The following is a 57,671-nucleotide window of genomic DNA, read 5'->3' as shown; positions in this document are numbered from 1 at the left end:
AAACTTGTTCAACTTCGTCCGTTCTTAACGATTCAGTATTTAAGCGCTGAACAAGACTTTCTATTTCATCGGCATTATCAGTAAATCCAGCTTTAAGGACACCGAATTTTCTAATTTTACGTGTTAAACTTCTTGTATCAACACCTGAAATACCTGGTATATGATAGAATTTTAACGTTTCATCTAAAGACTTACTTGATCTAAAGTTACTTGGGTAATCACACGCTTCTCTCACAACAACACCATTTAAAGTTGGTGTTAATGATTCAAAGTCATCTCTGTTTATCCCGTAGTTACCAATAAGCGGGTAAGTAAATGTAATAATTTGTCCAGTATATGATGGGTCTGAAATTGTTTCTTGATAACCTGTCATTGCTGTATTAAAAACAATTTCTCCAACTGTTAAATCATCTGAACCTAATGCATAACCTTTATATGTTGTACCATCTTCTAATACTAAGTATCTTTTATTTTTCATCTTATACTTCCTCCTTGAAGACGATTTCTCCATCACAAATTGTTAAAATTGGATATCCTGAAACGACTTCTCCTATAAATGGTGTATTTGTACTCTTAGAAGCAAATTCTTCTGCTCGTATCGGTCTTTCTGTTTCCAAGTCTATGATAGTTAAGTCAGCGTAGCTTCCTTCTTCTAATCGACCATAAGGTAAGTTAAATGTTTCACTTGGTTTCGTTGTTAAAAATGCAACAAGTTGTTCTAATGTGAATTTACCTGTTTTCACAAAGTGTGTGTATAATAATTGGAATGCTGTTTCACTGCCTACAATTCCGAAAGGTGCATCAACCATTGACACTTCTTTTTCTTCTTTAGCATGTGGTGCATGATCTGTTGCGATACAGTCAATTGTTCCATCTAATAATCCTTCGATTAAAGCATCTCTATCTTCTTTCGCTCTTAAAGGTGGATTCATTTTGTAAATCGCATCGTCACCTGGTACGTCATCTTCTGTAAGTAATAAGTGATGAGGTGTAACTTCTGCAGTTACTTTAATACCTGCTTTTTTAGCATCTCTAATGACACGTACACTTTCTTTAGTAGACACGTGACACACATGGTAATGACAATTTGCTGCTTCAGCTAACAACACGTCTCTAGCAATTTGTACCGCTTCGCAAATTGAAGGAATACCTGGAATGCCAAGTTCTTCACTTCGTTTACCTTCATGCATTGCACCACCATAAATTAATGAATTATCTTCGCAGTGTGCTACGATTGCTTTATCGATTTTAGCCGCTTCTTGCATCGCTTCATACATCATTGAAGCTGTTTGTACACCTACACCATCATCAGTAAATTGGAACATCCCTCTATCTTTTAATGCTTTGAAATCAACATGCTCTTTACCAGCTTGTCTTACTGTAATGGATGCATAAGGTAATACTCTTACCACTGCATGCTCATCAATGATTTTGTGAAGACGATCTAAATGTTCAACTGAATCTGGGACAGGCTTTGTATTAGGCATTGGACATACTGTTGTAAATCCGCCTCTTGCTGCTGCTTTTGTACCTGTTTCAATTGTTTCTTTATGTTCGCCACCAGGTTCTCTTAAATGTACATGTACATCAACAAATCCTGCTGAAATAAAATGTCCTTTCGCATCAATAACTTCTTGATTCTCTACTTCTATATAATCATCTATTTTTTTAATTTTGCCATCTTCAATTTCAATTTCCTTGTTAACTAATTGACCTTCTAATAAGATTTTTCCATTTTTGATTATAAGTGACATTTTACTTTTTCCTCCTTGTGATTAAGTACATCATGTATACATGCCATTCTAATGAACACGCCGTTCTCCATTTGTTTAAAAATTCTTGATTTCGAACTTTCTACAAGTGAAGTATCTATTTCAACACCTCGGTTGACTGGTGCTGGATGCATGACGATTGCATTGTCATGAAGTTTGTTATATCTATCTATCGTCAGTCCGTATGCATTGTGATAGTCTTCTTTACTAAACGTCGTACCTGAATCATGTCTTTCATTTTGTACTCTTAACAACATACAAACGTCTACTTCTTCTATCACATCATCAATTTCTACATATGGTACATCTGAAAAGTTACATTTCCATTGTTCCGGTGCTGAGAACATCACTTCCGCACCAAGTTTCGTTAAAGCATCTGCATTACTTCTTGCTACTCTTGAATTTTTTATATCACCTGAGATTAAAATTTTTAATCCTTCGAAGTAACCGTATTCCTCATATATTGTCATAATATCTAGAAGACTTTGTGTCGGGTGGTGGCCACTTCCATCTCCACCATTTAATACTGGAATATTAAGCCCTTGTAATGTGTCATAATATGCATTTTCACTATGTCTAATGACTAATGCGTCTACACCAATAGATTCTAAAGTTTTGCAAGTATCATATAAAGATTCACCTTTTTGAACAGATGAAGTACTTATTTCAAAAGGAATGACTTCCAAACCTAATTTTCTTTCAGCCATTTCAAAACTACATTTTGTTCGTGTTGAATTTTCAAAGAATAAGTTTGCGACCGTCATGCCTTTACCAAAAGTTTCTGCACCATTTTCTTTAATGTCTTGTGCTTTCGTTATAATTTTCATGATGTCGTCTTTAGTTAAATCAGTCATTGTTAATAAATTTTTCATATGACACGCCTCCTGAGAATTATTTTATTTTCTTTGGCAATATAAGATTGAGCAAGATACCTACTGTTGCTGCTAAAGCCATACCTTCAATGTTTAAATGTATGCCAATACCTGTGAAGTCTAAATGTGCTTTACCAATTCCTAATACGAGAATGACAGAAGCAATGATCAAGTTACGGTTGTCACCGAAGTCGATATTGTTCTCCACCAACATTCTCAAACCACTTGAAGCAATGATTCCGAATAATAGTATGGAAACACCACCCATAACTGGTGTTGGTATTGTTGAAATCATCGCTGTGAATTTACCAACAAATCCTAAGATTAGTGCAAGTACTGCTGCACCACCGATTACCCATATACTATAAATTCTTGTAATGGCAAGTACGCCAATGTTTTCACCGTATGTCGTACTTGGTGGCCCACCAATAATTGAAGCCATCATCGTTGATACCCCGTCACCGATTAATGAGCGGTGTAAACCTGGATCTTTGAAGAAGTTCTTACCGACAATTTTATTGATGACGATTTGATGACCGATATGCTCACTAACCGTTACAAAAACGATTGGCAGCATGATTAAGATAAGTCCCCATTGTAGCGATGGTGTGTAATCATGAAACGGTAAGTAAATATCAGGCATTTGAATCCATTTTGCTTTTGAAATCGGCGCTAAGTCCACAATTCCAAATAATAATGAAGATATATATCCAACAATAATTCCGATAAGTACTGGAATGATTGATAAGAATCCTTTGAAAAATACTGAAACGATAATTGTTGTAATTAATGTGATGAGTGCGACTGTAATGTAAATGCCACTATAGCCTTTCATTGCATTTGAATCTGTGTACATCGCCATGTTAACGGCTACCGGCGCTAATCCAAGTCCGATAACCATGATGACAGGTCCTACTACAACTGGTGGTAACAGATTAAGCAACCAATTCGTGCCTGTAACCTTTATAATCAAACCGATAATGACGTAAAGAACACCACTCATAAATAATGCGACAAGCATTTCACCAAGGTCATGTGTCTTGAGTCCGACAATAATCGGCGTTATGAATGCAAAGCTCGAACCGAGATAAGCTGGTATCTTTCCTTTCGTTATCAGTATATAAAGTAGCGTTCCTAAGCCTGATGCAATGAGTGCTGCTGAAACAGGTAAGCCTGTTAGAAATGGTACAAGTACCGTTGCTCCGAACATTGCAAATAAATGCTGTGAGCTTAAGAAGAACCATTGTGATGCTTTAGGTTTATCATTAACATCTAGTATGGGTTCTACTGTTCGTTTAAACATTTCTTCATTATGTGACATTTCCATTCTCCTATTCAAAAAAAGATCCCTTTACAAGATATGCAAAGGGATCTATGTATACAGTGATACCTATAAAGGTATAGTTATCTCCTGTAACCATATAAGCTCCTTTGCCAGTCTCTCGTACTGATTTAAAAGGATTTATTTAATTTAATTTTACTGCTGTTTGTTGGTCAAACTCTTCTAGTTCAACGACAACTGATTCATTAGATGATGTTGGAACGTTCTTACCTACATAATCTGCTCTAATCGGAAGCTCTCTATGACCTCTGTCGACTAAAGTTGCTAAACTTATTTTTCGTGGTCTTGCGTGATCTAATATAGCATCTAATGAAGCTCTAACCGTTCTACCTGTATAAAGGACATCATCTACAATGATGACATGCTTATCGTTAATATCTACATCGATATTAAATGATTTCACTTTAATCGTACCTTGCTGATTCTGAACATCGTCACGATAATGTGTAACATCAATTTCTCCAGTTGGTACTTGAACTTGTTCGATGTCTTGGATTTTCTGCTCAATTCTATTCGCAAGAAATACACCTCTTGTCTTTACGCCTAACAAGACAATATCTTTAGTACCTTTGTTCTTTTCAAGTATTTCATGTGACATTCTTGTTAATGCTCTGTTTACAGCAGCAGCATCCATGATTAACCTCTCAGCCATATTCAATCTCCTTCCACAAAAAAATACTCACGTCTTTAGAAGACATGAGTATACACTAGTACCATACAAATATGGTCTACACGCTCATATTATGTCTTCTCAGCCTCTCTGGACTGTCTGTTAAAGACGCTTTAATTGTTAAAACAATAATATCGTTTTTTTCATATGATGTCAAAGTTTAAATAAAATTAAATAAGTATTATTACACGTTGTACTTATTTTTTATCTTCGTGATTTCTTAATTTCTCTAATAATGTTTCAAAATACTCTGGTAGAGGCGCTTCTTTTTCAATATATTCACCAGTAACTGGATGTTCAAATCCTAATAATCCAGCATGTAAAGCTTGTCCACCAATGTTCAATGTCTTCTTCGGTCCATATTTAGGATCGCCTACTAAAGGAAAACCAATATGTTTCATATGCACTCTGATTTGGTGCGTACGACCCGTTTCTAATTGACATTTAACCAATGTATATTTTTCGAACTTTTCAATTACATTAAAGTGCGTCACAGCTTCTTTACCATCATCCACAATCGCCATTTCTTGACGTTCTTTAGGATTTCTACCAATTGGTGCTTCAATTGTTCCAAATTCGTGAGGTATATTACCATGTACAAGTGCTGTATATTCTCTTGTCACAGTTTTATCAACTAACTGTTCAACTAATCCTCTATGTGCAATATCGTTCTTAGCAATCATCAATAAACCTGATGTATCTTTATCTATACGATGTACAATACCAGGTCTAATTTCACCATTAATACCTGATAAATCTTTAATCACATACATCAATCCGTTTACTAACGTACCTGTATAATGGCCAGGTGCTGGATGCACAACCATACCTTTAGGTTTATAAACGACCGCAACATCTTTGTCTTCATAATAAACCTCAATACCTAAATCTTCTGCGACAATATCGACCTCTTCGATTACTTTCTCAGTCGCAACAATCACATCATTAAGCTTCGTCTTATAATTTGCTTTAATGACTTTACCATTTACTTCAACTAAACCTAATTTAATCCAATCTTGAATTTGATTTCTTGACCAATCTGGATTCAAATCAGGTAATAATTTATCAATTCTTACACCAATTTCATTTTCTGTCTCTATCTTAAATTCAAATGTATTCAAGCTTTTTCCTCCTTGCCCTCAAATAAAATCACAATTATCAATACAATGACACCTATCGTTAAAGCAGCATCTGCTACATTAAATATCGGGAAATTATAGCTGAAAATATATGTATCAACAAAATCAACAACTTCTCCTCTAAACAAACGATCTATAAAGTTACCAATTGACCCTGCAATTAATAAACTTAGTCCAAGTTGAACATCAGGTCGTCCATATCCTTCATTCTTAAAGAACATAAATAAAATAACGAGCACGACAATTGTTACGATATAAAATAACCACATTTTCCCTTGTAAAATCCCCCAAGCAGCACCTTGGTTTCTATGAGATGTAATATATAAAAAATTACTGATAACCTTTATAGACTCACCCACTTCTAAAGATTTAACAATTAAAAATTTAGTAAGTTGATCAAGCGCGATTAATATAATAATAAAAGTACTCCAAATCGGTACATTGTAACCTTTACGCATCTGCTTTCCACTCCAATCTTGATTATTTTACCACATAACACGACCTAATTGTTAATATGATCTTTTAAATTACACATCTAATTCAAACACCACATCACATATATTTTCTCGCATAAATAAGAAACTAATAAACAAAACAAAAAGAGATCAAGCAACCACAATTGCTTAATCTCTTTCATTCATTAAATTACACTTCATACTTACGAGACAATCTATAAATACCAAGAAAAATTAAAGCAGATAAAATGACTAAACCATTACGTAACCACGTACTATCACTTTCACCCGTCTTAGGTAATTCTTTTTGTTGTTTATCAGATTTAGCTTTATTGTCAGTAGCCTTAGCCTTTAAATCTTTATTATTGTCTTCTTTTTTCATATCAACCTTTTTAGAAGAATCAGAAGATTGAGGATCAGACTTTTGATTATTCATTGCCACTTTATTTTGATCATTAGATTTATTATTAGATATAGCCTTATTATCTTTATTTGTATTAGCTTTATTTTGATTAGCAGTATCTTTCTTATCAACTACATTACTATGAGTATCAGAATTTTTATCAACTTTAGCCGGTTGTTCTACTTTAGCAGGAACATCTTGTTTTGGTTGTTCTGTCATAGACTGATTGTCAGTAGTGTTTTTATTAGGTACTGTTTGATCATTTTTAGGTTCATCTTTTTTGTCATTATTCTTATCATTTACATTATTTTGATTATCTATTTTATCATCAACTTTTGTGTTATCTGAAGTATTATCATATTTAGGTACAAATATTTCCCCATCTAATGGTCTAGGATGTTCTCCAACGAATAAATCAGCAGTTCGACCTTTTGATGCATAAAAATCATAGTACGCCCATTGATCCCATATGTGTTTATACTTTGGTGTGAGTTCATCAGTATCTACACCATTTTTCTTCACATAAAGGTCGACTGGCATACCTACAACATCCCAATGGTCTCCGTTAGGGTCAGGTATTGTCATTGAACCATCTAAATTAATAATTACTCCAGAATTTCCTCCATTATGAAACACATATTTAACAGGTTTATCTTGTTTCACTTCTTCTGCATTAACTTTACCTATTAAAGGTGTAGTTAGTGTTGTACATAACAATGTTGATAAAAGTATTTTCATTAACATAAACTTCTCCCCTTTTTGAATACAAATATAGTATTTTAAATTTTAACCTTCATATAACTTTCTTATATTTCGGTTTATATTTTTATCGCCTATACTTTATCTATATTGAAGAAATTTATACCTCAGATTAATTAAGGATATTATACAATGTAAATTTTTACCATTCAATATATTTTTTTACATTTATCATATTAAATTATGCCTCATATAAAAATTGTTAGACATAATTTTTTCTACAAAAAAACTCACGAGATTTATATCTCGTGAGTTCGTTTATGATTATTAAATTTATACTAATGTTTTTACAACTGTTTGACAGCGTGGGCATAGGTTATCTAATTCGCCTACTGAGCCTAGTTCGTCTGAATAGTTCCAACAGCGTTGACATTTTTCTCCGTCAGCATGTTTCACTTTAACTTTCACATATTCATATGCTTCGCCGTCTGTTAATTCATCAACGACATCTACTTTAGATACAATGAAGAGTTGTTGTAAGTCTTGGAATTGACTTAAGAATTCAACTGTATCAAAGTCTTCTGAGTTTGATAATGTGATGTGTGCTTCTAATGATTTACCGATTACTTTTTCATTACGTGCAACTTCTAATGCTCTGTTAACATCGTCTCTTAATTTCATCAGTTTAGACCATTTTTCCACTAATTCTGTATCAACTTCATGTGGGTCTGGCATATTTGTTAAATGAACACTTTCTTCTTCAACATGTGGAATATGTCCCCAAATTTCATCAGCTGTATGTGGAATGATTGGTGCTAAAATTTTAGTTAATTTAACTAATGTTTCATAAAGCACTGTTTGCATACTACGACGTTTTAATGAATCTACTTGTTCGATATAAAGGATATCTTTACCGTAGTCTAAGTAGAAGTTACTTAATTCTACGTTAATGAAGTTTTGAATATCTTGATAAATATCTAGATAGTCGAATGCTTCATAGTGAGATAAAGTACGGCCAATAAATTGATTTAATCTATTGTGCATATATTGATCGATTTCAAGCATATCTTCATATTTCACACTATCTGTTGCTGGATTGAAATCATTCACATTACCTAATAAGAAACGGAATGTATTTCTAATTTTACGATATACATCAGAAGTTTGTTTTAAGATGTCGTTTGAGATACGTACGTCTGCTAAGTAGTCTACACTACTTACCCATAATCTCGCGATATCAGCACCCATTTGTTTCACAATTTTATCAGGAACGATTACGTTACCTAATGATTTACTCATTTTCTTACCTTCTCCGTCCATTACGAAACCGTGAGAAAGTAACATTTTGTATGGTGAGATACCTTTAGTTGCTACTGATGTAGTGATTGAAGAGTTAAACCAACCTCTGTATTGGTCACTACCTTCTAAATAAATATCAGCTGGGTATGATAATTCTGGACGTGTTTCTAACACACCTCTATGAGTTGAACCTGAATCGAACCATACGTCCATAATATCTGTTTCTTTAGTGAATTCACCATTTGGGCTACCTTCATGCGTAAAGCCTTCTGGTAATAAGTCTTTCGCTTCTCTTTCAAACCAAATATTTGAACCGTGTTGTTCGAATAGATTTGCAACATGATTAATTGTTTCTTCAGTCATGATAATATCGCCATTTTCAGCGTAGAAGACTGGTAGAGGTACACCCCATACTCTTTGACGAGAGATAACCCATTCTCCTCTATCTCTGATCATATTGTAAAGACGTGTTTTACCCCAATCGATTTTAAACTTCGTATCATCAATTGCATCTAAAATATCTTGTCTTACTTTACTGATTGAAGCGAACCATTGTTCAGTAGCTCTGAAAATAACTGGTTTTTTAGTTCTCCAGTCATGTGGATATGAGTGTTTGAAGAATGTAAGTTTTAATAATGCGCCAACTTCGTCTAATTTTTCAGTGATATTTTTATTAGCTTTATTATAGAATAGACCTTCAAATTCTCCAGCTTCTTCAGTGAATACACCTTTATCATTAATTGGACTAAGCACGCCTAGACCATATTTTTGACCAACGATATAGTCATCTTCACCGTGACCTGGTGCTGTATGAACACAACCTGTACCTGCATCAGTTGTAACGTGGTCACCTAAAATTAATAATGAAGTACGATCGATAAACGGATGTTGCGCTGTTGCATATTCTAATTCAGCTCCACTGAATTCTTTATCAATTGTAATTGTTTCTTTATTCCAGTCTAATGCTTCACAAACTGAATCAAGAAGTGCTTGGGCAACAACGTATTTTTTGCCTTCTACATTTACTTGTACGTAGTTCAATTTAGGATTAACAGCAATTGCTAAGTTTGATGGAATTGTCCATGGAGTTGTAGTCCAAATAATAAATGCTGCATCTTCATCTACAACACCTTTACCATCTACTACATTAAATGCTACATAGATTGAAGGTGATTTTTTATCTTGGTATTCAATTTCAGCTTCAGCTAATGACGATTCACTTGAAGGAGACCAGTAAACTGGTTTTTTACCTTTATAGATTAAACCTTTAGCAGCCATTTCACCGAATACTCTAATTTGTGCCGCTTCAAACTCAGGTTTTAACGTAATATATGGATTATCCCAATCACCGTTTACACCTAAACGTCTGAAATCAGCTTTTTGTAATTCAATTTGTTCTAATGCAAATTCTTTACATTTTTCTCTGAATTCAGCAATTGACATTTCTTTTCTTTTAACACCTTTGTTTGTTAAAGCTTGCTCGATTGGTAAACCATGTGTATCCCAACCTGGCACGTAAGGTGCATAATATCCAGACATTGCTTTTTGTCTAACGATGATATCTTTTAAAATTTTATTTAAAGCGTGACCCATGTGTAAATTACCATTAGCATATGGAGGACCATCATGAAGAATAAATGGTGTATTACCTTTATTTTTTTCTAAAATTTTATTGTATAAATCTTTCTCTTTCCACTCTTCTTGAATTTGTGGTTCTTTATTTGGTAAACCACCTCTCATTGGAAAACTTGTTTTAGGCATAAGTAACGTATCTTTGTAATCCATAAGTCTTAATCTCCTTCTTAATAAAAATAATATAAAAAAACTCTAAGCTGAAATAATAGGGACGACATACATCGCGGTACCACCCTTATTAACTCAACTTAGAGTTCACTCATTAAACATATATCATATTCGCAAACAGGTGATACCTAAAGAAATGAATTTATTAGGCTCTCACTATCCCTAACTCGCTTCTCAATTCGTTTATTCTTCAGACTTGTCCTCTTCACTTTTAACTGCTTGATTATTTATCTGTTCTTGATTATTTTCTTCTTCTTTGTTCAAAATGTCAATATTTTCTTCAGTAACTTTTTGTTGATCGACATCATAATTCAGTAAATAATCCCAATCTTCATTTTTCAATAAATCTAATTGCGCTTCAACTAACATGCGGAAACGTGAACGAAAGACTTTTGATTGACGTTTCATATCTTCAGTTTGGAAACTGATATGACGCGCTTTTTGAAGTGCATCATTAACGATTTGATCAGAACGTCCCTCTGCTTCTTTAATAATAGCATCTGCTTTTAATACAGCAGTATGTTTCGTTTCTTCACTTGTTTTTTGCGCTTGTAATAATACGTCAGAGATTGTATTTTCGACTGCTTTGAATCGACTAATATTCTCTTCTTTATCATCTATAATACTTTGTAAATGCGCTTTATCTGATTTTAATTTTTCAATTTCATCACTTAAAGTTTGTAGATATCCACGTACTTCAGTTTCATCTAATCCTTTATGAACTCTACTAAATTCTTTTTGTTTGATTTCCTCTGGGGTAAATGCCATAAGTTTTCCTCCTCAGCACTATTTAAACAATGTTCGATAAGCTATTCTTATCTTGCCTTTTTTTGAAGTTCCATTATTTTGAATGATCTTCGCACGTCCATATCCTTTAATAGAGATCAAATCATTTTCTTCGACTATAAAGTCTACTTGTTCGATTTCTCTATAATTGACTTTAACGCGTTTACTTTCAATCAATTTCTTACTAATTGTTCTACTCGTATTTGTAAGGTGTTTAATGATTACATCCAATCTCAATGCACTTACAGTTGCGTCATGTGTCTGCCAATTCTCACTTGATTGTATCATATTTTGGAATGGAATAGAACTCAATTTGATTCCAGCACCTTTAATCTTTGTTAATTCCATCATAATATACGATTCAAATCTCTTTGTCAAAACAAACTGTATACGGTCATTAACAATAATATCCCCTAGTTGATTTCTATCAATCCCAAGCGACATGATCGTACCTAATACATTACGATGCGTCAATTTAACAAATTTTGAAGGATAAGTAAGCTCAATAAGAACCATCTCATAATCCGCTTCAGTCGGTTCAAAATAATCAGGTGCGACGATTGCACGTTTTCTTTCTGATTCTTCATTCCCACCAAAGTAATGTACATTTAAATCATCGAAGCCACCCACGATTGTTTGTAATATAAATTGTTCTCTAGGGTCCAGAAATTCTGTAAGCACTGGTTGATAATTTCGTTCAGCAACTTCACACCTATTTAAAAATAAATCAATAATCTCTTTTTCTTCTTTTCTAAAGTGTTGATATATATCCATTTTGACACCTCTAATTCAATAAAAAATAGGATGTGACATTACGTCTCACCCTACTGTCATTTATCGTTTAATTATAATATTGGCATTACAGGTACAATCATATTAAATATATTAACTAAACCAACATAGAATAAACTTAACGTTATAAACGCCACTAATGAAGATATGTCTAACATACCTAAAGGTGGGATGATTTTTCTAAATGGTTCTAAAAATGGTTCATATATTTTCCCTAAAAATTGTCCAAATGCGCCTTCCCTAACGCCTGGTAACCATGATGTAAGGAAATAAACGATCATACCATATTGATAAATTTTAACGACGAATAATACAAAGCCTAATATCGTACTTAATAATCCACTATCCATATCTTAAATTCCTCTATTCTTGATAAGGTTCAACTTGTTCTAGTTGCTCAGTAATTGATCCAGCTACTTCAACATTATCAGGTGTACATAAGAAGATGTCTGTTCCTACACGTCTTATATCTCCACCAATCGCATAAACAGTACCACTCAAGAAGTCTATAATTCTTTTAGCTGATACTTTGTCAATGCGTTGTAAGTTTACTAATGTTGTACGTCTATTTTTAAGTTCATCGGCGATATCCTGCGTATCTGAAAATACTCTTGGTTCAAATAAGCACATTTTTGAACTTTGCGCAAAATCCATATTCCCGCTCATACTAACGACATTCGTTTGAGATGAATTTGTACGTTTCTCAGTCATGGCCTCTTTCCTTTCAGGTTTTTTAAAATCACGAGAACGTTGTGATTGGTATCTAGTTGTATTTGATTTTTGTGTTGGTACACTTTTTAAAGATTGTTGTTTTGGTTTTTGTTCTTGTATAGATGATTCTTGTTGTGGTGATTTTGTTTGTTCTCTTTGTGGCTCTTCGTATACTTCTTCTTCTTCATCGACTACGAAAAAGCCTTTAAATACATCTTTAATTGCCATAATTTACACTCCTATTCGCCAACTAATTTTGTACCAATTCTTACATAAGAAGCACCTTCTAATATTGCTTCATTGAAATCATTGCTCATGCCCATAGATAATTCAGTGCAAGGTGCATATGATAAGTTTAAGGATTGTACTTTCTCTTTCAATAATCTTAGTTGGTTAAAATATTGTCTTAATTTTATTTTGTCTTCAGTTAATGGTGCCATAGTCATTAAACCAACTATTTCAATATGTTTAAAATCCTTAAGCTCTCGAATAAATGGGATAACTTCATCAGGCGACATGCCATGTTTTGATTCTTCTCCCGAAACATTCACTTGAACAAAGCATTTTACAACATGTTCAGCACGTTTTTCAATTTCTTTAGCTAATTTTAATCTATCTAATGCATGTAAATAATCAATTTCATTAATGATGTCTTTTACTTTTCTTGTTTGTAATGATCCAATAAAATGCATGATAGCATCATCTGGAAGATGCTTTTTCTTTTCCAAAAATCCTTCAATACGATTTTCTCCAAAGTTTTTCAAGCCTGCTTCATAAGCTTCTTTAGCTCGGTCTATTGTAACATATTTTGTCACAACAATCACTTGAGGCGCCGTATTAAATTCTGATTCTTCACTACTGTTACAAATTTGTGAATTGATTTCTACTAAATTTTCTTTTACTGATTTCAAATCTATACCTACTTTCTACCTATAAATGCAAGCATTCTACCAGTTTGCCCTTTTTCTACTCTATATGAGAAGAATAAATCCGTTTCACTAGCCGTACAATGATTCGTCTTAACGATATGTTCAGGATTAACACCATAATGTATGGCAAGTAGTTCATTTGCTTGTTTTAAATCTATGGCGTATCTATCTTGTCCTCTTTGTACAATGTACGCTTCAGAGTCTATTGGTAATGTTTTGAACTTTTGATAAATGTCTTCGTTAATTTCGTAACTGTCAGATGTGGATGGTCCTATAACAACTCTCAAATTTGAAACGTCTCCGTTATATTGTTCAATCATCTCTTTAATAATTTGGGAATACGTACCTCTCCATCCGGCATGACAAAGACCAATATAACCATTTTGCGTATCATATAAATAGATTGGTACACAATCTGCAAAGCACATCGTTAATAATAGGTCAGACTCATAAGTATAAAGTCCATCTATTCCATGAAGTGCTTCAGTTAATGCATTGATATTTGTACCTTTATCCTTTGAAGATACTTCTCGAACTTTATTCTCATGTGTTTGAATTGGAAATACCCAATTGTCACAACTAAAATTAATTTCATTGGCTAATATTTGCTGATGCTTTGAAATATTATCTGGATCGTCATTGATATATCGCGCCATATTAAATGCATTCTCCGGATATGGACTATAACCACCTTGACGAGTTGTAATACCTATCGTTAAATCATTTCTATCATCGGCTTCATATGATAAATAATGATTATGTTGATTAAAAATCTCTTTCATTTCATCTCTCCTAACAAAAAAAGTCATCAGGACTTAGCCTGATGACTTTTTAAGTTCATTTATCGTCTAGAGCGTCTAGAACGTCTATCTTCTCTATTTCGAATGAAACTTGGAATATCACTATCATCAGTTGATTCATTTGCTGATTTATTTTCAAATGAAGCTTTTCTACCTAGTGATTCTCCTTCTTCTCTTTTAGAAGCAGGTTCTTCTGTAGTTCCACCAAATGCTCCGCCACCTTGTGGTTTACGAGCATTAGAAGGTTTGTCATTAAATCCAGTAGCAATTACTGTAACGACTAATTCGTCTTGTAATTCTGGGTTTATAACTGTACCAAAGATCATATTAACATCTTCGTCTGCTGCATCTTGAACAATATCTGCTGCTTCTTGAGCTTCAAATAGTGAAAGTGACTCTCCACCTGTAATGTTCATTAAGACACCTTGTGCGCCTACGATTGAAGTTTCTAATAATGGTGAAGAAATGGCTTTTTTAGCAGCTTCGATTGCTCTATTTTCACCAGAAGATACACCGATACCCATTAATGCTGAACCTTGGTTAGACATAATAGTCTTAACGTCAGCAAAGTCTAAGTTAACTTCACCAGAAACAGCGATTAAGTCCGAGATACCTTGTACACCTTGACGTAATACATTATCTGCTTCTTTGAATGCTTCCATCATAGGTGTTGATTTATCAACGATATCTAAAAGACGATCATTAGGAATAACGATTAATGTATCTACTGCAGCTTTCATAGATTCTACACCAGCAGCAGCTTGAGTTTGACGTTTACGTCCTTCAAAGCTAAATGGACGTGTAACAACACCAACAGTTAATGCACCCATCTCTTTTGCGATTTTAGCAACAACTGGTGCAGCACCTGTACCAGTTCCGCCACCCATACCAGCAGTAACAAATACCATGTCAGCGCCTTGAATAGCATCTTCTATTTGTTCACGTGATTCTTCAGCAGCTTTTTTACCGATTTCTGGGTTTGCACCTGCACCTAATCCACGTGTTAATTTTTCACCAATTTGAATTTTAGATGAAGCTTTAGATAAGTTTAAAGCTTGACCATCTGTATTAATAGAAATAAATTCTACATTGTTCATTCCATGATCTATCATGCGGTTAACAGCGTTATTACCGCCACCACCAACACCAATTACTTTTAAAGTAGCTAAATGATTAAACCCTTGCTCAAATTCTAACATTTATTATCCTCCTAATCTTTATGACCCATCAATCAAATAACGATTTCATTAATTTTTTTAATACACTTGGCTTCTCTTCTTGACTTTCCGAATCATATTCTGTTTCGGAGACTCTGTCATGATCAGAATTTGAAGCTTTTGCGTCATTGTTTTTGTTTGATTTCTTTTTAAACCATTGTTCATATGGTTTAACTTTAGTTTCTTGAGTTTCTTCTTCGTATGTTTCTTCTTCGACATTATCAGCGTCATAATTATTCATTGTAACATAATCTAGTAGCTCATCAAAGTTAATTCCACTAGATATAGTAGATATACTAGAAGTAAACTCAGGTTTACGTATACCCATTTGAGACGGTGTATGTACACGTACTTTTTCATTAACCATATCTTGTAATAATTCTTTAATACCAAGTAGGTTTGAAGTACCACCTGTTACGACGAATCCACCGTTAACATTTGTAATACCCATATCTTGTAATAAATCAAATATTTCAAAGAAAATTTCTTCTACTCTTGATTCAATAATTTCACTTAATTCTTTTTGAGTGAATTGTGCGTGACCATCTTCGTTAATTTGTTCAACACTAAAGACATCTTGATCTGATGCAGAATCGTAGAATGCATGTCCATATTGTTGTTTAATCTTCTCGGCATTGTCATATGTAGTATTTAATGATTTCGCAATATCTGTTGTTATGCTTCTACCTGCCATTTCAATCGTATCAGCATCAACTAAATTGCCTCTTTCATAAAAGCCTACTTGCGTTAAATCTTCACCAATATCAATGACGCAAGCACCAAGTTCAACTTCTGTTGGAGATAATATAGATTGATAGTTATAAGCATCAGAAAATACTTCTAATACATCTACTCCACAAGATTCAACACATTTAATGATGTTGATTAATAATGATTTTGATGTTGCGATAACGCCTGCTTCTACTTTTAATGATTGCGTTGCAACCATCTCTTTAGGATCAGAAACCTCATGTAAGTCATCTACAATAAATTTCATTGGGAATACACCAATGACTTCAGTTTCAGGTACATCATTCAATTCTCTAATGCCCTCTAATACTGATTCTATATGACTGCCATTTATTTCAGTTTCTGTACCATCAAAAGGTATTTCAAATTTTTCGTCGTAAATCTCTGTATTCACGATAGGCATTTTTAAGAATACTTCTTTAATATCTATTCCAGAAGCAATTGCTGCTTTTTTGATTGTATCTTTAATTGCTTGTTTAGCGATATCAAAATCATCTATACAACCATTTCTTATACCATTCGTATAAGTTTGCCCTGTACCTATCACGTTAATGCCATTATGAAATTTTTCTCCTACTATTACTTTTACACTCGATGAACCTATATCTAAACTAATATAATAATGTTCCTCCATCGATAGGCACCTCCTCTAACACATGATAATCAAATTTAAACTATTATTAGTTTACATGATACTTGATTTAATGTGAACTAATTATAGGTTTATTTATTGATTTTTTTACTTATTCTTCTGATTTCTCAGTTGATTTTGGTTCTTCTCCAGATTTATCCAATTCTTTAGATAAATCTTGTAATGCTTGGTCTAATTTTTTCTGTTCAGTTTTATTGTTTTCATCTTGTTTTGTTTCTTTTTCTGAACGTTCTTTTTGCTGTTCTTCTGTTTCATACGGTAAGAATGTTACACCGACTTGTAAATCTAAAAATCCAGGTGTTTTGAGCGCTCCAGAATTGTCTCTCTCTAATTTATCAGAAATACTTGGATAATAGTTGATTTTATTCGCAAAAGTTTGAATATCTCCAACAACTTCTACATTATCTGTCATAAATAGTTGGATTCTATTCTGATTGTTCTCACCTGGCTTATAATTAATTTCCGATATCATTGATTTAACTTTAGGTTTCACCTTTTTCAATTCAGGAATCAATTTATTTAATTTTTTAGAACTGAAATCATTCAAAATCGGAACATCAATTGGTAAATCTGTTGATAAGTTTTTAATTGTTTTTCCATTTTCTAATAACGGTACGTAACGTTTTTTCTCTTTAACTAAGCCAATCGTTTCATATTCATTTACATTTACCGTTAAATCATTTGGAAAATGACGTTTAATTTCAACACTTTTAACGCCTTCAATTTCTTCGATTTTCGATTTCATATCACTTACAGGAATATTGTATATTCGAGAATCTTTTTTAATGTCTAAAGCTTTTTCGATATCCTTTTTAGATACGATTTCTTCACCTTTAATGTCCACTTGATCAACTTTACTGATGTCTGTAAACATGTACAGTAAAATCAAGATAACAAGGAGTATAACACCTATGAATACACCTAATTGAATTTGACGTCTACGTTTTCTTTTCTTCTTTAAAATTTCTAATCGTTCATCTTCCGTAGTCGTTTCAAATTGCAATATATCATCATTGTTATCAGAACTTTTATTCACGGTTGTCACTCCTTCTTTTCACAATTTCTAAAATGTTGGTAAATGTTTTTGGAAACTTTCAATAAATTCGTCGCCACGCGCTTCAAATGTATCATATTGATCCCAGCTTGCACACGCTGGTGATAGTAAGACAACATCATTAGATTGTATATAATCTTGAATCAAATTGACGGCATCTTTAACGTCATTTGCTTGCAAGACCTCTTTACCTTGACTCGCACCTAACGTTTTTAATTTATCTTTTGTTTCGCCAAATGTAACCATCAAACGGACATTATCCATATATGGTATTAAATCATCAAAGTCATTTCCTCTATCTAATCCACCACATAACCAAATGATTGGCGAATTAAATGAACTTAAAGCAAATCGTGTCGCTAAAGTATTCGTCGCTTTAGAGTCATTGTAATACTTATTACCTCTATTATTCCCAACATATTGAAGTCTATGTTTAATACCTGAGAATGTTGTTAAAGTATGCACAACCGACTTCACGTCAACACCAGATAATAATGAAGCTAATACAGCTACAAGTACATTTTCTAAATTATGTTTACCAGGTAATACAATATCTTGCGTATTGATAATTCTTATACCATTATATACGACATAATCATCTTCAATATAAATGCCATTTACTTTTTGATTAGTTGAAAAATATAATATTTTAGATTTAATATCATCTGTATTGATTAAATGTCTTTGTTCATAGTTAAAAATTAAATAATCGTCTTCGGTTTGATTCTTAAAAATATTTTTCTTAGCATTCTGGTATTCTTCTAAACTACCGTGATAATCCAAATGTGCAGAATAAATATTTGTAACAATCGCGATATGCGGACGATAATGGATTGTTCCTAAAAGTTGGAATGAAGATAGTTCAGTAATAAGATAATCGTCTTTCGTAACTTCTTGAGCAACTTTTGATGCAACTACACCAATATTACCGGAAACTTGACCATTCACTTTACTATTACCAAACATATCACCTATTAAAGAAGTCACCGTAGTTTTACCATTTGTACCGGTAATACCGATAATAGGTGCTTCTGAAATGTAATAACTTAATTCAACTTCTGTTATGATATCCAATCCTTGATTCATCGCTTCTTGCAATAGTGGAATATTGTAAGGTATACCAGGGTTTTTTACGATTAAAGGCTTATTATCGAGTAGTGACAATGGATGTTCACCACTGATTACACGTATCCCTTGTTGCTCTAATTCAAGTGCATGCGGATCAGATGATAAATCTTTACCGTCATTAACTGTTACTTCAGCTCCTAATTTATGGCATAACTTTGCACTTTCATATCCACTTTTTGCTAAACCTAAAATAAGAACAGGTTTCTCTTTTAATGCATCATATGCTTTCATATTACATTACCCCTATCCATAAACCAATTGCACCAGTAACGATACCTGTAGCCCAGAATACTAATACTATTTTCCATTCACTCCAACCAACTAATTCGAAATGGTGATGCAATGGGCTCATTTTAAATATTCTTTTTCCTGTAAGCTTGAATGACGTTACTTGTAACATAACTGATAATGTTTCAATTACAAATACTAAACCGATTAATAATAATGTTATTTCTTGGTTAAGCATGATTGAAATCGTTGCGAAAATACCACCAAGCGCTAAGCTTCCAGTATCTCCCATGAACACTTTTGCTGGGTACTTGTTGTAAATTAAAAATCCAAATAAACTTGCAAGCATCACTAAACAGAATAACCCTATTTCTGGTTTATCAAGAATAAATGATAGTGCCGCGTAAAAACCAAATGCAATGATGGATAAACCAGTTGATAGACCATCTAATCCATCTGTTAAGTTCACAGCATTACTAAATCCAACTTGCCAAAATACTATGAATATAATGTAGAAAACAGACAATGGTAATGACCAATCAGTAAACGGAATGTTGATGGCAGTTTCAAATTCATAGTTTGGTAATATAACACTTACGATATAGAATACAACGGCTATCGCAATTTGAGCTAAGAATTTTTGTTTACTTGTTAAACCTTGGTTATTTTTCTTAACGACAATAATATAATCGTCTATAAAACCAATAAGTCCAAAACCTAGTGTTACAAATAATAACAGAATGAGCGGACCTACTTGCTCAACATAGAATAACGCAATGATTGTTACAACGATTGTTGCTAATAAGAACGTTAATCCCCCCATAGTTGGTGTTCCTGTTTTCTTCATATGACTCTTAGGTCCTTCTTCTCGAATACTTTGCCCAAATTTTAATTTTTTAAGTGTTGGGATTAAAACGGGTACTAGTATCAAAGTCAATAAAAACGCAATGACAGGTAGCGTAAAATTCATAATTGTTCACCTTTTCTTTTGTATATTATCTATCATCCTGTGATTTATGATTCACTAGATGTTTTTTCTTCTTTACTATCTTTTTTATCATCTTTATTTTTGCTTTCATCTTTAGATGTTTCTTCATCATCTGGAACTTGTCCTATTGAATCATCACCATTCGGATGATTGTTAGAAAGTGTAAATTTAACTTTAGTACCAGATTTAATTGTTTGGTTCTGACTGACAGATTGCTCAGAAACATAACCAGAACCTTCTGATTCTACTTCAATACCTGTCGCTTCTTGTAATTTTAGTAAATCTCGTTTAGTCCAATTTTCAGTATCAGGCATCGTCATTTCACCGTCTGTAACGAGTAAAATCCTTTCTTTATCTTGGACATTTTTACCTTTAAGCGGTATTTGTTTCTTAATTTTATCACCTTTACCAATTACAATTGGCTCAAGTTTTTTACCTTTTATTGCATCAGTTGCTTTTTGTGTACTCATATTAACAACATCTGGTACATCTGATTCATTTGTCTTAGCTTTGCCTTCAGTTTCTTCTACATCTAAATATTTCAATGTGTTTTCCATAATTGGATTGAAACCTCTTGATACACCATACTCATACGCCTCTAAGTCACGTTTTTGTGCAAGTGACATACCAGCATAAACTACCACTTCAGGATCTTTAGCTGGCGCATAGCCCATAAAGCTTACGAAATAAGGATTGGCACCATCTACATAACCACCGTTTTTAGTATCTGGTACTTGAGCTGTACCGGTTTTACCTGCAACTCTGTAACCATCTATTTTATAGTTAGTAGCATGACTTTCTTTACTATTTACTACTTTATCTAATTCTGTCATTGTCTTCTTGGCTGTATCTTTAGATATTGGATTACCAACTACTTTTTTCTCGCCTTTTTTAATCGTTTCGTTACTTTCTTTGTTTTGAATCGATTTTACATAATAAGGTTCGAGCATATTACCTTGATTTATAATAGCTGTTTCAGCTTGTAACATTTGGATTGGCGTTACTGTAGTAGACTGACCAAATGAAGATGTCTTTCTTTGAAGTTCGTTATCAAATGCAATATTCCCTGGCGCTTCACTATCAAATAAGCCACCTGTTTTTTTACCGAAACCAAATTTCTCATAATATGCCTTTGCTTTATCAGCACCGACTAAGTCTTGAAGTTTCATCATTAATGTATTCGCTGAATATGTAAATCCAGTTGTCATAGGGATATTTCCCCAACCATCATCGTTCCAATCATAAATTTTAAATCCATCTATTTCTCTATGACCTGATTTAAATTTCTTGTTTGGTTCGAATTTACCTTCTTCAATTGCTGCAGCTAGACCATATGTTTTGAATGTTGAACCTGGTTCGTAAGTATTTTGATATAAATCATTCGCCCATTTTTTCCCGAAGTCTTTTTTCGTATCAGGATTAAACGTAGGTCTCTGACTGTAACCTAGAATTTCACCAGTTTTCGCATCCATGACAACCGCAAATAAATCTTTAGGTTCATAGCGATCTACCATTTCGTCGAGTGCATTTTCAACAAAGACTTGAATATTAGAGTCTAGTGTAAGATGTACATCATCACCATTTTGCGCTTTAATACTATCTTCACTGTTCGGTACGAGCATACCCCATATATCTTGCTTATAAGAGTTTTTACCCGTTTTTCCTTTTAAATAGCTATCAAATACTTTTTCAGCACCTGATACACCTTTTAATTTATTCGTATCTGGGTCTTTATCTGCTAAACCTATTAGATGAGACGCGAAATTACCATTAGGATAAAATCTTTTTTTCTCCGTTTCAAACGTCAATCCTGGTAATTTAAGCTTTTCAATTTGTGTTTTTTGTTTATAAGTTAAATCTTTACCTTTTTGACCAAACTCAACTTGAAAGGCATTTTTAGTTTTAAGTTTATCTAAAATATCATCTTCATCCATATCAAGAATTTTAGCTAATGCTTTAGCTGTTTTCTTCTTGTCTTTTACGTGTCGAGGTTTATCGCTACCTTCGCTCATTTTTTTATCTAATATTGCCACTAATTTATAACTATCTGTATCTTCGGCAAGCACTTTACCATTACGATCATAAATTTTTCCACGTTCAGGTTCAGCGACTGTTTGTCTTAAATATTTCTCACTTGCCCTGTACGCTAAATCTTCACCAGCTGAGTGACCACTGATCATTAAATACGAATATCTTACGGCCAATATAAAAAAGAGCAGTCCGAAAAAACTTACTAAGAGGACTGCTCCTATTTTATTTTTCTTTATTTTAATTTTGGGCATCACTACGCACTACCTTTACATTGTCATTATTCAACTTTAGACCGTAGTCTTCAGCTTTTTCGTAGATGCGTTCGTATGACGATTGTTTCATTGATTCCGTCTTCAAATCACTGTTTGTTGTTTGTTGTTGTTCAATTTTACTGTCTAATTCTGCGATTTGTGTCTTGTTATTATACGCATCCATTTTTAAAGATAGCATATAAATACTTATCAACGCAATCATAGTTATTAATGATATGTATACGACTTTTTCGATCCTCGATATTCCTACTACCTTGGTCTTTTTTACTTTTTTCTTCTGTGGTTCGAGTTGTGGCTCTTGCCACTCATCAGGTCTATAATTCGGATATACTCTTTCTACTGCCATTCAATTGCCACTCCTCTGTTTACTTCAAAATTTCCGCAACTCTTAACTTTGCACTTCTCGCTCTATTGTTATGCTCAAGTTCTTGTTCATCAGAAATAATTGGTTTTTTGTTTACTCTTTTTAGTTTCGGCTTGTACGCTTCCGGTATAACCGGCAATCCCCTTGGTACATCTGGGCCTTTTTCATATTCTTGAAAGACTTGTTTACACAAACGATCTTCTAAAGAATGGAATGTAATAACTGAAATTCTTCCGCCAACTTTAACGTGTTGTATTGCCGCTTCAATAGATGTTTCAAATGCACCTAATTCATCATTAACTGCTATTCTAATCGCTTGGAAGACACGTTTAGCAGGGTGTCCACCCTTTCTACGTTTAGCTGCTGGAATACCTTCTTTAATTAAATCCACTAGTTCGAAAGTCGTTTCTATAGGTGCTTGTTCTCTTCTTGCTTCAATCTTTCTAGCTATTTGTTTTGAAAATTTCTCTTCACCATATCTAAAAAAGATTTTGACAAGTTGTTCATATGACCATTCATTTACCACTTCATAAGCTGATAAAGATTGTGATTGATCCATTCTCATGTCTAATTTAGCATCATAATGGTAACTAAATCCTCGTTCTGGCGTGTCGAGCTGTGGACTAGATACACCAAGGTCATAAAGTACACCATCTACTTTACTAATATGTAGTTCTTCTAATATATGTTCTAAATTTCTAAAGTTGTTTTGTACAAAAATCACTTTATGCATATGGTCCTTTAAGATACCTTTAGCATGTTCAATTGCTGTTTCATCTTGATCGATTGCTATAAGTCGGCCTTGGTCATTCAATTGTTCAACTAGGTACAAACTATGACCAGCTCCACCTAATGTACAATCAACGTAAGTACCATCTGGTTTTATGTCTAATTTATCTACTGTTTCTTTCAATAGTACGGATACGTGATGAAACATTTAATTCACTCCTAAAAATCAAAGTCAATGAGATCTTCCGCAATGTCCTCAAAATTGTCTTCAGATTCATCATAAAAATCATTCCACGTAGAACGATCCCATATTTCAATTCGGTTAGAAACACCAATAACAGTACATTCTTTACTTAAATTAGCGTAACTTCTTAAATTTTGAGGGATGTTAATACGTCCTTGTTTGTCTAGTTCTACTTCAATCGCACCTGAGAAGAACATTCTCATGAATTTACGGGCATCTTTTTTTGTAATAGGTAAGGTTTTGAGTTTTTCTTCGATGCGCGCCCACTCTTCAAGTGTGTAGCCAAACAAACATTTATCTAGGCCTCTAGTGATAATAAAACGTTCGTTCAAATCATATCTGAATTTAGAAGGCACAATCATACGCCCTTTAGTATCCAATTGATGTTGGTATTCACCCATGAACATTTTATCTCACCTCACCTTATTTATAATTTACCACATTCCCCCACAATCCTCCACTATTTATACAAGATTTCTTAAAATTTGTGTAAATAGTAAAAAAAACACCCAATTTACGATTTCGTAAATTGGGTGTTAATCCTTGTTATGACTATAGTTCAAGCGTTATATGTTTAAAAGTGTAACGAAGTGGTGGATAGGTGGAGGGACTGAACATAGTAATCCCAAATTGATTCATTACTTGGATAGGATTCCACACTCTTTCTTGTAATCCGTGGTGAGGATGTAATGTATGCTCTACTATTTCGAAATGTCTCATACTGATTTCATTTTCTCTTTCAACATTTAATAAATATCTATCTATTAAATATTGATATTGGTGCTGATGTATTTGATTATTTTTTTCGACTAATTTTCTGTTTTGATAATCGTCACCAATTTCTTTAATAAGTTTTTGATGAAATTGAGATTGGCTTTCTTTCATTTCTTCAATTTCTCTTAAGACTTCATCAGAAGCTTTTGCTCTAATAAATTTTTCTTTATCGTTTTGAATACCATCTACTAAAACAGTATCTAGATCTAAGTTATAGTTATCGATACATTTTTTCGCTTCTTGCGTTAAATAACTAATACGCATACGCGGTGTAACTATAGGCATTTCAATATTAAATAAATTGAATACACCTTTTAATTCACCCCAATAAATAATTTCACTTGGCCCACCAATGAAACTTAAAGTATTAAATAAATATTCTTCCATTAAAGGTCTAGTTACAACATTATTAGAAAATCGTTCAGGATGTTCTTCTACAAGACTGAGTAATTCATCTTTAGTAAAGGTTACATCTGTATCTTTATTTAAATAGAATTTTTCATCTTCGTACATAATGAGCTGCCTTTTGTCGTCATGCTCATAGAATAAGTGAACATTACCATCCGTTAAAATCATGCGCTTTTTAATAACTTCAGCAAATTGGTCTTGTGTATTTCTAAATGCTGAATCTACTTCTTCATGTTTTTCAATGATTTCCTTGAAAAATGGTACTTCTAAAGATCTTAGTTCTGGATCATTCGCATCAATTAATAACAACCCATATTCTTTAAACACTTCATGTGTGATGACTTTAAAAATTTCACTCCATGATTCAGAAGACTCGATTGCTTTATGAATCAATGATTGAATATCTTTAGAGTGAACAGTTTCTCCGATAGAACTGAACATGTCATTTAAAGCATCTTTGATTAGTGTTTTATCAAAATGATAATGAGAAACACTCTTTTCTGGTGGTTCTAACGTACTATATTTCACCTTATTTAACTGTCTTGAAATACGATCATACGCATATGTATGATTCACTTCATCAAAATCATGATCTTCACCTGCTATCCAAAATACAGGAATAATTGGCGTATTTAATTTTTCACTTTGTTCGTTAGCTAAAACGATAATTGAAATGATTTTATGGAATGTATATAAAGGACCGGTAAAGAGTCCAGCTTGTTGACCACCAATAATGACTTTGTGACCACGTTTTAAATTTTCAATGTTTTCAAGTTGTTTATCTGTTAAATCCAATTGAGACATATAATTGTATATGACTTTTGAAAGAGCTTCTTCTCTACCATTAGCTGATAAATTCGAGCGTCTTTCGAATTCAGATTGGTCCCCTGGTTTATATCCATAAAAGTTTATAATTTCAGTATTATGATTTGTATATCTCTCTATAAAACTATTTTGTTGATCAATTACAGTCTTCTTACAGTCCATACGAGTCTTTCTCCTTCGAAATTAATTACTATCAATAGTATAAAGATTGTAGTTAAATAAAACAATCTAACGGCTTATAATTTAAAATTTTATTCAAATGAAGTATAATTAAGGAAAGAACAAGGGGGATTATCATGGCTAAAGTAGAACATTTACAAATTAATTACAAAACTGAAGAAGCATTCGAACAATTTCGTAACTTCGGAAACGAAGGTTTATATATGGTTGAAGAATTAAAAGGAAAAATGATCGATGCTAGTTCAGATTCACCATTTTACGGTATTTATGTTGGCGACAAGTTAGTAGCAAGAATGTGTTTATTTAAGCAAGATGAAGTAGAAAAAACTTACTTCCCAGCATTTAATGATTACCTCATTTTATGGAAACTAGAAGTATTAAGAGACTATCAAGATAGAGGATACGGCAAACAGTTATTAGATTACGCTAAGAGCTTCGATTTACCAATCAAATGTATCGCACGTAATCAATCTAAAGATTTCTTCTTAAATCATGGTTTCCAAGATATCGAGCAACAAAACCAATCCGGTGAAGATATTGTGATATGGACACCAGATAAATAATATACTAAAGGTCCCGTAGAGTGAGTGCTCTACGGGACCTTCTTTTCGTTTATATTCCCCATAATGTGTAGCAAGCAACTGCTGCCAATAAGATAATCATCACCAGTGCATGTGTCTTTTTAAACATATAAATGATTGCTAAATATTCTCTAATATATGCATTTGGATAGAAGTATGATTTCGATGATCCGCCCGTAACAGTTGCGTTCATTTTAATTTTCTTAGATAAAAATGCTGCTCTTAAAATATGAAAATGATTAGAAACAATCGTAGCAATTGCATGTTGTTTATAAGTGTTCATTATCTTCATAGAGAACACTAAATTTTCTTCTGTATTAGTTGATTTGTCTTCCATTATAATTTCTTCATTACGTATGCCTTGTTCCACTAAATATCGTCTCATCGCTTCAGCTTCACTGATTGCTTCATCCGAACCTTGGCCACCACTTACAATCATTTTAGTATCTAAACTTTTTCTTTTTAATTTAATCGCTTGATCTAATCTCGCTTTTAAAAGTGGTGTTACCTTTTCTCCTATAATACCTGCACCCAGTACGATAATAAAATCTTGTTTCTTTCTTTTAGAAATGCCACTCACAATCCAAGCGTATAAATTATGCAATATAAATATTAAATTCAAATAGTAAAACAAGCTAGAAATAGCAATTAATATCAATCCGTTCCATAATTCTACTAACAGATACGGTTTAAAAACAATGATTAAAAAGTTAATTAAGATGAAAGATCCGTAACCAATGACAATCATGTTTGTTACAATTTTACCTTCATTTGCTATTCGCTTTTTAGTATTTAATAAAGCTAAGAGCATAACCACAATTACAATTAAACAGTAAATGATATTCGCTATGATAATGTAATTAATATTTAGATTTAAATCTAATGTTGGCACAATGATTTCAATCAATATCGTACTCATTAAACTGATGATAAACAATCCTAATAAGAAGACATTTTTATATTGTCTAAAATCCACTAAATAACTGATTATAAATAAAATTAAAAATGCTAACGTAACAAACATCATCGTCACCTCCTAGCCTATTATTTTCACAATCAAAGTATATCATCATAACCAACAAGATACACATAAAATTATTTTCAGAATTTTCAAAATAAATATTGAATTAGGTCAATATAGCTGATATACTATTTCACATTACTTACTTAAATATAGGAGGCAATTTATATGGAATATCAATCATCAAGTAGTCAAACAAAGGACGAATGTGAATCCACCTTTGGTAACAAAATGTTAACTATGTCGTATCAATCATCAAAAGGATGGTCTTCTCCTATCATTAAAGATTATGCACCTATCACAATTTCTCCAAGTGCACAATGTCTTCATTATGGTCAAACCGTTTTTGAAGATATGGTCGCCTATCATATCAATGACGATATTCATATCTTCAAACCTTTCGAGCACTTTGAAAAGTTCAATCAATCACTGAACCGAATCGAAATGCCAGCTATTAATAAAAGCGAGCTACTTTTAGGCATCCAACACCTTATTAATCAAGAACGTCAACTATTCGATTTACATGAACATCAACCTGTTAACATTAGAACAGTTATGTTTGCATCAGAGAATAAATTAGGTGTTAGTAAATCTGATACATATGAACTCATTACATTCCTATCTCCACTACCTAAAAAGCTGAATTGCCTAACACCAGAACTTATAAAAGCACATGTAGAAGATGAATATGTTAAATCTGTTACAGGTGGTGCTGGTTTTACACAATTTGGTGGTAACTACGCCGCTTCATACGCTGCAAAATCTAAAGCAGCTCAATTCGGATACGACCATGTAATTTGGCTAGATGGTAGAGAGAGAACCTATATAGAAGAATTAAATAATATGAACATTTTCTTTGTTATCAATCATACACTGATTACGCCAGCATTAGACGGTATTACAGTACCAGGTGTAACACGACAATCAATTATTGAATTAGCAAAAGAATTAGGCTATCAAATAGAAGAAAGAGAAATTAGTATTGACGAAGTCCTTCAATCATATAAAGATGGATTATTAACAGAAGTCTTTAGTACGAGTACTTTGAATGCTATCACCCCTGTCTGTGAAATTAAATATAAAGACAATGTTTTAACCATTCATAACAATAAAATCGGACCAATTACACAACATTTATATACAACTTATACATTTATTCAGCAAGGTAAGCTTCCAGACATGCATCAATGGAACTATACAATCGAACGAGAACCAATCAAAATGTAGTATCTGTAAAAAGACTGGCACAACAATTTTGCCAGTCTTTTTTATTTGGAAAAATCAATGTTAGTGGGAGCTTCTATGTTGCTTGTTTGGTGTGTCTTGCAACATACGGAGCTTCTATGTTGCTTGTTTGGTGTGTCTTGATAAATACGTGGCACTTATTTATCTTGTTTCACCAGTCTTGATAAATACCAGGCACTTATTTATCTTGTTTAGTCAGTCTTGATAAATACGAGGCACCTATTTATCTTGTTTGGTCAGTCTTGATAAATACGAAGCTCCTATTTATCTTGTTTAGTCAGTCTTGATAAATACGAGGCACTTATTTATCTTGTTTGGTCAGTCTTGATAAATACGAGGCACTTATTTATCTTGTTTGGACAGTCTTGATAAATACCAGGCACTTATTTATCTTGTTTGGACAGTCTTGATAAATAGGAGGTCCTCAACATTGCTTGTCGCGTCTCACTTGCAATATTCAGACCTCCAACATTGCTTGTCGCGTCTCAGTTGCAATATTCAGACCTCCAACATTGCTTGTCACGTCCCACTTGCAATCTTTTCCCATCCTATTTCTAAAAATATGAAAAGGAGTCTAGAACATTTCTGTCCCAGACTCCTTATGAACTTTATTTATCTTTCACTTCTTTAATGACTAAATTATCTAATACGAAATCTTTAGTCCCTTCAAAGTTCACTTGGCCTTCATTTTTAACACCTTTATTGTCTGCCTTTTTATCTGTTGATGCTATGCCAATCCATGTTTGACCATTTTTATGACCTTTAATTGTCGTTTTGAATTGACGATGTTTTTTATTATCTACAGTACCTTTCAATGGTGTTTCTTTATATTTTTGATTATCAATATTGTCGTTACCTGTAGCAAAAGCATATGTGTCATCAGATCCTGCTTCATAATCAAATGAAACTTCATATGTCTTATTTGGTTCAAATCTAAAGTTTTGAGGTATCGTTTGATAAGCAAGTTTATTCTTTTCTACTTGACCATTAATTTTTAATGACCATGTACCATCGATGACATCACTTATACGTTTATTGTTCCACCCACGTTGTGTATATGGTGCATGTTTTTCGGATAAGTGTGTTCTGTTATCTTCTACGCCTTCAATATCAGATACGACAAACGGGAATATGCCTTGAGGTACTTTTTCAAAATTTTGTTTAAACACTTTATCTTGTGAATATAATTGTTGATCATTTTCAAAAATTCGAATGTCATCAAAATATGTGACACCTTCACCTTTATCTCTAGAAAGCATTAAAGTTGCTTTACCATTTTTAGGTGCTTTAAAGTGCACATACATATTTTGAAAATAACTGTCATTACCTTTCGTTGCAGATTCTTTAGTTGTATTATGAGCGTTAGCTTTAACATAATTTTTAGCGATGGATTTAGTTGTATAATTTTGATGTGTCGTACCATCTGCATCTACACTAATACGTGCTTTTTGATCACTTCGATTATCCACACCAACATAAACTGCATATTGTTTACCAGGTTTCAAATCTGTTAATTTTTGTTTCAATTCAACATTTTTCTTCGGATTATTAATCGTTAACATATTGTCGCTACTGTTTGATTTCGTAATAGAAACGTCTTTTTTAGATCCTTTAATTTTCCAATCTTTAAGATTTTCTGCATTAAATCCTGGATCTTTAATATGCATATCTTCTCCGTATTTTACTTTCTCATTACGTTGTTTTGATTTATACAATACATATGGTGTATTTGCTTTAACATTGCTTAAAGTAACTTTTCCATCTTTAACGCGCACATTATCAACATATTGACGACCATGCTCTGTTAGTTGGTATAATTTTAAATGCTTACTATTCCAACCTTTTGGTAATTCCCAAGTTGATTCTCCACCATCTTCATTATAATGATAGAGCTTTTGTTTCTTACTGTTTAATTGCTTGCCATTTTCATCCCAGTTCCATGGAATTAAATATTTATTGTCATCTAATATCTTTTGACCATTTAACGTTATCGTTCTAGATCTGTAGTTTTCTTTGTCATTTTCATAATCATTAGATTTACGTTTAATAACTACTTTATCTTTACCATTTTTTAATTGGATTTCCATTTCAGGCGTCCATTCAACTGTTTGGTCATTTGCTGTCATTTTGACTGGCTTGCCATCTACCCACTTCGTAACTTCAAAGTGCTGTAAGTATTTAGTAGATAAATTTGTTTTAAAGATATTGTTGATGTATTCATCAAAGTTGTTTCTACCTTGCCAACCTTCAAAGTCTTTCATATCATATCCACCGAGTAATGGATAATCAGCTGCGCCTGAATAAGTTTGGTAATTACCTACCCAAGATTCTTTCTCGTGGTTTCGAATAAATCTTGCGACTTTTGAATTAATCCCTTTGTTTTCATATCCACCATAAGTTAAATCTGCAGCCCAATGTTGGAATGTTGAATCATATTCCATACCGTGACCCCATTCAACAGCTACTCTCCAACCTAAATCTTGTATTTCTTTTGCTAATTGATGAGACATCCAAGCTTGGTTATCACCTGATTGACCATTGCCCCATACATCTACATAAATAAAGTCTAAATCTTTACCTACTTTATCTTTAAAAGCTTTTAATCGGTCTTTCCTACCGTGCAACATGTCATATTTTGCATCAATGTTAATACCTTGATCTAACCAATTCCAACCATAATTATACGTACCGTCTTCATTTTTTCTTAAACGGTCGGGATTAAATGCTTTAGACTCTGGATATGTTTCACTCGCATTAATATGTACGCCAAACTTTGCACCATATTTCTTACCGTTCTTAAGTAATTTCTTCATATCTTCTGCGCCACCAATACGTTGACCAATATTATCATAATCAAGATGACCAGAATCGTGACCTTCACTACCATATCCTTTTAATATAATGGACTGACCTAACCCATCTGTATTTAAATTAACTTTTTTTACACCATCAAGCGATTTTAAAAATGGATTTTGTGCTTGTGAACCGAAATTCATTGCGATACGGTGTGCAACTAAATCAGGTACAGACTCTGAACTTGTCGGATGATTCATGATAGCTCTATATGCAATAGCACCATCTTGCCAATCTGTTTTTCCATCACCATTTTCATCATCTGTTATAACAACTTTTGTTTTCGGCATTAATTGTTGTTCTTTAGCATTTTCATAACCTTGACCAGGCTGCAATATCCATTTAGAACTGGATAAACCGACATATTTATCTTTATCTACTTGTTCCGAAGTCGCATTTATTCTCGTATAATCTAACTCTCCAGTTCCTTCAGAATGTTGTGAATTACTCCAAACACCTGCACTCGTCTTATCATTTGAAACAAAACCATACATCATTGGATAATTAAAATCATCTTCAATATCTTTGTTAACTTTAAAGTTTTTATCGCCACTTTTCATCGTATTTGTAGACATACGTGTTGTTTGTAAGTTAGCATTTTTCTGTTTAGAATTCACAGAAACTAATGAATGATTAGGTATTTCAATATCTTTTATTATAGTATCATCACTTTTACCATCTAACTTATTTTTATAATCCTTCATATCAAAATGCAATTGGTTATCTTTAACCTTCATCTCAATTGTAAATTCAGCATCTATTTTTTTATCTTTATTAGAAGCAATTAATTGATATTGAGCTGCATGTGCATTAAGTTTTTTATACTTAACTTTCGGTTGAACCGATTTACCATTCACTTTAATCGTCTTAATTTCTTTAACTTGGCCATCCATCTTCTTACCATTTTTCAAAGTATATTCAATAGCCCTTGGAAATGACTTATCAACCATCACTTTCATCTTATTGCCCTTTAATACGTCCCCTTTGTCTTTTGCTTCTACATGATGATTCGTCAGCGTTAATAAGCTGAACAACATAACAGAAACAATTGATACGACAAACAGTTTTTTCCTCCATACAAATGTTTTATTACTAAAATTCAAATTAAACACCCCTTTTTAAATTTGAAAACTTACATTTATTGTATACTTTTATATCATTATAGTCTAGCGTTTTTGTTCTATAATGTTTGATTTAACTTTCTATTTTGTTCATATAAACAAAAAGAACGAAATGATGAGATTCATCATTCCGTTCACAATTCATACTATTTATTTATAATTTTTAATTACTCTGACTATCAGTGCAATCATGGGAAAAATCATTAAGACAAGAACAATATAATATAAATTAACAATACTATTTTCCCAAGTAATTGGCACAATCACACCAAGTGCCATAATAAGCACTAAAATGATAATGTTAACAAACATGCATACTAACAAATCACGAAAACTTGATTTATTCTTGTAATCGAATGTTTGCTTCCAAAAATTTATATATGTCATAAGCAACCCTCCATTCCATTTACAGAATATACCAAATATATCAATTAATATCAATTGTTTTTTAGTGGATCATAAAAAATATTAAGAACATAATTTGTTTTAAATTACTCAAATAAGTTAAACTTAATTTACTATCTAGAATGATGAGGCATATTATGAATTTATGACATATTCAAAAGGACTGATAAAGATAATGAAGGTTAATATCGAAAAATATAATCCTTATTGGGTAAATCTTTTTGCAAAAGAATCAAACAATATAAAAAGAATACTTGGTGATGAATTACATTCAATTCATCATATCGGTAGTACATCGATTCCACATATATCTGCAAAGCCAATTATAGATATTATGCCTATCGTTAATAATATTGACAATGTGGATAAATATAATCTTGCTTTTGAAGAGTTTGATTATGATGTGCATGGCGAATATGGAATCGTTAATAGAAGATACTTTACTAAATTTGATAAAGAAACAAATAAAAAACTTTACCATGTTCATATTTATGATCGTAAAGATGATAAAAACATTATTCGCCATCTCGCTTTTAGAGACTTCTTAATTGAGTTTCCAAAAGTAGCAAAAGAATATGAGGATTTAAAAATGATGCTCATTAATAAGTATTGTGGAGACAAAGAGCAATATGTAAATGGAAAAAATGAATTTGTAAAAATGACTGAAAAACTTGCTATAAATTGGTATTTACAAAAAAAGATTACCGACTATAATTCTTATCAAAAATAAAATATAGGTGATAACAATGATACATATAAAAGAATTTTATAATTCATTACCAGAGTTGGAGAATAAAGAACTGTCTAAAATACATAATGAAATCTTCGATACAAATGAAAATTTAAACGACAAATTCTTAAGTAAAAATAAAGTTATAATTTTAGTCGCCTATAAAGAAAAGACAATTGTTGGATATAAAATTGGATATGAAATTGATTGTTCTACATTTTACAGTTGGTTAGGTGGCGTTGAAAAAAATAATCGAAATCATGGAATTGCGCAAATGCTTATGGATAAACAAATAAGCATATTAAAAAGTAAAAGGTATGAAAAAATTCAAACTAAAACTTTTAATAAATGGAAAAGCATGCTCATTTTAAATATAATAAATGACTTTCAAATAAAAAATTGTTATCCAGATAAAAATGACTTAGCGATTATTTTAGAGAAAGATATCAAATAGTAAATTACAAAAATAATCTACAACATAAATACTTGATGATCCATGTTGTAGATTATTATACTTTTGACACATATTTGACACCTGCATTCTGCTTTACTTTTATTAACCTTCTATAGAATATCCTTTGTAGTTATTACAATTTTTATAACGTTGGCGTTACGTTGGCGCAGTTACGCTATTTAACAAACCTTTTATATATACAAAAAAATCCCGTCATATCTACGTTACAAGTAACGAGATACAACGGGATATTGGTAATTTACGTCCTGGGAGGGATTCGAACCCCCGACCGACGGCTTAGAAGGCCGTTGCTCTATCCAGCTGAGCTACCAGGACATTTTCAACACAAGAATAATTATATCGAATAGATACTGATTTATCAATACTTTTTAAAAAGAAAAAGGTTTATTAAATCGCTTTCGAAGTATTATTACACGTTTAGTTATTTTATTTTACTTTTATTCGGTGATAACTATGTCATTAACTTTAACTGTATTGGCTTTTTCGGCTTTACACAAAGATTTATCTTCAAATATTTCTATAACACTCGCATGTACTAGTCCATTTGCTGTTAATACATATATGTTTTCGTTCTTATGTAAGTCGTTATATTCGTTTTTATTTATACAAAACTCATCATCATTGATAACTGATGTAACGTGTGTTCTGCCCATTTCTACCCCTCCTACGTATCATAACTTATTAGTTTTTACATAAAATTAACGACATTCATAATTATAAAACAATTTTTGTTTAATTGAAAGTTTATTCTAAATTTTTAATAAAATTGAGATATTCGTAAGAATATCTCAATAAATAAAATCTATTTGCCATTTTTGTTTTGCAAAATATATATTTAAAGTGCTAATGATAATTTTTCTATTTCTTCATTATTTCTATTTAAATATGTTAAAGTTGCATTATTTAATGCTTCGTCGAATTCGATGATGGCATATGTTTCTTCCCACTGTCCTCTTGTTTGAGAGATGCTTCCTGGGTTGATACAATAAACGCCATCTATTGACTCACATAAAGCTATATGACTATGTCCATAAAATGCAAATTTAGCATGGTTATTTTTAGCATGGGCACTTAATACTTCTCTAGATGCTTTAATATCATATCTATGACCATGTGTATAGAAATAACCAATACCTTCTATTTCACCTTGTTCTTCTATTGGAAATTGTGGATCGAAATCACAATTTCCTTTAACTCTTTGATACAAACTTAGTTCTGTATCGTTATAGTCAAATTCAGAATCACCTAAATGTAAAAATAAATCTGCGTCTTTATTTTTTTCGTATATTTCATGAAGTATGCCTTGTTCGCCATGATTATCGCTAACAATTACCCATTTCATTGGAATCGCTCCCCTATATCTTCATTCATTAATTTAATTGCATTACCACGGTGACTGATTGCACTTTTTTCTGCAGCAGTTAATTCTGCCATCGTTCTGTCTTGTGATGGTACGAAGAAAATTGGGTCATAGCCAAATCCATTTTCCCCTCGTGGTTCGTCTATAATTTCACCAGGTGCTTTACCTACATATGTAACAGTTTCTTTACCAGGCTCACTTACAGCAATGGCACAAACAAATTCTGCTGCTCTATCTTCTATACCCTTTAAGTTTGTTAATAATTTTTCTATATTATCTTGATCATTTTTTTGTGCGCCTGCATATCTTGCTGAATAAATACCTGGTTCACCATTTAAAGCTTTTACAGATAATCCGCTATCATCAGCAATAACGATTTTATTTAATTGTTTTGAAGCCGCTTCTGCTTTCAAAATTGCATTCTCTTCAAATGTTGTACCCGTTTCTTCTACATCAAAATCAGGTGCAATTTCAGAAATACCTATAACATTTGCTTTTGGAAAAATGGTTTTAAAGTCATTTATCTTTCCTTGGTTATTTGATGCAATAATAATATCTTTCATATTTATCTCTCCTTACAATGTTATTCGTTCAACATGAGCATCTTCTATATGTAGCCACTCTTTTATCGTTCTCGTAATATGTTCAACATCACCGTTTGCAAAAAATTGATGTTTCGGATTTGGTGTATAATAAGAATGCTCATTACTAAAAGTCAATAATGCACTTACTTCTCTTGCTGTTTCTAAACCTGAAGATATAATTGTCTTGCCATCATCAAAATACTGATGAATCGCATCATATAGTAGTGGATAATGTGTACATCCTAAAATTACTGTATCTGAGTCATCATATCGCCACTGTTTAAGCGTTTGATGGATAACAATACTCGTAATCGTCGGATCTTTATATCTCATTTGTTCAACTAAAGGAACGAATCCTGGACAAGCGACGCCTTTAACTTCTACTTGAGGATTAATAGATTTGATACTTCGTCTATATGCTTCAGATTTAATTGTCCCTTCAGTACCAAGAACAAGTACACGATTATTTTTAGTTGTCATAATTGCTGTTCTTGAACCTGGATCAATAACTCCAATCACGGGTATTGATAACATTTCTTGTAAAGGTTTCAAAGCAACCGCAGTAGCTGTGTTACATGCGATGACTAGCATTTTAATATCTTTTTCAACTAAAAAGTTAGCTAATTGAATGGTAAATGATTTAACTTCTTCTCTTGTTCTCGGGCCATAAGGACACCTTCCTATATCACCTAAATAAAATATCGTCTCATTTGGCAATTGTCGCATGATTTCTTTAGCAACTGTTAAACCACCAATTCCTGAGTCGATTACGCCAATTGGTTTATTCATTCATCTTCACTTCGCATTCTTTTCAACATAATTTCTAACGCTTCATTAAACTTTATTTTATCTTCATCTTCCATAATAGATAGAAGATCTTCAGTATAAATTTGTCTCGCCTGAACAACTTCGTCAATAAGTGCCGTGCCTTTTTCTAATAACTTGACGTGGAATACTCTTTTATCTTTCTCAGATTGAATTCTTTGAACGAGTTCTTTTTTCTCAAGTTTATCTACTATATCTGTTGTTGTAGAATATGCTAAAAATAAACGTTTAGATAACTCACCAATTGTAATTTGATCATGCTCATTGAGCCATTGTAAAGCAATAAATTGAGGCGGTGTTATATCATAAACCTTTAACTGCCCTCTTGATTTTAATTTCGTTCTTTCTACTATATGTCTTAACGAATATTCAATCTGTTTTGTAATTTCTTCCATAGTTGTTTGTACCTCTTTTCTCATCAAACTTATATTAATAATAATAACACATACGCTTATTTGCAGTTAATGAATTGGTCTTTATGTTATATAAATAAACAAATAAGAGGCCAAGACATAATATTATGTCCCAGCCTCTCATATCTTTATTAGTTTACTTCGTGATCTGAACCGAAGAATGATTTAAACATTTGGAAAGTAGCTTCTCTATTCATTGCTGCGATTGATGTTGTTAAAGGAATACCTTTTGGACAAGCATTTACACAGTTTTGAGAACTACCACACTCTTGTATACCACCATCAGACATAAGTGCTTTAATACGTTCATCTTTAGTCATGCTTCCAGTTGGATGCAAGTTGAATAAACGAACTTGAGATATTGCTTGAGCACCCATGAAATTATTATTCACGTTTACGTTCGGACAAACTTCTAAACATACACCACATGTCATACATTTAGAAAGTTCATATGCTGTTTGACGTTTTTTCTCAGGCATACGAGGTCCTGGTCCTAAGTCATAAGTACCATCAATTGGTACCCATGCTTTAACTTTTTTCAAGTTATCGAACATACGAGAACGGTCAACTTGTAAATCACGAATAACTGGGAATGTCTTCATTGGTTCAAGTTTAATTGGTTGTTCCAATTGATCAATAATAGCTGAACATGATTGACGAGCTTTACCGTTAATAACCATAGAACATGCACCACAAACTTCTTCAAGACAGTTCATATCCCAAGTTACTGGTGTCGTCTTTTCACCATTTGACTTAATCGGATTTCTTTGAATTTCCATTAAAGCTGCAATAACGTTCATATTTGGTCTATAAGGAATCTCAAATTTTTCTTCATAAGGTTGAGATTTATCATTTTCTTGACGTTTGATAATGATTGAAATCGTTTTGTTTTCTTGGTTTTGACCTTGTGCATTGTTTTCAACTGTTTGAGTGTCTGCCATAATTATTTACCTCCTTCAGATTTCTTAGAGTAATCACGTTTACGAGGTTTAATGTGACTAATATCCACTTCTTCATATGAAAATTCTGGTGCTTCTTTAGGTCCTCTAAATTGAGCAATCGTTGTTTTTAACCACTCTTCATCATTACGGTCTGGGAATTCAGGTTTGTAATGTGCACCACGTGATTCGTTACGATTATATGCACCAATCGTAATAACTCTTGCTAACACTAACATATTCCATAATTGACGCGTAAAGAATACAGCTTGGTTACTCCAAGTAGATGTATCTTCCATATCAATATTTTGATATCTTTCCATCAACTCAACAATTTTCTTATCTGTTTCAAGAAGTTTATCATTATGACGAACAACTGTAACATTGGCTGTCATAATTTCTCCTAATTCTTTGTGTAACTTATAAGCATTTTCTGTACCTTTAAGTTGTAATAAATGATCGAATTTTTCTTGTTCTTCATTTATACGTTTTTGGAAAATTTCTTCATCTAATTCTGTATATGATTTTTCAATATTATTAGCATATTTAACCGCATTTGGTCCTGCAACCATACCACCATAAATAGCAGATAATAATGAGTTTGCACCTAATCTATTACCACCATGTTGTGAGTAGTCACATTCACCAGCAGCGAATAAACCTTTAATATTTGTCATTTGATCAAAGTCTACCCAGATACCGCCCATTGAATAATGAACTGCTGGGAAAATTTTCATTGGGACTTTACGAGGGTCGTCACCAGTGAATTTTTCATATATTTCTATTATACCACCAAGCTTAACATCTAACTCATGTGCATCTTTGTGTGATAAATCAAGGTATACCATGTTTTCACCGTTAATACCAAGTTTTTGGTTCACACAAACATCGAATATTTCACGAGTCGCAATATCACGAGGTACTAAGTTACCGTAATCAGGATATTTTTCTTCTAAGAAATACCAAGGTTTACCGTCTTTATACGTCCAAATACGTCCACCTTCACCACGAGCTGATTCACTCATTAATCTTAATTTATCATCACCAGGAATTGCAGTTGGATGAATTTGAATAAACTCACCATTTGCATATTTAGCACCTTGTTGATAAACAACAGAAGCTGCTGAACCTGTATTAATCATTGAGTTAGTAGATTTACCAAATATGATACCTGGTCCACCAGTTGCCATAATTACAGCATCTGATCCAAATGATTCGATTTTAGAGTCTGTTAAGTTTTGAGCGATGATACCACGTGCAGCATCTTCCTCATCTTTAACAATACCTAAAAATTCCCAACCTTCATATTTTGTAACTAAACCTTTAACTTCATAACTTCTAACTTGTTCGTCTAATGCATATAGTAATTGTTGTCCAGTTGTTGCACCTGCATATGCAGTTCTATGATGCAAAGTACCACCAAATCGACGGAAATCTAAAAGACCTTCTGGTGTACGGTTAAACATAACACCCATTCTGTCTAATAAATGTATGATACTTGGTGCTGCTGCAGTCATATTTTTTACAGGTGTTTGGTTAGCGAGGAAATCTCCACCATACACTGTGTCATCAAAGTGAATGTCAACAGAGTCACCTTCACCTTTAGTATTGACAGCTCCGTTAATACCTCCTTGAGCACAAACAGAGTGTGAACGTTTAACAGGTACTAATGAGAATAAATCAACATGCGCACCTTGTTCAGCAGCTTTAATAGTTGCCATAAGTCCTGCTAAACCACCACCGACAACAATGATTTTGTTGTTTGCCATAAAAATTGTCACTCCCCTAAAAAGTATAAATCCTATACGAATGCAAAAATAGCTCTTAAGCCAATAATACTAATTACGATAAATACAAATAAAGTTACATAAGTCATAAAACGTTGTGATTTTGGTGATTGTGTAATTCCCCAAGTAATGAAGAATGACCATAAACCATTTGAGAAATGGAATATAACACTTAATACACCAATAACATATAGCGTTACAGAAATTGGATTAGATAAAATATCTGAAACCATATCAAAGTCAACGTGATGTCCTAATGCAGCTTGAATACGTGTTTGGTAAACATGAACAGCTATGAAAATAAATGATATGATACCAGTTAAACGTTGTAATAAGAACATCCAGTTTCTAAATAGTGAATGCCTTCCTACGTTTTCTTTAGCTGTAAACGCTATGTATAATCCATAAATAGCGTGGAATAGTATAGGAATATAAATAACTACAACTTCTAATACAATTTTAAATGGTAAATTCCACATAAAATCTGATGCTTTATTAAAAGCTTCTGGACTTATCGTTGCAAAATGGTTAATAACCAAATGCTGAATTAAGAATATTCCTATAGGAATTACACCTAATAATGAATGAATACGACGTAAAATAAACTGTTTTTCGCTTGACGCCAAAAGAAGTCCCCCCTAACTTTAATCTATGGCTCTATCGTTATATTAAGAATATAATAATCTGAAAACGATTACATACATCCCAAAAAAAATTCGATGAGCATTTACATGTATATTGTAACATCATTAAGTATGAATTTGGGCATGAGAATTATTCTCATACCCAAATATATAGATTTTTTGTTGTAATTTTACCATTTATTTACTAAGCTTATCTACTAAGTTTTGAGCAACCTTTTTCGGAACACCAATTTTAACAAAATCCTCTAAATTCGATTCTCTCATTTTTTTAATAGAGCCAAAATGTTTTAATAATGTTTGTTTACGTTTTGGTCCAATACCTTCTATTTCATCTAAAGCTGACTTAAGTGATGTTTTTTGTCGTGTTGATCTATGGAAACTAATTGCAAATCGGTGCACTTCATCTTGAATGCGTTGAAGTAAATAAAATTCTTGAGAATTTTTCTTTAGTGGTATAATTTCTGCTTGTGATCCGTACAATAATTCTGAAGTTTGGTGTTTGTCATTTTTACTTAGACCTGCAATTGGTATATCAAGTCCTAGTTCATTTTCTAATACATCTCTCACTGAAGACATATGTCCTTTACCACCATCGACAATAATCAAATCAGGAATTGGTAGTCCTTCTTTTAATACTCTTGTGTATCTTCTTCGAACCGCTTCTTGCATCGACTTATAATCATCTGGACCTTTTACAGATTTAATTTTATATTTGCGATAGTCCTTTTTACTTGGCTTACCATCCACAAAAGCTATCATAACAGACACTGGATCTACACCTTGAATATTAGAATTATCAAATGCTTCAATTCTAATCGGTGTTTGAATACCCATAGCCTCTCCTAAGTTCTCAATAGCTTTGATCGTTCTAGATTCATCTTTCGCAATTAATTCAAATTTATTTTTAAGTGAAATACTCGCATTTTTTATCGCAAGATCCACCATTTCTTTTTTCTGACCTCTTTTAGGCTGAACCACTTTTGAATCAACGACTGACTCAACTGTTTTAATGTCTAAATTTTTCGGAATATGAATTTCCTTAGGCGTTAAATGTTGATTTAAAGAATAGAATTGTCCAATAAATGTATAGAATTCTTCTTCAGCAGTTTGAATAATAGGTATCATAGATGCTTGTCTTTCAATTAATTTACCTTGTCTAATAAAGAATACTTGAATACACATCCACCCTTTATCAACAGAATAACCAAATATATCCCTCATTGTCATGTCTGCTGACATCATATTCTGTTTATAATTTAACATTTCAATATGTTGTATTAAGTCACGGTATTCTTTCGCTTCTTCAAACTTCAAAGCTTCACTCGCTTGATTCATCTTCTCGTTTAAGTCATTGACGATTGTTTTGTCATCACCATTTAGAAAATCAGTAATTTCTTTAACCATCGTTTGATACTCGCTTTGTTCGACTGGATAAACGCAAGGTCCTAAACATTGGCCAATATGATAATAAAGGCATACTTTATTTGGCATTGTGACACATTTTCTTAACGGATAAATTCTATCTAGTAATTTTTTCGTTTCATGTGCGGCATAAGCATTAGGATATGGTCCGAAGTATTTACCCGAATCTTTTTTTACAGTTCTCGTCACGATGAGTCTAGGATGTTTTTCTTTTGTAATTTTTATAAATGGATAACTTTTGTCATCTTTTAATAATATATTATAACGTGGTTGATGTTTTTTAATTAAGTTAAGTTCAAGTAATAAAGATTCTATTTCACTTGAAGTCACGATAAATTCAAAATCTCTAATCTCCCCTACGAGTCGAGTTGTCTTTTCATCATGTGCACCTGTGAAATAGCTGCGAACTCTGTTTCTTAATCGTTTAGCTTTTCCAACATATATGACTGTTTGTTGTCTATCTTTCATGATGTAACATCCAGGTTCTGTTGGTAAAACTTCAAGTTTTTGCTTAATTTTCTTTTGGTAGTCTTCCACCTTTATCACCTACCTTTTTAAATTCATTATATCAATAAAATTTGCATTGACCAAAACATACGTTCTATATAAATATCTATCATCACACAAAAACTGCCTACAAAGTCATATGCTTTGTAGACAGTTTGGATTAATCATAGGTTATAACGATTAATAATGTTTAGATAATACTTGTTCTAGTTGTTCTTTAGGTTGGAAACCTACTACTTTATCTACAGCTTCGCCATCTTTAAATACGATTAAAGTTGGGATACTCATAACTTCGTATTTAGCTGCTGTTGCTTGGTTTTCATCTACGTCTAATTTAACGATGTTAGCTTTACCTTCAACGTCTTTAGCTAAATCTTCTAATACTGGCGCGATCATTTTACAAGGTCCACACCATGGTGCCCAGAAGTCCACTAAACTAACGCCTTCTTTGATTTGTTCATCGAAATTTGCATCTGTTGCTTTTAATAATGCCATTGGAAAAATCCTCCTTGTTAACTTATGATAATGAGAGTATAGCACGCTTTATTTTGCAATGCATGTTGTTTGCTCAAAGTGTATTGTACTTGATATGAACTATATTAGCAATCACTTAAATTCAGGTTTTCTTTTGTTTATAAATGCATCAATACCTTCTTTTGCATTGTCGCTTTCAATAATATCAACGAAATGTCTTTCTTCAATTTGATCACTTTCTAATGATAAATCTAAATTAGACATTTGCTTGATGACTTTAATAGAGTCTAAAGATTTAGAAGCGATTGTAGTAGCTAATTTTTCAGTAGCTTGTTCTAATGCTTCTTTATCTTCAACTATTACATTAAATAAATGTTTCACTTCTTCTAAATTGATATTCTCACCAGTTAACGCAGCTTGTAATGCTTTATGTTGACCTACCATAGCAGATAATCGTCTGACACCACCAAAGCCTGGGAATATACCTAAGTTAATTTCAGGTAATCCTACTTTTGTATCTTTCGTGATTAATCTCATATCACATGCTAAAGCAAGTTCAAAGCCACCGCCTAAACAAACACCATGAATTGAACTGATAACTGGCTTATGACATGTCTTAATCAATCTAAATAATTTAGCACTTGTAGAAGCTAAATCTAATCTTTCATGTTTAGTTAGTTCTGGGAATGATTTAATATCTGCACCCGCAGAGAAACATTTTTCATTACCTTTTATAACGATGACTTTCACATCTTCATTGAATCCTTCTGTTTCAATTGCTTCAATAATGCTATTTAATACTGCCTCATTTAAAGCATTTACCGGACCATGATTTAATTGTATATAAAGAACGTGGTTTTCGACATTTGTATTTATCAAGAAAATTCCTCCTTATAAAAATATTAAGTATGCAATACCTGCTATAAATGTTAAAGCAGAAATAACGAGTAATACTTTAGCTAGTTTATACATATCAAAATTATCCAATATGTTTCCTCCTTATTTCAATGTTACAACAGTAACACCAAATCCACCTTCTGAAGGCATACCTGTACGATATGATTCTACAGAACGATGTTTTTTAAGATGGTCAGCTACACCTTTTTGTAATGCACCTGTACCTTTACCATGAATAATATTCACTGTACCGTAATTAGAAAGTACTGCTTGATCGATATATTGGTCTAATTCTAACATAGCATCTTCATATCGGTAACCACGTAAATCTAAATCCATTTTTATAGTAGATCGATTCGTTCTAGGAACAACTTTACTTGGTTGTTGTTTCTTTTTATCTAGTTTTTCTAAATCTTTTACTTCTATTTTCATTTTGAGTATACCCATCTGAACAACAACTTCTTCATCGCTGATCACATCGATAACTTCACCTTTTTGACCGTATGATAATACTTTAACGTCATCACCTTTTTCAATCTTATCGTGACGTTCTTTCTTAACATTTTGTTTCAGAGATTGCGATGTATATTGATTATCAAGTCGTTTCTTTCGCTCAATGAGTTCATGCTCTTTTACATTTGCAGCTGAATTATCTCGCATATCTCTTAGTTCTTGAAGGATTGTTTCCGCTTCTTCAGTCTTCTGTTTAACTTCTTGATTCGCTTTATTTCTCGCTTCATCCATCAGTTGTGTTTTGAAGTTTTCAAAGCGTTGTAATTCTTGCGTTAATGATTGATGCAAGTCTATAGATTCTTGTTTTAATTTTTCAACTTCAATACGATCATTTTCGACAGATTTAGCATTTTTCTCAAGTGATTCTATCATGACATTGATTTCTTTTTCATCTTGACCAATCAGTGATTTTGCATGATTGATGAGTTCATTTTTTAGCCCTAATTTTTTAGAGATTTCAAATGCGTTTGAGCGTCCTGGTATACCCATTAATAATTTATAAGTTGGTCTTAATGTTTCAACGTCAAATTCAACACTTGCATTCATCACTTTCTCTCGATTATAGCTATATGCTTTAAGTTCAGGATAATGTGTTGTTGCCATGATTAAAGCATCTCTTTCAATCGTATAATCTAAAATACTCATTGCTAATGCTGCACCTTCACTCGGATCAGTTCCTGCTCCTAATTCATCAAATAAAATTAATGAGTCTTTATCCGCTTGATCAATAATGTTGACGATATTTTTCATATGTGATGAAAAAGTCGATAACGATTGTTCAATAGATTGTTCGTCACCAATGTCACAAAATACTTTCTTAAATATTGTTATAATTGCGCCATCTAATGTCGGAATTAACAAACCAGATTGTGCCATTAACGTGATTAAACCAACTGTTTTTAAGGTAACGGTCTTACCACCAGTATTAGGACCTGTAATAATAACAGCATTAATGTCTTCTTTAAATTCAATCGTATTGCTAACAACTTCTGATTGATTAATTAATGGATGTCTTGCTTTAGGTAAATATATTGCTCTATCTTCAGATATGATTGGTTTAGTAGCTTTAATAGTTGCACCGAATTTAGCTTTTGCTGTCACAAAGTCTAAATGCCCCATAACTTCTGTACTTGAAAGTAATTCATAGCCTACTTCGCTTACTTGTTCTGTCAGTATATATAACAATCTATCTTTTTCTTCTTTTTCTTTAGCTTTAACTTGAGCAATTTGATTATGCATTTCAACAATTGCACTTGGTTCAATATATAATGTTTGGCCAGATGCAGATTGATCATGCACGATACCATTAAAATCTTGACGATATTCTGCTTTAACCGGAAGTACATGTCTATCATTTCTAACCGTTACAATAGAGTCCGATAATTTCTTCTGATTAGCTGAAGATCTAACCATTTGTTCTAATCTTGATTTAATACGATCGTTCGTTTTTTTAATTTGATGTCTCAATTCAGCTAATTTCGGACTTGCCGTATCAAACAAATCGTGTTCATCACACTGTTCACTTATTTGATTCAGTAAGTCACTTAATACTGGCAATTGCGCTACATAACCATCGATATTTGGATAAAGGATTGCTTCATCTTCATCAACGATACTAGCGTAAAATGTTTTGAATCTATTTTGAACTTGAATATTACGTTTAATTTGGTTTAATTCTTCAACGTATAACAAACTGCCAATTTCTGCACGTCTTACATAGGATTTAATATCTTTTAGCCCTGAATACCCAGGTACTCTATGTTTATTATAAATTTGAGTCATTTCGTCTGTTTCATTTATGCTTTGCTGAACCGTTTCAAGTTCATCACTTGGTTTAAGTTCGTTAATAATACGTTCAGCAATATCACTTGTCGCATGAGTAGACAATTGTTGAATAATTAAGGGATATTCAAGAACTTTTAATGTTTTCTCATTCATATTATCTTCCCTCTTCTTTTAATACTTTATTTTGTTGATTGGATCCATTTTTTAAATGCCTCACGTGATTTAGCATTAATAACTTGTGATTTTTTAACCCAACCTTTTTGAGCCGTTCCAACACCATATTTCATGAAATCAAAATGATCAATATGATGGGCATCCGTATTAATTGTAATCATTAGGTCAGGATTATTTTTTAATACGTCAGCGTTTAAATCTAATCGTTGTGGATTAGCATTCAGTTCTAATACTGTATTAGTATCTCTTGCCATTTTAATAAGTTCATCAATATTAGGACGATATCCTTCTCTTCTGCCAATAATTCTACCTGTCGGATGTGCTATATGTCTGACATATTGATTTTCACATGCAGTTCTAAGTCTATTCATAATCTCTTCTTCAGATTGATTGAAACTTTGGTGGATTGCTGCAATCACATAATCTAATTCTTTCAATACGTCATCTGGATAATCTAAACTACCATCTGGTTTAATATCCATTTCTGTACCACTATAAATATCAATTTCTTTATATGATTCATTTAGTTTTTTAATTTTTTCGTTTTGTTCCAATAAACGTTCAATAGATAATCCATTTGCTACTGCTAAACTTCTAGAATGGTCTGTAATACAAATAAATTGATATTGACGTTCAATTGCCGCTTCAATCATTTCTTCAAGTTTAAATGCACCATCACTATAAGTTGTATGCATATGAATATCACCATTAATATCTTCTAACTGTATGATATCTTGAATATCTTTATCAAATTCTGTACCATCCTCACGCATTGTTGGTGGTATATATGGCACGTTAAAATGATCATAAATTTCCTTTTCACTTTGATAAGTAATGATGTTACCATTTGCTTCTTCTATACCATATTCACTTACTTTTTCATTTTTTTGTTTAGCAAGTTGTCTAATTTTTATATTATGGTCTTTAGAACCTGTAAAATGTTGCAATGTATGATAGAAAGCTTCTGGTTGAATCAGTCTAAAATCAACACCAATAACATTATCTTCAATTTGTAAATCTAAAGAAACTTTCGTTTGGCCAACAGCAATTTGTTCTTTAATATCTGGAAACTCAAGTAGTGCTTGTTGTACTTTTGTAGGTTCTTCAGTCGAAATAATATAATCTAAGTCTTTGCTCATTTCTTTCATTCTTCTGAAACTACCTGCAACTTGATATTGAATAATACCTTCAATATTATCTAAAAATTGATTAATCACTTCATGTGCTTTAATCATAGTATTGATTGGATATTTTTCAGGTCGTTGCCCTAACACTTTCGCTTCTTCAAGAAGTTTTTGTTCTGTCTTTTTCGCAAAACCTGGTAATTCAGACACTTGATTATTTTCACACGCTTTGATTAAATCTTCTTTATTTTTTATATCTAATTCTTTATATAATTTCGCAATTTTTTTACTACCTAATCCAGGTATTTTTAATAATGGAATAAGTCCTTCTGGAATTTCTTGTTTTAACTCATCTAAATAACTTTGTGTCCCATTATCTATATATTCATTTATGACATCGCCTACACCTTTACCAATGCCTTTTAATGATGTCACATCTTCAATTTCGTTTAACGTTCTTTCATCTGTTTCCAATGATTGACTTGCTTTTCTATATGCTGATACTTTAAATGGATTCTCACCTTTAATTTCCATGTATATTGCAATTGTTTCTAACATTTTTACGATATCTTTTTTTGTTAACATGTCTATTCCTCCGTAAAAAAAGTCATAGGTTCTCCCATGACTTTTTTCAATATGAATTCATTTAATTTGAAAGCCATTTTACTAATTGATCAGATAAGAATGGTGTCTTTGTTAATACTGCATTTCCAATAGAAGACTGTTGTAATGCATCTATAAAAGGTGCTACGGGGATTACCGCAACTGCTGCTAGTATGATAATTACAACTAAATATGCTTCTATAAATCCAAGTACGATACCATAATACCTTGCATATTTACCGCCAAATTCCATTTGATGATAAAAATCAAATACTGTTGCTACAATTTGTAAAATTATTTTAGTAAAAACAAATAAAATGAGAATCGCCATAATATTATAAAATGCATTCTCATTATTAATACTGTTAAATATTGCATTCTTACCTTCTGTAGACGCACTCGGATAAGGTAATATTAAATGCAATTGCTTGCTAAATGGTGCGTAACAAATGCTGGCAATCACCAATGAACTAATCGTGCCGATAGAATGTAATGATTGTAATACTAAACTACGTCTATATCCAATGATGACACCTATAATTAAACATAAAAATATAAGTAATGTTATCATTCTAAATGTCCTTTATTTTTTAATTGTTTGATTTCTTCTCTTAACTTTTCATTTTCTTCTTCTAATTTAACATATTCATGCATAACATTAACAGCTGTAAGAACAGATTTACGCGTTGTATCCAAGCCTGCATTTAATTGCCCGAGCGCTTGCAACTTTTCATCCACTCTACCAGCTACATATCGAATATGTGATGGATCGTCTTCACCAATAATTGTATAATGTTGATCATTTATAACCACTGTCACTCTATTTTTATTTTCACTCATTATACTACCCCTGTTCAAATTATAAATGGATTTCTATATATGTAATCATACTATATTATACATGACATAAGTTCATTTGTGTATGAATATCCACCAACTTGATTTGAGAAAATTCGTTTATATCATAAATTTATGCTACTCTATTTATAGAAAAAATTAAAAAGGCAGGACTTAAAAGTGGCAAACATCGTAAAAACAATTGACTCCAATACAATCAATCAACTTATAAAACAATATAATATGGAAACAAAGAACTTACCAACTGGCACTTTAGCCCGCAAGAAAATAAAAAGTACACAAGTCCAAATATACCGTTCAAAAAAAATAATGTTTCAAGGTAAAGATGCAGAACAAGTAGCAAGTGAAGTACTTAATCAAAACATAACGTCATCACCATCTAAAGCAACGCCAGCTACAAAAAAATATGAATTTGATATACATAATACAATTGGTAGTGATGAAGCAGGAAGTGGCGATTATTTTGGCCCACTTACAGTATGTGCAGCATACGTATCTAAACAAAACGCTAAAATATTAAAAGAAATTGGTGTAATGGACTCCAAGTCTTTAACTGATCCTAAAATTGTAGAACTAGCTGAACAAATTATACAAATATGCCCTCATTCTCTAATTGTACTTGATAATCCCAACTACAATACAAAGCAAGCAGAAGGTTGGAGTCAAGTTAAAATGAAAGCAGTCCTTCACAATCAAGCGATTAAAAATGTCATCTCACGAATCGACGAACAAGAATTAGAACAAATTGTGATTGACCAGTTTGTGCAAGCAAGCACTTATGAACGATACATCATTGGTCAAATGCCACGAAAAGACATTACACACTTTGAAACAAAAGGTGAATCAAAATCTATCGCAATTGCTGCAGCAAGTATTATCGCAAGATATGCTTTTGTTAAACACATGGATCAATTAGCAAAATCTTTAAATGTCATTATTCCTAAAGGCGCAAGTAATAAAGTAGATCTAGAAGCAGCAAAAATCGTCCAAAAATATGACATGCAACAGTTAGATAACATTACGAAAACACATTTTAAAAATAGAGATAAAGTATTAGACCTTATTAATCGAAAAAGGAGAAATTAATATGTTACTTATCACTTTCAGTTGGCAAGTCATACTTGCCCTAATCATTATTTGCTATTTAATTTGGTTTATCGGTAAACAACTGACCAATTCAACAAACAAACGAAAAAAATAATATAAAAACACAGCAAGCTGATATGAACCTTCAGATTGCTGTGTTTTTTATTTATATATCTTATGCTCTTAATGTCGCACCATTTTGTTCTAATGCTGTTAAGATCTGCTCGTGAATTGCTGAAACTTTATCTTCTGTCAATGTTTCATTAACGTCTAAATAATCTAAGCGAATTGCGACCGATTTCTTGCCTGGTTCCATATGTTCGCCTTCGTATACGTCAAATACTTCTGCGTTATTTAATATATCTGCACCATTTTCATTAATTGTATGAATAAGTGTAGCTGCCGTAACTTCTGTGTTAACAACAAGTGCAATATCTCTTGAAACTCCTGGGAATTTTGGAATAGCTTCGTATTCAATTTTGCCAACAGGTTGTCCTAAGATTTTTGTGAAGTTTAACTCAAACACATAAGTGCGGTCTAAGTCATTTTCTTTTTCAACTTTCGGATGTAATTCTGCTATTAAACCAACAACTTCATCATTTAATTTAACGTACGCTGTTCTACCTGGATGTAATAAGTCTAATGTCGTCGCTTCATAAGTGAACGTTAAGTTTAATTGTTCTGCAATACGTTCTACTATACCTTTCACTAAGAAGAAATCAACAGGTTCATCTTTTTGTTGCCATTTATTACCTGTATATTGTCCGGTTAATATACCACTTAAAAATTCAACTTCTGTTGGTAATTGATCTTTTCCGTTACTATAGAACACTTTACCAAGTTCATATAATGCAACGTTTTTATTCTTACGTGCAACATTATAACGTGTAGCATCAACTAATCTAGGTAATAAACTTTGACGTAATACAGCTTGATCTTCACTCATAGGCATCATAAGTTCTACAACTTCTTGTTGTTCTAAAGTATAGTTTTGAGCAACATCTTTACGAACTAATGAATACGTAATCGCTTGATCTAAACCAGCACCTTCAAGAATTTCTTTAACTTTTCGTGTCTTCAATTGGTTATCTGTTAAGTAGCCGGCAGTTGCATTATCAAAGTTTGGTAATGTCGAAGGTAATTGATCATATCCGTAAATACGCGCAACCTCTTCGATTAAGTCTGCTTTAATCGAAATATCATTTCTTCTTGATGGCACTTCTACTTTAAAGGCATCTTCAGAGACAATCGTTTTAAATCCTAAACGATTAAATATTGTATTAATTTCATTTGTAGAAAGATCGAAACCGATTAATTGGTTAACATCTTGTGTTGTAATGTCTATCGTACGAGACAATTCTGGTAAAGTACCGTCTGATACAACTTCACTTAACACAGTTCCACCAGCAATATCTTGTAATAATTTTGCTGCTCTATCTAAAGCATCGAGTACTCTTTCACTCGCAATACCTTTTTCGAATCTGCTTGAAGCTTCACTTCTTAAGCCTAATCGTCTTGATGTTTGTCTAACATTTGTGGCATTAAATAATGCACTTTCGATTACGACATTTTGAGTGTTTTCTGTAACTTCTGAGAAATCGCCACCCATTACACCAGCGATTGCAATTGGTTCTTCACCATTTGTAATAACAAGGTCTGAAGTAAGTAGTTCTCTCTCAACATTATCTAATGTCGTGATTTTTTCATTTTCATGTGCGTAACGTGCAACAATTTGATCTGAACCAATTTTGTCTTGATCAAACATGTGTAACGGTTGACCGTACTCTAAAAGTACGTAATTCGAAACATCTACCACGTTGTTAATTGGACGGATGCCAGCTTTCATTAATCTAGACTGCATCCATGATGGAGATGGTTCAATTGTTACATTTTTAACAACTCTAGCTGCATAGAATGGAACACCTTCTTGATCTTGAACAGTCACTGATAATGATTCACTAGCTTTTTCTTCAGATTCATCTAAAGAAGTATTTGGGTATTGTATGTCATTGCCATATAATGCACTCACTTCATGCGCAGCACCAAGCATACTTAAACAGTCTGCTCTATTTGGTGTCAAATCAAAGTCTAATACATCGTCACTTAATAATAATGCTTCTAGTGCATCACTACCAGGCGTTGGTTCGTTTGAGAAGACGTAAATGCCATCTGCATATTTTTTAGGCATCACATTTGGATCAATACCTATTTCTTGTAACGAACAAATCATACCTTCTGATACTTCACCGCGTAATTTAGCTCTTTTAATTTTAACGCCACCAGGTAAACGACCACCTACTCTTACAACGATGACATATTGATCTTTATCTACATTTGGTGCACCACAAACGATTTGTACGGGTTCTTCTTCACCAACATCCACTTTACAAATATTCAGTTTATCTGCTTCTGGATGTTTCTCTTTAGAAAGCACATGTCCAACTACTAATTTTTTAATATCGTCTCCATAATGTGTAACACTATCAACTTCAATACCACTTCTTGTAATTTTTTCAGCTAAATCTTCAGTATTAGCATCTATATTTATATATTCACTTAACCACTCTTTACTTACTAACATTATGCTTCACCACCATCTTCTACAGGCTTAAATTGTTCTAAAAATCTCACGTCGTTTGTATAGAAATGTCTAATATCTTCAATTCCATATTTCAACATTGCCATTCTGTCTGGTCCTAAACCAAAAGCAAATCCAGAATATTTATTTGAATCAAAGCCAGCCATTTCTAATACATTTGGATGTACCATTCCTGAACCAAGAACTTCTATCCAACCTGTTTGTTTACAAACGTTACATCCTTTACCTTTACATTTGAAACATGACACATCTACTTCAACTGATGGTTCAGTGAATGGGAAGAAACTTGGTCTTAATCTAATTTCACGATCTTTACCAAATAATTTACGTGCTAATAATTCTAATGTTCCTTTTAAGTCACTCATCTTGATATTTTCAGCTACGACTAAACCTTCAATTTGCGTAAATTGATGACTGTGCGTCGCATCATCAGAGTCTCTACGGTAAACTTTACCTGGACAGATAATTTTAACTGGTCCAACACCATTACGTTTTTCTAAAGTTCTCGCTTGTACAGGAGATGTATGAGTACGCATTAAGATTTCTTCTGAAATATAAAAAGTATCTTGCATATCACGTGCTGGATGAGACTTTGGTAAATTAAGTGCTTCAAAGTTATAATAGTCAGACTCTACTTCATAACCTTCAACGATTTCATAACCTAAACCAATAAATAAATCTTCTAAATCTTCATTGATTTTAGTTAGTGGATGTTTCGCACCTAAACTTACTTTTCTACCAGGTAACGTTACATCGATTGTTTCATTCTCTAATTGTTGGTTTAATGCTTCCTCTTCTAAAAGTACTTGTTTAGCTTCGATTTCTTTCTCAACAGCTTTACGTACTTCGTTCACAAGTTGACCGAATTCTGGTCTTTCTTCTTTAGGTAATTCTTTCATTTCTTTCATAAGGCCTGTAATAACGCCTTTTTTACCTAAATAATTTACTTTCACGTCTTGTAATGATCTTTCTGCTTTTGCTTCATTAATTCTTACAAGCGCATCTTGTCTTAATTCAGATAACTTTTCTCGTAATGACATATATATCCTCCTATTTTGGTCGAAAAAAAGACTCCGCCTCCTCAAATATAGAGGGACGAAGTCTTCCGTGGTACCACCCAAATTTATACATAGTTATGCATACACTTATATGTTGATAACGGATCTACATTCCGACTTAAATTTCTTTAAGTAGCTAAAAAGATGAAAAAAATTAAGTTACAACATAGGATTTTTCAGTCTCGAATCCATTCCCTTGTCATGTGTAAACATTAATTTACGTCCTTTTGTAAGCTCATATTGATTATGAAATCATTATATTAAATATTATATAATTGGTCAACCTTTCAAATGATAAAGCAAGATACCACAAGATACAGCTACATTTAAACTTTCAGCTTTGCCATATAGCGGTATATGAAGATTCTTAGTCGTTTGTTCGAGTATCGCTGGATCAACACCTGCACCTTCATTACCCATAATTAATGCAAAGTTTGAATGGCTTTCGACTTCTCGATATTCAACTGCATTTTGAAGACTTGTTCCATAAGTTTCGCCATCAAATTGTTCCATAAATTCAAATATATCTTGCTCAACAACTGGTAAATGAAAGACACTACCTTGTGAAGCACGTAATACTTTATCTTGATATGGATCAGCACTTCCTTTTGAATAAATAACAGCGTCCATACCTGCAGCATCAGCGTTACGAATCAATGCACCCATATTGCCTGGATCTTGTACTCTATCTAATACAAGGACTTGTTTAAAATTACTCGTTTCATATGTAGGCATGTCGACAACCGCAAATATACCTTGAGGTGTCGTTGTGTCTGATAATGATTCTGCTACTTTAAAATTAATGACATATGCTTCCTTTGCATATTCAACAATTTTCTCATCAACTCTTGCATAATCTACTGCTAATAATGTAACGATAGTCAGTTGACTATGATAAGCTTCTTCGATTAAATGAAAACCTTCAATCAGAAATTGACCTTGTTTAACACGTTCTTTTTTCTTTTTTAATTTATTCATTTGTTTAATTTTATTATTTTGAACTGAAGTAATTTCTTCCATAGTAACGCCTCATCTTCTCATTGTGATATAAAAATATTATATACGAAAAAAGACTGCCAACAAAGTCAAAGACATTGATGACAGTCTTAAGCACCTTAGTTTAGGTGTTTAAATATTAATTATTATTTAGAAACGACTTCTTTACCTTTGTATGATCCACATGCTTTACATACACGGTGAGATAATTTCATTTCTCCACAGTTTGAACATTCTACCATACCTGGTACTGAGATTTTGAAATGCGTACGACGTTTTCTTTTAGCTGTTTTTGAAGTTCTTCTAGCTGGAACTGCCATGTCTTATTCCTCCTTAAATTTTATAAACACTTTTCCGATTATTTTTCGTCATCGAAGAATTGTTGTAATTTTTGAAGTCTTGGATCAACTTTCTTTTCAGTTTCTTGTTCTGAATCTTCGGTTGACTCAATTTGATCTTCGCCAATAACTTCCCAACCATCGCCTGCCATTGAAATATCTTCGCTACCTTCAGAGAATACTTGTAACGGTTTCTCTAAAATAACAAGTTCTTCAATGATTGGTAATAAATTAATCATGCCGCCTTCGAGTTTATGTCTCAATTCGTCATCATCATTATTATTTTCACTGAATTCATCTAGCTCAAATATTTCTACTGATGTAGTATCAAATGGTAGCTCTACTGGCTTTAAAGTACGGGCACATGGTAACGTCAATACACCATTAATGTCAAGATTGACAATTATCTCATGCATTCGCACTTGAACGTCTCCTGTTACTTTTATTGGAGATATATCGATAAGTTCATCTACCCTATCAATAAGGTATTTCATATCGATTTCTTTATCAAAAGTAAATGGTTCGTTTTGGTATTTTTTAAGTTGTGTTATTGACCACTTCATCTGGGTTCACCTCTTACAAACACAAAAATTATTGTAACCTTAACGACAATGTTTGTCAAGATTTTTTCTTAACATTCATTATCTGATACAATACTTATGATGAAGTGAAATGGGAGGAAATGCAAATGAAAAGTGTTGCTTTAATAACAGAATATAATCCATTTCATAATGGGCATGTATATCACGCAGAATCTTCTAGAAAATTAACAAAAAGTGATGTTGCTATTTCTATTATGAGTGGTTCTTTTACAATGCGTGGAGAACCAGCAATTTTAAGTAAGTTTAAGCGTGCCGAAATGGCCATTCAATATGTAGATTTAGTTATTGAATTGCCCCTTGTATATGCCATATCATCTGGTGATTTATTTGCTAAAGGCAGCGTTCAAATAGCAGAACAACTTGGATGTGACACATTATCTTTTGGAAGCGAATCTGGAAATATTGACGATATTAAACATGTCATTAAAGAAATAGAACAAGTATCTAAAAGTGAAAAATACAAACAAATGTTGAAAGAAGGAAAATCACACCCGAGAATTATTTCAGAATTAATACCTCATAATCAAATGCTTAAAGGTTCAAATAATTTACTCGCAATTGAATATGTGAAACATATCATGCAGCATAACTTAGCAATAGAACCAACAACGATTCAAAGAAAAGATAATATGTATTTAGATGCTCATTTAAACGAAACAACACACATTTCAAGTGCAACTTCTATACGTAACGCCTATTTTAGACAGGACGATACATATCAATTAAGTTTACCGATAACAAGTTCAAATATATTAAAGCACGCTCATGCAGTTAACTGGGATCACTTTTTCCCATTATTAAAATGGACAATATTAAGAGCTACCCATGAAGAATTGCAAGACATATATATGATGACTGAAGGATTAGAATATAAAGTTAAAAAAGAAATTAAAGAAAGTACGAACTTTGAAATGTTTGTACAAAAGCTCAAATCTAAGCGATATACGTGGACAAGAATACAACGCTTGTTAACCGCAATTTTGTTAAACGTTTCGAATGAACAAGTTTCTGAATATAATCCAACTGCCATACGTGTACTTGCAATGTCTAAAAAAGGACAAGCATATTTAAAATCTATTAAAGAATCATGTCCGTTACCTATCGTTACAAATGTAAATAAACAAACAGCTGCTCACTTCACTAATGAAATTAAAGCAACAGATTTATATCAATATATTTCAGGTGATTCTGATACTGATTTTAATAAACCAGTCATAATAAAAAACGCATGACATATGCATGCGTTTCAGAGTGTCGACAAAGTCTTAGACTTTGCCGGCATTTTTTTATGCGCATGCTTTCCGCGGGCATGTTCTCAGCCTGTAGTCTTCGAATCA

The 57,671-nt window shown here is 32.6% G+C and carries 54 protein-coding genes and 1 tRNA gene (1 of these 55 running past the window's edge); 6 read left to right on the top strand and 49 right to left on the bottom strand.

The genetic code is table 11. The features are described from left to right. The 25 genes from LQ679_RS07065 to bshC form a co-directional block, all read right to left on the bottom strand. Positions 1 to 478: the 5' end (the start) of a carbamoyl phosphate synthase small subunit gene (locus LQ679_RS07065; protein WP_025904583.1), read on the bottom strand. The gene continues 623 nt to the left of window position 1, outside the view; 478 of the gene's 1,101 nt are visible here — the first part of the coding sequence; it begins with the start codon at positions 476 to 478; its stop codon lies off the left edge, out of view. 1 nt (position 479) lies between these two features. Further along, on the bottom strand, positions 480 to 1,754 hold the full coding sequence (locus LQ679_RS07060) for a dihydroorotase (RefSeq protein ID WP_037587563.1): 1,275 nt from the start codon (positions 1,752 to 1,754) through the stop codon (positions 480 to 482). Then, positions 1,742 to 2,644: an aspartate carbamoyltransferase catalytic subunit gene (locus LQ679_RS07055; RefSeq protein WP_037587561.1), complete on the bottom strand. Its 903-nt coding sequence runs from the start codon at positions 2,642 to 2,644 to the stop codon at positions 1,742 to 1,744. Before LQ679_RS07055 ends, LQ679_RS07060 begins: the two co-directional genes overlap by 13 nt. 19 nt (positions 2,645 to 2,663) lie before the next feature. Next, positions 2,664 to 3,965: a solute carrier family 23 protein gene (locus LQ679_RS07050; RefSeq protein ID WP_037587560.1), complete on the bottom strand. Its 1,302-nt coding sequence runs from the start codon at positions 3,963 to 3,965 to the stop codon at positions 2,664 to 2,666. A 145-nt stretch (positions 3,966 to 4,110) separates the two neighbouring features. After that, positions 4,111 to 4,638: a bifunctional pyr operon transcriptional regulator/uracil phosphoribosyltransferase PyrR gene (gene pyrR / locus LQ679_RS07045; RefSeq protein WP_025904587.1), complete on the bottom strand. Its 528-nt coding sequence runs from the start codon at positions 4,636 to 4,638 to the stop codon at positions 4,111 to 4,113. Positions 4,639 to 4,853: 215 nt separating this feature from the next. Next, positions 4,854 to 5,777, bottom strand: coding sequence for an RluA family pseudouridine synthase (locus tag LQ679_RS07040; RefSeq protein ID WP_239762329.1), 924 nt, complete (start codon positions 5,775 to 5,777; stop codon positions 4,854 to 4,856). Beyond that, positions 5,774 to 6,253: a signal peptidase II gene (gene lspA / locus LQ679_RS07035; protein WP_037587555.1), complete on the bottom strand. Its 480-nt coding sequence runs from the start codon at positions 6,251 to 6,253 to the stop codon at positions 5,774 to 5,776. Before lspA ends, LQ679_RS07040 begins: the two co-directional genes overlap by 4 nt. A gap of 187 nt (positions 6,254 to 6,440) precedes the next feature. Further along, complete coding sequence (locus LQ679_RS07030; protein ID WP_239762328.1) at positions 6,441 to 7,397, bottom strand: LPXTG cell wall anchor domain-containing protein; 957 nt, start codon at positions 7,395 to 7,397, stop codon at positions 6,441 to 6,443. 288 nt (positions 7,398 to 7,685) lie between these two features. Continuing rightward, positions 7,686 to 10,436, bottom strand: coding sequence for an isoleucine--tRNA ligase (gene ileS / locus LQ679_RS07025; RefSeq protein ID WP_239762327.1), 2,751 nt, complete (start codon positions 10,434 to 10,436; stop codon positions 7,686 to 7,688). 201 nt (positions 10,437 to 10,637) lie between these two features. Then, complete coding sequence (locus LQ679_RS07020) at positions 10,638 to 11,222, bottom strand: DivIVA domain-containing protein (protein ID WP_025904594.1); 585 nt, start codon at positions 11,220 to 11,222, stop codon at positions 10,638 to 10,640. A gap of 18 nt (positions 11,223 to 11,240) precedes the next feature. Further along, complete coding sequence (locus LQ679_RS07015) at positions 11,241 to 12,014, bottom strand: YlmH family RNA-binding protein (RefSeq protein WP_239762326.1); 774 nt, start codon at positions 12,012 to 12,014, stop codon at positions 11,241 to 11,243. A gap of 71 nt (positions 12,015 to 12,085) precedes the next feature. Continuing rightward, positions 12,086 to 12,382: a YggT family protein gene (locus tag LQ679_RS07010; RefSeq protein ID WP_037587547.1), complete on the bottom strand. Its 297-nt coding sequence runs from the start codon at positions 12,380 to 12,382 to the stop codon at positions 12,086 to 12,088. 13 nt (positions 12,383 to 12,395) lie between these two features. After that, on the bottom strand, positions 12,396 to 12,971 hold the full coding sequence (locus tag LQ679_RS07005; RefSeq protein WP_107596659.1) for a cell division protein SepF: 576 nt from the start codon (positions 12,969 to 12,971) through the stop codon (positions 12,396 to 12,398). 11 nt (positions 12,972 to 12,982) lie between these two features. Beyond that, positions 12,983 to 13,654 (bottom strand): YggS family pyridoxal phosphate-dependent enzyme, encoded by a 672-nt coding sequence (locus LQ679_RS07000; RefSeq protein ID WP_107617819.1) that lies wholly within the window; start codon positions 13,652 to 13,654, stop codon positions 12,983 to 12,985. An 8-nt stretch (positions 13,655 to 13,662) separates the two neighbouring features. After that, positions 13,663 to 14,454: a peptidoglycan editing factor PgeF gene (pgeF, locus tag LQ679_RS06995; protein WP_239762325.1), complete on the bottom strand. Its 792-nt coding sequence runs from the start codon at positions 14,452 to 14,454 to the stop codon at positions 13,663 to 13,665. 59 nt (positions 14,455 to 14,513) lie between these two features. Further along, entirely contained in the window at positions 14,514 to 15,671 is a 1,158-nt protein-coding gene (ftsZ, locus tag LQ679_RS06990; protein WP_037587538.1) for a cell division protein FtsZ, read from the bottom strand. A gap of 28 nt (positions 15,672 to 15,699) precedes the next feature. Next, a complete protein-coding gene (ftsA, locus tag LQ679_RS06985) occupies positions 15,700 to 17,073 on the bottom strand; it encodes a cell division protein FtsA (RefSeq protein WP_037587537.1) in 1,374 nt (457 codons plus the stop codon). A gap of 109 nt (positions 17,074 to 17,182) precedes the next feature. Continuing rightward, positions 17,183 to 18,127 (bottom strand): cell division protein FtsQ/DivIB, encoded by a 945-nt coding sequence (locus LQ679_RS06980; protein ID WP_191836222.1) that lies wholly within the window; start codon positions 18,125 to 18,127, stop codon positions 17,183 to 17,185. Between the two features lie 27 nt (positions 18,128 to 18,154). Continuing rightward, the gene (gene murD / locus LQ679_RS06975; protein WP_107596655.1) at positions 18,155 to 19,504 is read right to left on the bottom strand and encodes a UDP-N-acetylmuramoyl-L-alanine--D-glutamate ligase; all 1,350 of its coding nucleotides are present in this window, start codon (positions 19,502 to 19,504) and stop codon (positions 18,155 to 18,157) included. A gap of 1 nt (position 19,505) precedes the next feature. Further along, positions 19,506 to 20,471, bottom strand: a complete 966-nt coding sequence (gene mraY / locus LQ679_RS06970; RefSeq protein WP_191836221.1) for a phospho-N-acetylmuramoyl-pentapeptide-transferase — start codon at positions 20,469 to 20,471, stop codon at positions 19,506 to 19,508. 44 nt (positions 20,472 to 20,515) lie between these two features. After that, complete coding sequence (locus LQ679_RS06965) at positions 20,516 to 22,771, bottom strand: penicillin-binding protein (protein ID WP_037587531.1); 2,256 nt, start codon at positions 22,769 to 22,771, stop codon at positions 20,516 to 20,518. Then, the gene (gene ftsL, locus LQ679_RS06960) at positions 22,758 to 23,138 is read right to left on the bottom strand and encodes a cell division protein FtsL (protein WP_037587528.1); all 381 of its coding nucleotides are present in this window, start codon (positions 23,136 to 23,138) and stop codon (positions 22,758 to 22,760) included. Before ftsL ends, LQ679_RS06965 begins: the two co-directional genes overlap by 14 nt. A 19-nt stretch (positions 23,139 to 23,157) precedes the next feature. Then, positions 23,158 to 24,093 (bottom strand): 16S rRNA (cytosine(1402)-N(4))-methyltransferase RsmH, encoded by a 936-nt coding sequence (rsmH, locus tag LQ679_RS06955; protein ID WP_037587526.1) that lies wholly within the window; start codon positions 24,091 to 24,093, stop codon positions 23,158 to 23,160. A gap of 11 nt (positions 24,094 to 24,104) precedes the next feature. Next, a complete protein-coding gene (gene mraZ, locus LQ679_RS06950) occupies positions 24,105 to 24,536 on the bottom strand; it encodes a division/cell wall cluster transcriptional repressor MraZ (protein WP_025904608.1) in 432 nt (143 codons plus the stop codon). Positions 24,537 to 24,681: 145 nt separating this feature from the next. Beyond that, positions 24,682 to 26,298 carry a bacillithiol biosynthesis cysteine-adding enzyme BshC gene (bshC, locus tag LQ679_RS06945; protein WP_126476921.1) on the bottom strand — a complete coding sequence of 539 codons (1,617 nt, stop codon included), beginning with the start codon at positions 26,296 to 26,298 and terminating at the stop codon, positions 24,682 to 24,684. 134 nt (positions 26,299 to 26,432) lie between these two features. Here bshC and LQ679_RS06940 point away from each other — a divergent pair, with 134 nt between their 5' ends. After that, entirely contained in the window at positions 26,433 to 26,879 is a 447-nt protein-coding gene (locus LQ679_RS06940) for an N-acetyltransferase (protein WP_037587520.1), read from the top strand. Positions 26,880 to 26,928: 49 nt separating this feature from the next. Here LQ679_RS06940 and LQ679_RS06935 read toward each other — a convergent pair whose 3' ends face one another. Then, complete coding sequence (locus LQ679_RS06935; RefSeq protein ID WP_239762324.1) at positions 26,929 to 27,924, bottom strand: YdcF family protein; 996 nt, start codon at positions 27,922 to 27,924, stop codon at positions 26,929 to 26,931. A 162-nt stretch (positions 27,925 to 28,086) separates the two neighbouring features. Between LQ679_RS06935 and LQ679_RS06930 the strand changes: the two genes are divergently transcribed. Continuing rightward, positions 28,087 to 29,145 carry an aminotransferase class IV gene (locus tag LQ679_RS06930; RefSeq protein WP_239762323.1) on the top strand — a complete coding sequence of 353 codons (1,059 nt, stop codon included), beginning with the start codon at positions 28,087 to 28,089 and terminating at the stop codon, positions 29,143 to 29,145. Between the two features lie 626 nt (positions 29,146 to 29,771). Here the strand turns inward: LQ679_RS06930 and LQ679_RS06925 are convergent. Both LQ679_RS06925 and LQ679_RS06920 read right to left on the bottom strand, forming a co-directional pair. Continuing rightward, the gene (locus tag LQ679_RS06925) at positions 29,772 to 33,119 is read right to left on the bottom strand and encodes an endo-alpha-N-acetylgalactosaminidase family protein (protein ID WP_275589908.1); all 3,348 of its coding nucleotides are present in this window, start codon (positions 33,117 to 33,119) and stop codon (positions 29,772 to 29,774) included. Between the two features lie 168 nt (positions 33,120 to 33,287). Beyond that, positions 33,288 to 33,524, bottom strand: coding sequence for a hypothetical protein (locus tag LQ679_RS06920; protein WP_037559882.1), 237 nt, complete (start codon positions 33,522 to 33,524; stop codon positions 33,288 to 33,290). 193 nt (positions 33,525 to 33,717) lie between these two features. Between LQ679_RS06920 and LQ679_RS06915 the strand changes: the two genes are divergently transcribed. Further along, positions 33,718 to 34,272 (top strand): GrpB family protein, encoded by a 555-nt coding sequence (locus LQ679_RS06915; protein WP_239762322.1) that lies wholly within the window; start codon positions 33,718 to 33,720, stop codon positions 34,270 to 34,272. Between the two features lie 16 nt (positions 34,273 to 34,288). Continuing rightward, the gene (locus tag LQ679_RS06910; RefSeq protein ID WP_239748051.1) at positions 34,289 to 34,726 is read left to right on the top strand and encodes a GNAT family N-acetyltransferase; all 438 of its coding nucleotides are present in this window, start codon (positions 34,289 to 34,291) and stop codon (positions 34,724 to 34,726) included. Positions 34,727 to 34,988: 262 nt separating this feature from the next. On the opposite strand, the gene LQ679_RS06905 is transcribed toward LQ679_RS06910, so the two are convergent. From LQ679_RS06905 to zapA, 16 genes are all read right to left on the bottom strand, one after another. Then, a tRNA-Arg gene (locus LQ679_RS06905) sits at positions 34,989 to 35,062 on the bottom strand. A 122-nt stretch (positions 35,063 to 35,184) separates the two neighbouring features. After that, the gene (locus LQ679_RS06900; RefSeq protein WP_037587508.1) at positions 35,185 to 35,400 is read right to left on the bottom strand and encodes a hypothetical protein; all 216 of its coding nucleotides are present in this window, start codon (positions 35,398 to 35,400) and stop codon (positions 35,185 to 35,187) included. A 182-nt stretch (positions 35,401 to 35,582) separates the two neighbouring features. Next, a complete protein-coding gene (locus LQ679_RS06895; protein WP_037587506.1) occupies positions 35,583 to 36,089 on the bottom strand; it encodes a metallophosphoesterase family protein in 507 nt (168 codons plus the stop codon). Continuing rightward, complete coding sequence (locus tag LQ679_RS06890; protein WP_107576978.1) at positions 36,086 to 36,670, bottom strand: XTP/dITP diphosphatase; 585 nt, start codon at positions 36,668 to 36,670, stop codon at positions 36,086 to 36,088. The genes LQ679_RS06895 and LQ679_RS06890 overlap by 4 nt, the downstream gene beginning before the upstream one ends. 12 nt (positions 36,671 to 36,682) lie before the next feature. Next, positions 36,683 to 37,480, bottom strand: coding sequence for a glutamate racemase (gene racE, locus LQ679_RS06885; RefSeq protein ID WP_025904622.1), 798 nt, complete (start codon positions 37,478 to 37,480; stop codon positions 36,683 to 36,685). Beyond that, complete coding sequence (locus LQ679_RS06880) at positions 37,477 to 37,911, bottom strand: MarR family winged helix-turn-helix transcriptional regulator (RefSeq protein ID WP_025904623.1); 435 nt, start codon at positions 37,909 to 37,911, stop codon at positions 37,477 to 37,479. Before LQ679_RS06880 ends, racE begins: the two co-directional genes overlap by 4 nt. Before the next feature lie 149 nt (positions 37,912 to 38,060). After that, positions 38,061 to 38,870, bottom strand: coding sequence for a succinate dehydrogenase iron-sulfur subunit (gene sdhB, locus LQ679_RS06875; RefSeq protein ID WP_037587502.1), 810 nt, complete (start codon positions 38,868 to 38,870; stop codon positions 38,061 to 38,063). A 2-nt stretch (positions 38,871 to 38,872) separates the two neighbouring features. Then, positions 38,873 to 40,636, bottom strand: a complete 1,764-nt coding sequence (gene sdhA / locus LQ679_RS06870) for a succinate dehydrogenase flavoprotein subunit (protein ID WP_037587500.1) — start codon at positions 40,634 to 40,636, stop codon at positions 38,873 to 38,875. A gap of 32 nt (positions 40,637 to 40,668) precedes the next feature. Then, a complete protein-coding gene (locus tag LQ679_RS06865) occupies positions 40,669 to 41,280 on the bottom strand; it encodes a succinate dehydrogenase cytochrome b558 subunit (RefSeq protein ID WP_025904626.1) in 612 nt (203 codons plus the stop codon). A gap of 195 nt (positions 41,281 to 41,475) precedes the next feature. Further along, positions 41,476 to 43,257, bottom strand: coding sequence for an excinuclease ABC subunit UvrC (uvrC, locus tag LQ679_RS06860; protein WP_239762321.1), 1,782 nt, complete (start codon positions 43,255 to 43,257; stop codon positions 41,476 to 41,478). Between the two features lie 150 nt (positions 43,258 to 43,407). Beyond that, complete coding sequence (gene trxA / locus LQ679_RS06855) at positions 43,408 to 43,722, bottom strand: thioredoxin (protein ID WP_025904628.1); 315 nt, start codon at positions 43,720 to 43,722, stop codon at positions 43,408 to 43,410. A 111-nt stretch (positions 43,723 to 43,833) separates the two neighbouring features. Next, positions 43,834 to 44,580: an enoyl-CoA hydratase-related protein gene (locus LQ679_RS06850; protein ID WP_037587496.1), complete on the bottom strand. Its 747-nt coding sequence runs from the start codon at positions 44,578 to 44,580 to the stop codon at positions 43,834 to 43,836. Positions 44,581 to 44,700: 120 nt separating this feature from the next. Further along, on the bottom strand, positions 44,701 to 47,049 hold the full coding sequence (locus LQ679_RS06845; RefSeq protein WP_204168371.1) for an endonuclease MutS2: 2,349 nt from the start codon (positions 47,047 to 47,049) through the stop codon (positions 44,701 to 44,703). A 26-nt stretch (positions 47,050 to 47,075) separates the two neighbouring features. Then, complete coding sequence (gene polX / locus LQ679_RS06840; protein ID WP_204168372.1) at positions 47,076 to 48,779, bottom strand: DNA polymerase/3'-5' exonuclease PolX; 1,704 nt, start codon at positions 48,777 to 48,779, stop codon at positions 47,076 to 47,078. Between the two features lie 61 nt (positions 48,780 to 48,840). Further along, complete coding sequence (locus LQ679_RS06835; protein ID WP_037587489.1) at positions 48,841 to 49,368, bottom strand: CvpA family protein; 528 nt, start codon at positions 49,366 to 49,368, stop codon at positions 48,841 to 48,843. Continuing rightward, the gene (zapA, locus tag LQ679_RS06830) at positions 49,365 to 49,637 is read right to left on the bottom strand and encodes a cell division protein ZapA (RefSeq protein WP_025904633.1); all 273 of its coding nucleotides are present in this window, start codon (positions 49,635 to 49,637) and stop codon (positions 49,365 to 49,367) included. Before zapA ends, LQ679_RS06835 begins: the two co-directional genes overlap by 4 nt. A gap of 177 nt (positions 49,638 to 49,814) precedes the next feature. On the opposite strand from zapA, the gene rnhC reads away from it, so the two are divergent. Beyond that, on the top strand, positions 49,815 to 50,741 hold the full coding sequence (gene rnhC, locus LQ679_RS06825; RefSeq protein WP_204255152.1) for a ribonuclease HIII: 927 nt from the start codon (positions 49,815 to 49,817) through the stop codon (positions 50,739 to 50,741). 175 nt (positions 50,742 to 50,916) lie between these two features. On the opposite strand, the gene pheT is transcribed toward rnhC, so the two are convergent. From pheT to LQ679_RS06800, 5 genes are all read right to left on the bottom strand, one after another. Continuing rightward, positions 50,917 to 53,322: a phenylalanine--tRNA ligase subunit beta gene (gene pheT / locus LQ679_RS06820; protein WP_239762320.1), complete on the bottom strand. Its 2,406-nt coding sequence runs from the start codon at positions 53,320 to 53,322 to the stop codon at positions 50,917 to 50,919. Beyond that, the gene (gene pheS, locus LQ679_RS06815; protein ID WP_025904636.1) at positions 53,322 to 54,380 is read right to left on the bottom strand and encodes a phenylalanine--tRNA ligase subunit alpha; all 1,059 of its coding nucleotides are present in this window, start codon (positions 54,378 to 54,380) and stop codon (positions 53,322 to 53,324) included. Before pheS ends, pheT begins: the two co-directional genes overlap by 1 nt. 297 nt (positions 54,381 to 54,677) lie before the next feature. Next, positions 54,678 to 55,418, bottom strand: a complete 741-nt coding sequence (locus LQ679_RS06810) for a TrmH family RNA methyltransferase (protein WP_204255149.1) — start codon at positions 55,416 to 55,418, stop codon at positions 54,678 to 54,680. A 122-nt stretch (positions 55,419 to 55,540) separates the two neighbouring features. Further along, complete coding sequence (gene rpmF, locus LQ679_RS06805; RefSeq protein ID WP_025904638.1) at positions 55,541 to 55,714, bottom strand: 50S ribosomal protein L32; 174 nt, start codon at positions 55,712 to 55,714, stop codon at positions 55,541 to 55,543. A 38-nt stretch (positions 55,715 to 55,752) separates the two neighbouring features. Then, positions 55,753 to 56,295: a YceD family protein gene (locus tag LQ679_RS06800; RefSeq protein ID WP_239762319.1), complete on the bottom strand. Its 543-nt coding sequence runs from the start codon at positions 56,293 to 56,295 to the stop codon at positions 55,753 to 55,755. Positions 56,296 to 56,420: 125 nt separating this feature from the next. Between LQ679_RS06800 and LQ679_RS06795 the strand changes: the two genes are divergently transcribed. Beyond that, positions 56,421 to 57,566 (top strand): nucleotidyltransferase, encoded by a 1,146-nt coding sequence (locus tag LQ679_RS06795; protein WP_239762318.1) that lies wholly within the window; start codon positions 56,421 to 56,423, stop codon positions 57,564 to 57,566. The last annotated feature ends 105 nt before the right edge of the window (positions 57,567 to 57,671 follow it).

The organism is Mammaliicoccus sp. I-M35, from assembly GCF_022386455.1.
Classification (GTDB): domain Bacteria; phylum Bacillota; class Bacilli; order Staphylococcales; family Staphylococcaceae; genus Mammaliicoccus; species Mammaliicoccus sciuri_A.
Note: the sequence above shows the minus strand (reverse complement) of the source record. Positions and strands in the feature narration are given on the sequence as shown.

Excerpts from the sequence above, each read along its gene's own strand:
- LQ679_RS07060 (WP_037587563.1), bottom strand. The coding sequence starts at position 1,754 with ATGTCACTTATAATCAAAAATGGAAAAATCTTATTAGAAGGTCAATTA.
- LQ679_RS07055 (WP_037587561.1), bottom strand. The coding sequence starts at position 2,644 with ATGAAAAATTTATTAACAATGACTGATTTAACTAAAGACGACATCATG.
- LQ679_RS07050 (WP_037587560.1), bottom strand. The coding sequence starts at position 3,965 with ATGTCACATAATGAAGAAATGTTTAAACGAACAGTAGAACCCATACTA.
- pyrR (WP_025904587.1), bottom strand. The coding sequence starts at position 4,638 with ATGGCTGAGAGGTTAATCATGGATGCTGCTGCTGTAAACAGAGCATTA.
- lspA (WP_037587555.1), bottom strand. The coding sequence starts at position 6,253 with ATGCGTAAAGGTTACAATGTACCGATTTGGAGTACTTTTATTATTATA.
- LQ679_RS07030 (WP_239762328.1), bottom strand. The coding sequence starts at position 7,397 with ATGTTAATGAAAATACTTTTATCAACATTGTTATGTACAACACTAACT.
- ileS (WP_239762327.1), bottom strand. The coding sequence starts at position 10,436 with ATGGATTACAAAGATACGTTACTTATGCCTAAAACAAGTTTTCCAATG.
- LQ679_RS07020 (WP_025904594.1), bottom strand. The coding sequence starts at position 11,222 with ATGGCATTTACCCCAGAGGAAATCAAACAAAAAGAATTTAGTAGAGTT.
- LQ679_RS07015 (WP_239762326.1), bottom strand. The coding sequence starts at position 12,014 with ATGGATATATATCAACACTTTAGAAAAGAAGAAAAAGAGATTATTGAT.
- LQ679_RS07010 (WP_037587547.1), bottom strand. The coding sequence starts at position 12,382 with ATGGATAGTGGATTATTAAGTACGATATTAGGCTTTGTATTATTCGTC.
- LQ679_RS07005 (WP_107596659.1), bottom strand. The coding sequence starts at position 12,971 with ATGGCAATTAAAGATGTATTTAAAGGCTTTTTCGTAGTCGATGAAGAA.
- pgeF (WP_239762325.1), bottom strand. The coding sequence starts at position 14,454 with ATGAAAGAGATTTTTAATCAACATAATCATTATTTATCATATGAAGCC.
- ftsZ (WP_037587538.1), bottom strand. The coding sequence starts at position 15,671 with ATGTTAGAATTTGAGCAAGGGTTTAATCATTTAGCTACTTTAAAAGTA.
- ftsA (WP_037587537.1), bottom strand. The coding sequence starts at position 17,073 with ATGGAGGAACATTATTATATTAGTTTAGATATAGGTTCATCGAGTGTA.
- murD (WP_107596655.1), bottom strand. The coding sequence starts at position 19,504 with ATGAAAGCATATGATGCATTAAAAGAGAAACCTGTTCTTATTTTAGGT.
- mraY (WP_191836221.1), bottom strand. The coding sequence starts at position 20,471 with ATGAATTTTACGCTACCTGTCATTGCGTTTTTATTGACTTTGATACTA.
- LQ679_RS06965 (WP_037587531.1), bottom strand. The coding sequence starts at position 22,771 with ATGCCCAAAATTAAAATAAAGAAAAATAAAATAGGAGCAGTCCTCTTA.
- ftsL (WP_037587528.1), bottom strand. The coding sequence starts at position 23,138 with ATGGCAGTAGAAAGAGTATATCCGAATTATAGACCTGATGAGTGGCAA.
- rsmH (WP_037587526.1), bottom strand. The coding sequence starts at position 24,093 with ATGTTTCATCACGTATCCGTACTATTGAAAGAAACAGTAGATAAATTA.
- mraZ (WP_025904608.1), bottom strand. The coding sequence starts at position 24,536 with ATGTTCATGGGTGAATACCAACATCAATTGGATACTAAAGGGCGTATG.
- bshC (WP_126476921.1), bottom strand. The coding sequence starts at position 26,298 with ATGGACTGTAAGAAGACTGTAATTGATCAACAAAATAGTTTTATAGAG.
- LQ679_RS06940 (WP_037587520.1), top strand. The coding sequence starts at position 26,433 with ATGGCTAAAGTAGAACATTTACAAATTAATTACAAAACTGAAGAAGCA.
- LQ679_RS06935 (WP_239762324.1), bottom strand. The coding sequence starts at position 27,924 with ATGATGTTTGTTACGTTAGCATTTTTAATTTTATTTATAATCAGTTAT.
- LQ679_RS06930 (WP_239762323.1), top strand. The coding sequence starts at position 28,087 with ATGGAATATCAATCATCAAGTAGTCAAACAAAGGACGAATGTGAATCC.
- LQ679_RS06920 (WP_037559882.1), bottom strand. The coding sequence starts at position 33,524 with ATGACATATATAAATTTTTGGAAGCAAACATTCGATTACAAGAATAAA.
- LQ679_RS06915 (WP_239762322.1), top strand. The coding sequence starts at position 33,718 with ATGAAGGTTAATATCGAAAAATATAATCCTTATTGGGTAAATCTTTTT.
- LQ679_RS06910 (WP_239748051.1), top strand. The coding sequence starts at position 34,289 with ATGATACATATAAAAGAATTTTATAATTCATTACCAGAGTTGGAGAAT.
- LQ679_RS06900 (WP_037587508.1), bottom strand. The coding sequence starts at position 35,400 with ATGGGCAGAACACACGTTACATCAGTTATCAATGATGATGAGTTTTGT.
- LQ679_RS06895 (WP_037587506.1), bottom strand. The coding sequence starts at position 36,089 with ATGAAATGGGTAATTGTTAGCGATAATCATGGCGAACAAGGCATACTT.
- LQ679_RS06890 (WP_107576978.1), bottom strand. The coding sequence starts at position 36,670 with ATGAAAGATATTATTATTGCATCAAATAACCAAGGAAAGATAAATGAC.
- racE (WP_025904622.1), bottom strand. The coding sequence starts at position 37,480 with ATGAATAAACCAATTGGCGTAATCGACTCAGGAATTGGTGGTTTAACA.
- LQ679_RS06880 (WP_025904623.1), bottom strand. The coding sequence starts at position 37,911 with ATGGAAGAAATTACAAAACAGATTGAATATTCGTTAAGACATATAGTA.
- sdhB (WP_037587502.1), bottom strand. The coding sequence starts at position 38,870 with ATGGCAGACACTCAAACAGTTGAAAACAATGCACAAGGTCAAAACCAA.
- sdhA (WP_037587500.1), bottom strand. The coding sequence starts at position 40,636 with ATGGCAAACAACAAAATCATTGTTGTCGGTGGTGGTTTAGCAGGACTT.
- trxA (WP_025904628.1), bottom strand. The coding sequence starts at position 43,722 with ATGGCATTATTAAAAGCAACAGATGCAAATTTCGATGAACAAATCAAA.
- LQ679_RS06845 (WP_204168371.1), bottom strand. The coding sequence starts at position 47,049 with ATGAATGAGAAAACATTAAAAGTTCTTGAATATCCCTTAATTATTCAA.
- polX (WP_204168372.1), bottom strand. The coding sequence starts at position 48,779 with ATGTTAACAAAAAAAGATATCGTAAAAATGTTAGAAACAATTGCAATA.
- LQ679_RS06835 (WP_037587489.1), bottom strand. The coding sequence starts at position 49,368 with ATGATAACATTACTTATATTTTTATGTTTAATTATAGGTGTCATCATT.
- zapA (WP_025904633.1), bottom strand. The coding sequence starts at position 49,637 with ATGAGTGAAAATAAAAATAGAGTGACAGTGGTTATAAATGATCAACAT.
- pheT (WP_239762320.1), bottom strand. The coding sequence starts at position 53,322 with ATGTTAGTAAGTAAAGAGTGGTTAAGTGAATATATAAATATAGATGCT.
- pheS (WP_025904636.1), bottom strand. The coding sequence starts at position 54,380 with ATGTCATTACGAGAAAAGTTATCTGAATTAAGACAAGATGCGCTTGTA.
- LQ679_RS06810 (WP_204255149.1), bottom strand. The coding sequence starts at position 55,418 with ATGGAAGAAATTACTTCAGTTCAAAATAATAAAATTAAACAAATGAAT.
- rpmF (WP_025904638.1), bottom strand. The coding sequence starts at position 55,714 with ATGGCAGTTCCAGCTAGAAGAACTTCAAAAACAGCTAAAAGAAAACGT.
- LQ679_RS06800 (WP_239762319.1), bottom strand. The coding sequence starts at position 56,295 with ATGAAGTGGTCAATAACACAACTTAAAAAATACCAAAACGAACCATTT.
- LQ679_RS06795 (WP_239762318.1), top strand. The coding sequence starts at position 56,421 with ATGAAAAGTGTTGCTTTAATAACAGAATATAATCCATTTCATAATGGG.